The sequence below is a fragment of the Microbacterium sp. NPDC058345 genome, from assembly GCF_042723855.1.
GTDB lineage: Bacteria > Actinomycetota > Actinomycetes > Actinomycetales > Microbacteriaceae > Microbacterium.
The window spans coordinates 763,051-817,156 of record NZ_JBHXIG010000002.1; the positions used below are offsets into that span (position 1 = coordinate 763,051).

Here is a 54,106-nt window from a genome sequence, read left to right on the forward strand (position 1 = left end):
CGCCTGATCGAGGAGCACGCCCCCGGAGTGCACCTGCTGCGGCCGGGTCTCGCCGCGCTGCGCTCGCGGGGCGTCTCGCGCTATCACGGCGGCGAGGACCGGGCCGCCGCCGCCCTGCTCGGCATGCTCGCCGAGCAGGGGTACCCAGAGGTGCGGATCGGCGTCGCCGACGGGGCGTTCACGGCCGAGCTGGCGGCGCGCGCCGCGGCATCCGATCAGCCGGCGCCGCAGGCGTGGACGATCGTGCCCGCCGGCGAATCGCAGCGCTTCCTCGCCCCGCTGCCGGTGCAGGTGCAGGGCGATGAGGAGTTGACCGGGCTGCTGACCCGCCTGGGCGTCACCACGCTGGGCGGCTTCGCCGCTCTCGACGCCATGGCCGTGCGCGACCGCTTCGGCGAGCGCGGTGCGCGACTGCACGCCCTGGCCCGAGGAGCCGACTCCCGGCCGCTCTCCCCCCGGCCGCCCGACCCCGAGCTGGTGCGAGAGATCGACTTCGAGACGCCGCTCGGGCAGACCGATCAGATCGCCTTCGCCGTGCGGCAGACGGCGGATGCCGTGCTGCTGGCCCTGGCCGACGCCGCACTGGTGTGCACCGAGGTGCGCATCGACCTGACCGATGACGACGGCGGGGTGTCCTCGCGCACCTGGCTGCATCCGACCTGCTTCGACGCCGGCGATCTGGTCGACCGGGTGCGCTGGCAGCTCGAGGCGCTGGTGGAGAGCCTTCCCCCGGCATCGGGCCAGGATGCCGATGCCGCGCACGCCTTCCGCGGCATCGTGGGGGTGCGGATCGCGCCCGTGGCCGTCGACGACGCCGCCCATCATCAGCCCGGCCTGTTCGGCTCCGGCACCGACGAGCGACTGCACCACGCCGTCTCCCGTGTGCAGACCATGCTGGGGCATCGCGGCGTCGTCACCGCCACCGTGTCGGGCGGGCGGATGCTCGCCGATCGGCAGGTGCTCACGCCCTGGGGGGAACGGCCCGTCGTGGAGCGCGATCCGTCCAGGCCGTGGCCTGGTAGCCTGCCCGGTCCCCTCCCCGCCGAGGTGTTCGACCCGCCCCGACCCATCCGGGTGTGCGCCGCCGAGGGGTCAGAGGTGCGTGTCGACGCGCGGGGCGAGCTCTCCCGTCCTCCCGCGCTCATCGACGACGACGAGGTGGCCGCCTGGGCGGGGCCGTGGCCGATGTGCGAGCACCGGTGGGATGCGGATCGGGCGGTGGCGGGACACCGCTTCCAGCTGCTCGATGCCCGGCACCGCGCCTGGCTGGTGTTCCACTCCGAGGGTCACTGGTGGGCCGAGGGCAGGTACCGCTGATGGGCTGGCACAACCCGAGACTGACGTGGTCCGATCTGGAGCGCACGCTCAGCGCCCCGACCGAGACGCCGCCCGCCTCCGCCGAGCCGCCTGGCACCCGTGTCGACCCCGGTCCGCTGAGCAGGCATCGGCCGCCGGCGGCGCCGCCGCCGATCGTGCGCCCCGCGGATGCCGTGCCGTACGCCGAGCTGCACGCCCACAGCTCGTACTCGTTCCTCGACGGCGCCTCCTCCCCCGAGGAGCTGCTGGTCGAGGCGGAGGCGCTGGGTCTCACCGCACTGGCGATCACCGACCACGACGGCTTCTACGGGGCGGCGCGCTTCGCGGAGGCCGCCGAGCTCACTGGAGTGCAGACCGTGTTCGGCGCCGAGCTGTCGCTGGGTGCCTCCGACGGGCCGCTCGCCATGGGGCCGACGCCCGAGCGGCGCGGGGCAGCCGATCCGGTGGGCGATCATCTTCTCGTGCTGGCCCGCGGGGTGGAGGGCTATCACCGGCTCTCCGGCGCGATCACCCGAGCCCAGCTGCGGGGCGGCGAGAAGGGCCGCCCGCTGTACGACCTCGACGACCTGGCCTCCAGCGCCGGCGGGCACTGGACGATCCTGACCGGATGCCGCAAGGGCGGCGTGCGCCGAGGGCTCGCCCGCGGCGATGCCGAGACCCCGCTGCGCCGGCTGGTCGATCTGTTCGGTCAGGATCAGGTCGCCGTCGAGCTCATCGACCACGGCGACCCGCTCGACACCCGGCGCAACGACGCCCTCGCCGAACTGGCGAAGAGCCTGCACCTGCCGGCGTTGGCCACCAACAACGTGCACTACGCCGCGCCCGAGCGGGCGGGTCTCGCCGAGGCCGTCGCCGCGGTGCGGGCCACCCGCAGCATGGACGAGCTGGACGGCTGGCTGCCGGCGCACGGCAGCGCGCATCTGCGCAGTGGCGCGGAGATGACCCGTCGCTTCCGCCGCTATCCCGGTGCGATCGAGAACGGCCTGCGCGTGGCTGCGGAGTGCGCCTTCCCGCTGCGCAGGGCCAAGCCCGCGCTTCCGCGGCAGAAGGTGCCGGAGGGCGAGACCCCGATGAGCCATCTGCGCAACCTGGTGTGGGCGGCCGTGCCCGGGCTGTACCCGCGCCTCGACGCCGACGGGCGCTCACGCATCGAACGCGAGCTGAACGTCATCGAGGAGAAGGACTTCCCCGGTTACTTCCTGATCGTGCACGGGATCGTCGAGGAGGCCCGCAAGCGCGGCATCCTGTGCCAGGGCAGAGGGTCGGCCGCGGCGAGCGCGGTCTGCTACCTGCTGGGCATCACCGCGGTCGACCCCATCCTGTACGGACTGCCCTTCGAGCGCTTCCTCGCGACGACGAGGAGCGAGGAGCCCGACATCGACGTGGACTTCGACTCCAGCCGCCGCGAGGAGATCATCCAGTGGGTCTACGAGGAGTACGGGCGCGAGCGCGCCGCGCAGGTGTCGAACGTCATCCAGTACCGGCCCAAGAACGCCGTGCGCGACATGGCCAGGGCATTGGGGCACTCTCCCGGCCAGCAGGATGCCTGGTCGAAGCAGGTGGACGGGTGGGGCGCGGGCATCGAGCCCGCCGAGGGCAACGACATCCCCGCCGATGTGCTCGCCTACGCCGGCGAGCTGCTGAAGGCGCCCCGGCATCTGGGCATCCACTCCGGCGGCATGGTGCTCACCGCTCGGCCGGTGGGCGAGGTGGTGCCGGTGGAGCACGCCCGGATGGCGAACCGCACGGTGATCCAGTGGGACAAGGACGACGCGGCCTGGATGGGGCTGGTGAAGTTCGACCTGCTGGGACTCGGGATGCTGGCGGCTCTGCGGCACTGCTTCGATCTGATCGAGCAGTCCACCGGTGAGCGCTGGACGCTGCAGTCGCTGCCCAAGGAGGAGCCGGCGGTGTACGACATGCTCTGCCGGGCCGATTCGATCGGGGTGTTCCAGGTGGAGTCCCGCGCGCAGATGGGACTGCTGCCGCGGCTGCAGCCGCGGGAATTCTACGAGCTGGCGATCCAGATCGCCCTCATCCGGCCCGGGCCGATCCAGGGCGGCGCCGTGCACCCGTTCGTCCGGCGCAAGCTCGGACACGATGAGGTGACCTACGCCCATCCCGTCCTCGAGCCCGTGCTGGAGCGGACCCTCGGCATCCCGGTGTTCCAGGAGCAGCTGATCCAGATGGCGACGGTGCTCGGCGACTGCACCGCCGACGAGGCCGACCTGCTGCGCCGGGCGATGGGATCCAAGCGCGGGCTGGAGAAGATCGACCGCATCCGTGATTCGCTGTACGCCGGCATGGCCGAGAAGGGCCTGAGCGCGGAGGCCGCCGACCGCATCTACGCGCAGATCCAGGCGTTCTCGAACTTCGGCTTCGCCGAGTCGCATTCGCTGTCGTTCGCGCTGCTCGTCTACGCCAGCTCGTGGGTCAAGCTGCACTACCCTGCGGCGTTCCTGGCCGGTCTGCTGCGATCGCAGCCGATGGGGTTCTACTCGGCGTCCTCGCTCACCGCCGATGCCCGCCATCATGGCGTGCAGGTGCTGCGCCCCGATCTGCACGCCTCCGGTGCGCTGGACGGGCTGGAGCGTATCGAGGAGGGGGCGGGTCCCACCGGCCTGGACTCCTGCGTGCTCACTCCGCAGCCACCGGCGGGCACCTTCGACCGCGACGCCCCTGACGAGTCCGCGGCGCACCGCAGAGACGGCCGGTTCGCCGTGCGGTTGGGGCTGAGCGGCATCCGCGGCATCGGCGAGGCGCTGGCCGAGCGCATCGTCGCCGCACGCGAGCAGCACGGACCGTTCCGGGATCTGCATGACCTGGTGCGCCGCACGGATGCCACCGCCGCGCAGCTGGAGGCGATGGCGACCGCGGGCGCGTTCGAGTGCCTCGGTCTCAGCAGGCGCGAGGCGATCTGGCTGGCAGGGGCCGCGGCCGATGACCGGGCGCGCTTCCTGCCCGGCACCGCCGTCGCCGTGCAGCCGCCGCTGTTCGCGGATCAGACCGGTTATGAGCAGCTCGCCGCCGACCTGTGGGCCACGGGGGTGTCGACGGACGATCATCCGATGACCCACTTCCGCTCGGATCTGCAGCAGCGCGGCGTGCTCTCCTCCGAGCGGCTGCGGGCACACGAGGCGGGGCGGAGGATCGAGGTCGCCGGCATCGTCACGCACCGGCAGCGTCCGGCGACGGCATCCGGGGTGACGTTCCTCAACCTCGAAGACGAGCACGGGCTGGTCAACGTGGTCTGCTCGACCGGGGTGTGGAACCGCTATCGCCGGGTGGCGCGCGACTCCCCCGCCCTGATCGTGCGCGGCATGCTGGAGCGGTCCCCCGAGGGCGTGGTCAACGTGCTCGCCGACGCCTTCGAGGATCTGCGCACCGGGCTCGCGCATCGCTCGAGGGACTTCCGCTGACCGACGACTGCGACATCCATACGGCGTCGCCAGGATTCGGCGTCACCAGAATCGTTCCGGTGCCTCCGCGGGCCGGGTGTCGGAACCGCCCCAGCGATCGGACTCGATCTTCGCCGCGGCCGCGGCCGCATCGGCATCCATGAGGGCCTGCTCGGCGTCCCCGGCGGGATCCGCGCTCAGCACGACGAGTGTGGTCTCGGGGCCGTGTGCGGTGTCGGCCACCGTGCAGTCGCGCACCTGCGCACGCCAGACGTCGACCCGTTCCCGCGGCACCTCGCGCAGGCGATAGCGGATGCCGCGATCAAGGTCGTGCACGGCGACGACCGCGCCCGCGTCCGTCTCGTCGCGACGCACCTGCGCGATCTCCACGCGATTGCCGCGGGGCACTGGAGCGGATGCCGCGATGACCAGCGTTGTCTCCATGACCACACTCTAGGCGCGTCCCGACGGGAATAGGGCGGCGGAACGGGACGCTGGATCGCACGGACATATTCATCGAGCAGAAGGAGCATCATATGAAGGTTCTCGTCATCGGATCGACCGGGCACGTCGGGTCGTCAGCGATCGCCGCCCTCAGCGGACGCCACGAGGTGATAGAGGCGGGCCGCTCGACCCGGCCCCGCATCGACATCACCGACCCGGATTCGGTGCGCAGCGCACTCGACGAGATCGGCACGGTCGACGCCGTGATCGTCGCCGCCGGATCTGTGCCGTTCCGCGCTCTCGGCGATCTCGACCGTGACGACTACCTCTCCGCCTTCACCGACAAGGTGCTCTCGCAGATCGATGTGGCCCGACTCGCCGTTCCCCACCTCGCCGATCGCGGATCGATCACGCTGACCACCGGCATTCTCGCCCGCGAGGCGATCGCCACCGGTGCCGCGGCCTCGATGGCCAACGGCGCACTCGAATCCTTCGTGCGCGCGGCCGCACCCGAGCTGCCGCGCGGCATCCGCATCAATGCCGTCAGCCCCAGCGTGCTTGCGGAGGCGACCGGCTACCACGACGCCTTCCCCGGATTCCCGCAGGTGAGCTCGGCGTCGGTCGGACAGGCCTTTCAGCGGTGCGTCGAGGGCATCGCGACCGGGCAGGTGCTGCGCGTCGAGTGAGCGGTCGACCGCTGCCGAGTGTGTAGCGTTGTGGCTACCGCGGAAGGGATGCGCATGACGACAAGGGCCGAACTCCGAGCCTCGGCCCGCAGGCCCCGGCGCATCCTGCGCGGCGTGCTGTCAGCCGCGGTGATCCTGCTCTGGCTCGCCGGCGCCTCCTTCGGCGGCCCGCTGTTCGGCAAGGTCGACGAGGTGTCGTCGAACGATCGCACCGCCTACCTGCCCGAGTCGGCCCCGGCCACCACCGTGCAGAACGCGCTCGACGACTTCCTCGGATCCGACTCGATCCCGGCGGTCGTGGTGTTCGAATCGGATGCCGAGATCGACGACGCGCTCGAGGACGCCCTCAGCTCCGCACTGGCGGATGCGACGGCCGCGGAAGGCGTGCAGGGCGACGTGTCTCCCGTGCTCGTCTCCGAGGACGGGCTGGCCGCGCAGGCCTTCGTGCCGATCGATTCCGACGCCGACGTCGGCGACGTCTCGACGGCGCTGTCGTCGGATCTGCGCGAGGCGGTGCCCGACGGCGTCACCGTGCACGTCACCGGTCCCGCCGGCTTCACGGCCGACCTGATCGCCGGCTTCGCGGGTATCGACGGCATCCTGCTGCTCGTCGCGCTGCTCGCCGTGCTCGTGATCCTCGTCATCGTCTACCGCTCGCTGCTGCTGCCCGTCGTCGTGCTCAGCACGAGCCTGTTCGCACTGTGCGTGGCGCTGCTCGTGGTGTGGTGGGCGGCGAAGTTCGAGATCCTGCTGCTCAGCGGCCAGACCCAGGGCATCCTGTTCATCCTCGTCATCGGCGCCGCGACCGACTACTCCCTGCTGCTGGTCGCGCGGTTCCGTGAGGAGCTGCGCGGCACCGAGGATCGCTGGCACGCCGTGCGCGCCGCGTGGAAGGGCGCGGTCGAGCCGATCCTCGCCTCCGGCGGCACGGTGATCGCGGGGCTGCTCTGCCTGCTGCTGAGCGATCTCAAGTCGAACAGCACGCTGGGCCCGGTGGCGGCGATCGGCATCGTCTTCGCGATGCTCTCCGCGCTCACGCTTCTCCCCGCGCTGCTCGGTCTGTTCGGCAGGGCGGCATTCTGGCCGCGCCGGCCGAGGTTCGAGCCGCAGCACGCAGACGAGGAGAGCCCGCTCGAAGGGCGCGGGCTGTGGCAGGGCCTCGCCCGCGGCATCCGCCATCGCCCTCGTCTGATCTGGATCTCGACGACCGTCGTGCTGGCGATCGCCGCCGTCGGAGTGCTCCAGCTCGATGCGCGCGGCGTGCCGCAGTCCGATCTCGTACTGGGCGCCTCCGAGGCGCGTGACGGACAGGCGGTGCTCGGTGAGCACTTCCCCGGCGGCTCCGGCAGCCCGGTGTACGTGCTGGTCGACGAGTCGCGGATGCAGGATGCCGCCGATGTGCTGCTCGCCGACGACGGCGTCGACGGTGTCTCGGTCACCGCGGCGGACTCGCCGTCGGGCAGTGCCTCGGTGACCGACGACGGCGTGACCGCGCTCGGCCCGCCGGGAACCCCGGCGCCCGAGCCGACCGTCGTCGACGGGACGGTGCTGCTGCAGGGCACCCTGACCGATGCCGCGGACTCACCGGCGGCCGAGCAGACCGTCGTCGACCTGCGCGCCGCGCTCGACGGCACCGGCGCGATGGTGGGTGGTGTGACCGCCACCGCCGTCGACACGAACACCGCCTCGATCCACGATCGCAACCTGATCATCCCCGTGATCCTCGTCGTCATTCTGCTCATCCTCATGCTGCTGCTGCGCTCGATCCTCGCGCCGGTGCTGCTGATCCTCACCACCGTGCTGTCGTTCGGCACGGCGATGGGTGTGGCCGCGGTGCTGTTCAACGGCGTGCTCGCCTTCCCCGGTGCGGATCCCGCCGTGCCGCTGTTCGGCTTCGTCTTCCTGGTCGCGCTCGGCATCGACTACAACATCTTCCTGATGACCCGCGTGCGCGAGGAGTCACAGAAGCACGGCACCCGAGAGGGCGTGCTGCGCGGCCTCGCCGTCACCGGCGGAGTGATCACCTCCGCCGGCCTGGTGCTGGCGGCCACCTTCGCGGCCCTGTCCGTGATCCCCATCCTGTTCCTGGTGCAGATCGCGTTCATCGTCGCGTTCGGCGTGCTGCTGGACACCTTCGTGGTGCGGTCGCTGCTCGTTCCCGCGCTCTCGTACGACGTCGGCCGTGCGATCTGGTGGCCGTCGAAGCTCTCTCGCCGGGATGCCGGCGAGCACGTCGCCGGATCGCGCAGGTCACGCCGATGAGGATCCGGACGCTGTGAGGATCTGGTCGCTGCATCCCCGGCACCTGGACCGGGCCGCCCTGGTCGCCTGCTGGCGCGAGACGCTGCTCGCGCAGGCGGTGCTCGCCGGCCGCACCCGCGGGTACACCCGGCATCCGCAGCTCGAGCGATTCCGGACGCAGCCGGATCCGCTGCGCGTCGTCGGCGCGTACCTGACCGGACTGGCCGCCGAGGCGGACGTCCGCGGCTACCGCTTCGATCGCACCCGCGTCCTCCGCCCCGCGGAGCCGGCCGCCGAGCTCGCCGTGACGCAGGGTCAGCTGGTGCTCGAATGGGGCCACCTCGGTGCCAAGCTGCTCGCGCGCAGTCCCGCGGATGCGGAGCGCTGGCGACGGACGGAGCCCAGCCCGCACCCGCTGTTCCACGCCGTCCCCGGCGATGTGGAGCCGTGGGAGCGCACGGTTCCCTGAAACAGGCCCTCGTGCCGAAGCCGCGGCGGGCGTAACGTCGACGTATGAGCATCGACGCTGCCGACCGCGCCGCCGTCGCCCACTTCATCCGGGTGTGCGGGGCGGGCGTCGTCGCGACGATCGGCCCGGATGCCGCACCGCAGGCCGCCTACGTCGGCATCACCGCGGATGACAGCGGCGTCGTCGTGTTCGACGCGATGATGGACTCCCGCAAGGTCGGCAACATCAGGGAGCGGCCGGCGGTGGCGATCGCGGTCACGGGCGCAGACACCACCGTGCAGCTGGAGGGCCGGGCGCGGATCACGCGCGACGAGGAGCGCTGGCGCCTCGGCGAGGCCTACAGCGAGAGGTTTCCCGGGTCGCGCGCACTGGACATCGGCTTCGCGCTGATCGCCGTCGACGTCGCATGGGTGCGCGTCTACGATGCGGGCGCGCATCCGCCGCACGCCACCGAGGCGAGCTGGGCCTGATCGCACGCAGACGAGCGACGCCTGATCCCGCGCCGACGAGATGGCCTGAACCCGCGCCGACCGTAGGCACGGCCGGTCGGCCTGTCAAGGCCGTCGGGCAGCACGCCGGGCGTGCGTATGGTCGGGGGCGTCGCTGATCGCGACGTTCACGACCGAAGGAGGCTGAGATGCCGGACCAGCCGGAGCTCAAGGACGAGGAGCTGTACGAGAAGCTGCGCGACGACGGCGCGTCGAAGGAGAAGGCGGCGCGCATCTCGAACGCCGCGGCCCGTGACGGGCGCTCCACCGTCGGCAAGCGCGGCGGCGAGTCGGAGGACTACGAGGATCGCACGGTCGACGAGCTGCGCAAGCGCGCGAAGGAGCTCGGCCTGGAGGGTTACTCCGACAAGCGCAAGGACGAACTGATCGAGATGCTGCGGGACCACTGATCCCGCCCGCTCGGCACGCCCGGGCCGCCCTCGCCGTGGTCGGCGACGCGGCCGGGCGGCCGAGCGCCTCTCATTCGTCCTGCTCCGCCGCGAGCTGTTGCCGCAGATCCGCGTTCTCGTCCTCGAGGTCGAGGACCCGCCCGATGCCGGCGATGTTCATCCCCTCGTCGCGCAGCCTTCCGACCCTGCGGAGTCGGTCGATGTCGTCATCGCTGTACCGACGTGTTCCGCCGTCGCTGCGCGACGGCGCGAGAAGGCCCTTGCGCTCGAAGAGGCGCAGGGTCGCCTCCGGCATGTCGACGAGTTGCGCCGCGACGGCGATGCCGTAGAGCGGAGTTCGGGTGTCTCGTTCTGCCATGTCTGAGAGTTTCCTTGAAGAAGTTGCATCGATCGGGATGTTGCTCTATAACAAATCTACATCCAGTGATGCAGATTTCCTGCACACGAATAGTACCCCGATCAGGGGCGGCACGAAAGGAGAACAACATGGCCATGGCCTTCGATCCGATCAGTCAGCTCGATCGTCTCGCTGCGAGCGTGCTGGACTCCGTCCGCTCTCCCCGGCTCATGCCGGTGGACCTGTTCCGTGACGGCGACAAGTACGTTCTGCATGCGGACCTGCCCGGAGTCGATCCCGGGTCGATCGACGTCGACATCGACGGCAGTCAGCTGTCGATCCGTGCGCAGCGCACGGCGGACAGCGGGGAGGGCTCGCGGTGGCTCGCGCGCGAGCGCAGTGCGGGTTCGTTCCTGCGGCAGTTCACGCTCGGGGACGGCGTGGACGTCGAGCGCATCAGCGCGTCGTACGAGAACGGCGTGCTGTCGGTGATCATCCCGGTGAGCGAGCGGGCGAAGCCGCGCAAGATCGCCATCGAATCCTCCGAGCACCGTCAGGAGATCGCCGCATAGGAGCAGGGGGCGGGGGCGGCCGCTCGGCGCCGCCCCCGCCCACCGCCCCTCCCCGACTCGCCCTCAGAACCGAAGGATGCTGCGATGATCTCCCTCTCCCCCTCACTCGATCGCTTCCTCGCCGACATGGAGTACCCGGCGATGAAGGACGACCTCACCCGCGAAGCGGCCAGGGACGGCCTCGCCGGTGAGGATCTCGCCGCTCTGCACGCGCTGCCCGACGGCCGCTACGACGCGCGCTGCCGGCTGCGGGACACGCTGCTGTCGCTGCCGCACAGCAGCGGACTGATAGCCGCGTGACCCCGCGGCGATAACAGCGCTCTCAGGTCACCAGTTCGCCTGCCCGACGCAGGTCGTGCACGAAGGCATCGAACGCCGCCGTGCGATCGGCCTCGTCGGGCACGCGCAGCAGGCTCGACGGATGCACCGTCACGACCAGCGGGGTGCCGCGCGCATCAGCGGACTCCAGCACGGTGCCGCGCACCTCGCCGATGCGCACCGTGCGGCCCAGCAGGGCGCGGGCGGCGGTCGCGCCGAGCGCCACGATCACGGCCGGACGCACGACGGCGATCTCCGCCTCCAGCCACGGCCGGCACGCGTCGATGTGGCCGACGGCCGGCTTCTCATGAATCCGCCGCTTTCCGCGGCGCTCGAAGCGGAAGTGCTTCACGGCGTTCGTGACATAGACGCCGTCGCGGTCGACGCCGGCGGCGTCCAGCGCGTCGTCGAGCCGGCGTCCTGCGGGTCCCACGAACGGCTCGCCGGCGAGATCCTCCTTGTCACCGGGCTGCTCCCCGACGAGCATCATCCGGGCGGACACCGGGCCGTCCGAGAACACCACCTGCGTCGCGTCCTGCCACAGTTCGCATCCGCGGCAGTCGTGCGCGGCCTCGCGCAGCATCCGCATGCCGCCGCGGGACGGCACCCACCGCTCGGCTCCGGGTCGCTCCTGATCCGTCATGCGCCGCACCGCTCAGTGCATCGAATCCGGGTCGGAGTCGCCCATGTGACCGGGCAGGGTGCTGGAGAGCACGCGCTCGACGAAGGCCTCGTACTCCTCCATGTAGTGGCGCAGGAACTTCTCGGTGCCGGCGTCCTTGACCTCGCCGTTCTCGCCGTACACCTCGGGCTTGAAGCTGATGTAGGCCTCGGGGGCGTTCAGCTGCGGCGCATCGAGGAAGCTCAGCACGCTGCGCATGGAGGCCTGCATCACGGCCGTGCCGATCGCCCCGGTCGAGGCGCCGATGATGCCCGTCGGCTTGCGCGCGAAGGAGTTCTGCCCCCAGGGACGCGAGCCCCAGTCGATCGCGTTCTTCAGGGGCGCCGGTATCGACCGGTTGTACTCCGGCGAGATGAACAGCAACCCGTCCGAACCCTCGATCGACTGCTTCAGTTCGCTGACGGCCGGCACAGGGTTCTGCTCATCGTCGCGGTTGTACAGCGGAAGGTCGCGGATCGGGATCTCTGTGAGCTCCAGACCCTCCGGCGCGAGGCGCACCAGCGCCTTGGCGAGGACACGGTTGATCGAATCGCTCGACAGACTGCCGACGAGGTAGCCGATGCGGTGGCTCATGACGGACTCCTTCTCTTCCGGGTGGTGGTCGCCACCCGGTCTACCTGCTCCCCCGCCGAACCGGCAGGGGGTTGCGGACCGGCCCGTACGATGGCGTCGTGGACGTCGCACCTCCCCGCATAGCCACGCTCGGCATCCTCGGCGCAGGACGCCTCGGGCGGGTGCTGGCGCGCCTCGGGGCATCCGCCGGGTACCGAGTGATGGTGGCGGCATCCGGCGACCCGGTGCCGATCGCCCGCGCGGTGGCGGCGCTCGGTGCGACGGCGTCGACGACGGCATCCGTCATCGCCGAGGCGGATGCGGTCGTGCTCGCCCTCCCGCTGCACAGGTACCGGATGCTGCCGGCAGAGCAGTTTCGCGGCACGCTCGTGATCGACGCCATGAACTACTGGTGGGGCGACGGCGTTCGCGACGACCTGAGCGATCCGCGCACCTCGACGAGTGAGACCGTGCAGCGTTTCCTCGCCGGGTCTCGGGTGGTGAAGGCGCTCGGGCACATGGGGTATCAGGATCTGGAGGACGAGGCGCGGGCGGCCGGTGCTCCGGGGCGCAAGGCGATCGCGGTCGCCGGTGACGATCCTGACGACCTGGACGTCGTGTGCCGGCTGGTCGACGATCTCGGCTTCGACCCGGTCGTCGCCGGCCCCCTGGCGGCCGGCATCATGCTGGAGCCGGGCGCCGAGGCTTTCGACGCGGATGTCGAGGCGGCAGAGTTGAGGGCGATGCTGGAGCGATTCCCCCGCTCGCAGCGCGGGATCGTGGTCGCGCGAGCGCGCGGCGGACGACTATGGGGGAAAGGATCCGGACCGGATGACTGACAAGATCGACTTCAAGAAGACCCTCGACAGCTACCAGGCTCCGCGGGGCGGCTTCCGCCTCGTCGACGTCCCGGACATGCAGTACCTCATGGTCGACGGGCACGGCGACCCGAACACGTCACCGGCGTACACGGAAGCTCTCGAGGCACTGTACCCGGTGGCGTACAAGCTGAAGTTCGCCAGCAAGCGCGAGTTGAGCCGCGACTACGTCGTGCCGCCGCTGGAGGGGCTGTGGTGGGCTGAGGACATGGACGCCTTCACCGTCGCGCGTGACAAGTCGAGGTGGGACTGGACCATGATGCTGATGGCTCCCGACTGGATCGATGCGGAACTGTTCCGGGGTGCGGTCGCGCAGGCCGGCGCCAAGACGCCGCCGCGGCGTCTCGGAGACGTCCGGCTCGAGACACTGTCGGAGGGCCGCTGCGTGCAGACCCTGCACATCGGCTCGTTCGATGACGAGGCTCCGATGCTGGCACGGATGCACGAGGAGTTCATCCCGCAGAACGGGTTCCGGCTGAGCGGCAAGCACCACGAGATCTACTTCAGCGACTTCCGGAAGGTCGCCCCCGAGAAACTGCGCACGGTGCTGCGTCAGCCGGTCGCGCCGCACCGGCAGGACGCCGGCTGAGGTGCACCGCGGTCAGTCGAAAGGACCGCGGGTTGACACGCCGCCGTCGACGACGATCTGCTGGCCGGAGATGTACGCGGCGGCATCCGAGGCGAGATAGACGACCGCCTCGGCGATCTCGTCGGACCTGCCGTAACGGCCTGCCGGTATCTCGGGGACGTGGGATTCGGTGGCCGGATTCACCGCGGTGGCGATGGCGCCGCCCGCGACGACGTTCATACGGATGCCGTCTGCGGCGTATTCGGCGGATACCGTGCGGGCGAGGCTGAGCAGTCCTGCCTTCGACGCACCGTAGGCGGCCTGCCGGGGAGCCGCCATGAAGCCGGTCACCGATCCGACGCTCACGATGGTTCCTCCACCCTGGCGGAGGAACCCGGGCAGCACGGCGCGAACCGCGCGGGCGACGTACCGCAGGTTCAGCTCGTACACGGTGTCCCAGTCCTCGTCCCGCATCTCGTGCAGACGCACCGCGGGCACGAAGGCGACCTGCCCTCCCACCACGGTCACCAGTGTGTCCAACCCGCCGCACTGCGCGGTGGCCGACTCGATCATCCCGCTCAGCTCGGCAGAAGATCGAACGTCTCCGGTCACGGCGAAGCCGGTACCGCCGTTCGAGCGGACCTCGTCGACTGCTTCCGCAGCGCGTTCCCGATCGACGTCGGCGACGGCGACGGCCGCTCCTGCCGCGCTCAGCGATCTGGTGATCGCGCGTCCGATACCCGCACCGCCGCCCCCGACGATCAGGGCGCGCCTGCCGTCCAGCCGCATCAGAGCGCGCCCCACGACGCTCTGCTGACACCGAGCCGCTGCACTGATTCGCCGTGGCCTGATCGTGAGGTCATGGTCCCACTCTGGCACGCCGGCGCGTCCCCTCGGCCGCTCTGCGCGCGCAGGGCAGAGATCAGTCGTCCTCCGTAGCGAGGGTGCGAGTGAGTACCTGGCCAGGCCATTCCTTGACCCGGAAGGTGACGTCTTTGACGTAGCCGGCGGATTCGTAGAATCGCACCAGGTCACCGCCGCGCCCCGCGAAGCAATCCACCCGCAGCTCGCGGATGCCGGCGCGAGCGGCGAGCTCATCCGCATGCGCCAGCAGCCTGCGCCCGTACCCGCGCTCGTTCTCCGCCCGCGAGGCGACCAGGGCCTCGACGTAGAGCTCCGGGCCCGGGCGCGACGAAGGCGGCACGTAGGCATGCGCGGAACCGACGACGAGGAACCCGCCCACACGTCCCGCCGGAGTCAGGGCCACCCACGACCCGGGTGCGCGGCACCAGCGCTCCACCATCTCCCGGCGCTCCGGCACGTCTGACCAGCGTGCCGTGCCCCATTGCTCTGTGTTGCCATGCGCGTTCATCCACGCCACGGCCCCGTCGAACAGCGACAGCACAACCGTCACGTCATCGAGATCGGCCCGCCGGATGACCGTGCCGGCCATTCCGTCTTCCGTTCCTGCCGAATCCATCCTGTCGATGCCCGATCGTGAGGTCATTGCTCCACTCTGGCACGCGACTGCACGATCGCCGGGGGCACGCGGTGAGAATACGCGTGCAGCAGCGCGGTCCGCCGGGCGCTTCGCCCGGCGGACCGAACGGTGCTCAGAGCGCGTGCGCCGCCGCGAACGTGTCGTTCGGGTCGAAGCGTCGCTTGAGTTCGCGCAGACGCGTGGCGGCGCCGCCGAGGCCGGCGTCGCGGTCGACGTCGCCGCGGTCGATGAAGGTGAGGAGGAGTTCGTCCGTCTGCCATGCTTCGAGCGCGGCGAGGCCTGCCAGCACCGCGGCATCCGCCCCGGCCATGGCCTCGGGAACGGGCACCACCGCGACGGTGTGCGCGAGGTAGGCGCCGGCGACCGAGCCCACGGCGCCCGCATGGTCGGGGCGCCGCGCGATCGCGCCGCCGAGGTGGCGCAGCTCGGCGAAGAACATCCCGGGCACGGCGCCGGCGGCGAGGAATGCCTCCACCGCCTCGGACGGCAGCTCCGCCAGCACGGACTGCGCCGTGACAGCGGGGGTCGGGCCGGGCGGGTCCATGTGCACCGCGACGAGGCCCGCCGCCGGGATGCGCGCGAAGGTGTCCATCTCCGGGGCCAGCGCGCGAAGCGGTTCGAGGAGTGCGGATGCGGCGGCATCCGTCTCGAGGATCGCCCCGTCGAGCACGACTACCGAGCGACCCGACAGGAACGGCGGCAGCTCGGGCATCGGCGGGAAGTTCATGATGCGCAGGGTGGTCGTCGCCGACTCGGGGGCGGACGCGGTCCACGCCGCCCACGCGTGCGCGACCTCGGCCGCGCGCGAGGCGTCCCACAGCAGCATGCCGGCGAAGACGTCGGCGTACGGCAGCAGGTCGAGTTCGAGCGAGACGATGACGCCGAAGGCGCCCGAGCCACCGCGCACCGCCCAGAAGAGTTCGGCGTTCTCGTCGGCGCTCGCGCGCAGAAGGCTGCCGTCGGCGGTGACGATCTGCACGGCGCGCACGGTGTTGATCGCCAGTCCGTGGGTGCGGGCGTAGAACGACAGCCCGCCGCTCAGGGTGTAGCCGGCGACCGAGACATCGCCCGCGCTGCCGTGCAGGGCGGTCAGTCCGTGGGGCGCGGCCGCCTCGATGACGTCGTTCCAGAGCGAGCCACCCAGCACGCGTGCGGTGCGCGCGACTGGGTCGACGGTCACCCCGCGCATGCCCGTGAGCGAGACGAGCACCACGTCGGTCAGGTCGGTGCCGGCGAGCGCCGCGGCGGCGTGCCCGGTCGACTGCGGCGCGACCCGGAGTCCGGATGCCGCGGCCGCGCGGACGACCTCGACCACCTCCTCGGCGGTCTGGGGGCCGGTCACGGCGAAGGGTCGCTGGTCGACGGCGACGTTCCACGGCATGCGTGCGGCGTCGTAGCCAGGGTCGCCGGCGAGCAGGACGCGGTCGCCGAGGGCGTCTCGCAGCGAGGTCGCGCGGGTGTCGATCATGGGGTCGGAGAGAGTCATGGGTGTGCTCCTGGTCGAGTGGAAGGGACACCACTACTGTCTGCCTGACCGGGCGCGCAGACCATCCCAGTTCGTGAGGGATTCTCCGTCCCCCAGATACCTGGGATGGCGTTTGCGGCGGTGCAGGCGCACACTGATTCCATGGCGACGGCACTGGGGATCGGGCGGGCGCGCAGCGACATCGATGTCGTGTCGCGCGCCGGCCTGCCGCTGCACAGTTTCATGGACGAGGCGGCGGTCGCGCTGCAGCAGGTCGTGCCGTTCGTGGCGGCGTGCATCTCGACGCTCGATCCGGCCACGACGATGGTTTCGAGCTCGCGCAAACTGGGCGCCCTCGACGGCCGCAACGAACGCGACGTCGCGTGGTCGCAGATCGAGTACGGCGGCGACGATCCCACCTCGATCACCGCGATGGTCGCGGCGGGGCAGATCGCTGTGGGCGTGCACCACGTGACGCGCGGGGTGCTGGACCGCTCGGTGCGCATGTCGGAGCTGCTCATGCCGCACTTCGACTTCCGCGACGAGGCCCGTGTCGTGTTCGTCGACCGCAATGGCGCCTGGGGACACATCTCGCTGTTCCGGGGCGACGACCACACACCGTTCGCGGTCGAGGAGCTGGACTTCCTGTCGGCCGTCGCACCGGCGTTCACGCGCGGCATCCGCACCGGCCTGCTCGCCCAGCTCAGCAGAGCGGATGCGGCGGCGCAGATCGGTCCGGCGGTGATCGTCTTCGACGCCGACGACCGCATCGTGCAGTCGACGCCGGGCGCGCAGGCCTACCTCGCGCAGATGCCGGTGGCGCCCGGCATGGGCGACCCGCTGACGTCGGTGCAGGCGCTGGTGAGCGGTGCCCGCCGTTTCGCCCGCGGTGAGACCGATCACGCACCGCGGATCCGCGCTCGCGCGGCCGACGGCGCGTGGGTCGTGCTGCACGCGTCGCCCCTGGGCGGCGCCGGGGATCGCGCGGGCGACGTCGTGGTCACGATCGAGGAGGCGCGGCCGCAGGACGTGATCGATCTCGTGGCTGCGGCCTTCGATCTCACCACGCGTGAGCGCGAGGTCGTCGCCGCGGTGCTGCGCGGGGCCGACACCCGAGAGATCGCCGTGACGCTGCACGTGTCGCCGTACACCGTGCAGGACCACCTCAAGTCGGTCTTCGACAAGGCGGGCGTCGCCAGCCGGCGGGAGCTCGTCGCGCGCGTGTACTTCGACCAGTACGTGCGCCGCATGGGCTCGAGCATCGGACCGAGCGGCTGGTACACCGCGGCTCCCGGTGCCGCCGCGGCACCGGAGCTGTCGGCACCCGTGCGCGGTTGACGGCGCTCTGCCGCCGTCGCTCGTGCCGCCCGTGGGTTTCTAGTCGTAGCTGCGGTGGACGTGCCAGCCGTCCTCGGCCTTGTAGACGTCGAAGATGAGTGAGCGGCCGTCGTCATCGGTTCCTTGGAACCGCCAGCCGTAGAGCCCGTGATGGGCGCGGTCGAGCGGGACCGCATGGTTGGAATGCCGCAGGCGCGTCGGTGTGTCGGTGATGCGCCACCGCCGGCCAGCGTAGATCATGCGGGTCGGGATGTCGTCGGTCATCCAGAGCGTTGCGTGGTGTTCGACTGTCGCGGCGTCCATGGGTTAAGAGAATAGAACACGCGTTCGATACTTGCTACCCTGAGATGGGCCGGAGGAAGGAGCGCCGGCGGTGGGATCCAACAGGCGGTACGCGCACTACTACGATCGCATGACCGAGGAACGCATGATCGAGTCGTTCATCGCGAAGGCCGGGCCACTGCAGTCGCTCACTCCGGAGGAGATCGAGCTCGATGCCCTCCCCCTCACCATCTATCCCGAGGGTCGGCGACCGCAGGTGAAGGCGTGGGTGCGGTTCGGTCCGAAGCATGCCCGGGTCGACGCCGTGATCGTGCGCTCGAACAGCCTCGCCGCCGGGATCGAGTTCACCGTGCGCGGGAAGACCTATCGCTGCTGGGTGTGGGGCAATGCCACGCAGATGAGCGAGTAGCGGATGCGCAGGTGCCGCTGCACCGCGCGGCGGAGTGCACCCCTCGTCGCGACGACGGGTGCACTCCGGAGACGATCGTCAGGCCGTCGTGGCCGTGCGCTTGGGCAGTACCCAGTCCGGGCGCGCGAAATGGCACGTGTAGCCGTTCGGATAGGTGATCAGGTAGTCCTGGTGCTCGGGCTCGGCCTCCCAGAACGGGCCCTCCGGCTCGATCTTGGTGACGGCCTTGCCGGGCCAGAGCCCGGAGGCGTCCACGTCGGCGATGGTGTCACGTGCGACCTGCTCCTGCTCGGGGCTGAGCGGGAAGATCGCCGATCGGTAGCTCGAGCCGATGTCGTTGCCCTGGCGATCGATCGTCGTCGGATCGTGCACCTGGAAGAAGAAAGCCAGGATGTCGCGGTACGTCGTCTTCGTCGGATCGAAGACGATCTCCACCGCTTCGGCGTGGCCGGGGTGGTTGCGGTAGGTCGCGTGGTCGTTGCGGCCGCCGGTGTACCCGACGCGGGTGTCGAGCACTCCCGGCTGCCGGCGGATCAGATCCTCCAGGCCCCAGAAGCAGCCGCCGGCCAGGACGGCGGTCTCGGTGCCGGGTCGGCGGGTAATCTCACCGGTGTCGTGGATGCCACTGGTCATGATGCGTTCTCCTCACTGTCGATGTTCTTGATGTCCTCGGTGTTGCTGGTGTTCTCGGTGTTCCCGGTCGTGAACAGGGAGCGGAATCGTCCGTACCCTTCGGTTTCGAGGTCTGCTGCGGCGATGAACCGCAGGGCCGCGGAGTTCATGCAGTATCGCTGACCGCCGGCCTCGGCGGGGCCGTCGTCGAAGATGTGGCCGAGGTGGCTGTCGGCGCCCGTGGAGCGCGCCTCGGTGCGGACCATTCCGTAAGACACGTCGCTCTTCGAGCGTACGGCGTCGGCCTCGATCGGCTTGGTGAAGCTCGGCCATCCCGTGCCGCTGTCGTACTTGTCGAGCGACGAGAACAGGGGCTGGCCTGAGACCACGTCGACGTAGATCCCGTCTTCGTGGTTGTTCCAGTACTGGTTGCGGAACGCCGGCTCGGTGCCGTCGTGCTGCGTGACGCGATACTGGTCGCGGGTGAGGCGGTCCAGTGCCTCAGGAGTCTTGCTGTAGTCGTGCGACATGAGTTCTCTCCTTCATCGACGCCGCCGGCTGCGGCGTCATCAGAGACAACGTCGAACATGCTGGGTTTGGTCCCCATTGTCTAGGAACGAGCTGTGACTACAGTCGGGGGTGGGATGCCGGGGCGGCAGACTCAGCCCTTGCCGTCGTCGATCCATCGAGTGTGAGCGCGGAGCCCGTGGAACACTCCCTGCCGGATGACGACGTAGAGCAGCAGCAGTCCGACGATGGCGCCGAGCACAGAGATCGAGATGTTGAGGATGAGCAGCAGCAGCGCCTGATACGCGAGATCCATACCGAAGGCGTGCTCAGGCCGTGCATGAAATCCAGTTCCTCGAAGTGCGTCCGGGCCTTCGCGGGCAAGGATTGGGCATTCGGGTAGTCGAATCCCTTCACCCACTTCACCCCGGCTGGCTAGCCGCACTTGCTTTGCCTCAAGCGAAAGGATTTTGGCATCGAACAGGCTGGCAACGCGTGCTCCCGGACGGCCACGACGGACGCAGTACAGCCTTCGTGGTTTTCACCTGAGCCGAGCCAATGGCGCCGTCGCTGACGTCCAGCCTTTCGGCGGCTCAATCCTCGTTGGCTGCTGCTGCGCATTGGCGCCGCCCATTCGACGATGCCGGGCCGGTGGCCAAGGCGCTCGGCGTAGTAACGGAGCTCATCCCGGCAGAGGCGATTGCTGGATACCTGGCGGTACTCGCGGCGATCGCTGCGTTTCAAATTCCGTCCGGGGAATTCGATTACCGGCCGCTTCTGAACCTGTGGCTTGCGGTACCAGTCGGCATGCTCGTGAGTGTCTTCTTCGCGCTCATCGGCGCTAAGAAGGGGATCGCGAACTCTGCGCCAGCCGAAAGGCCGCGCAAGTTTCGTGCCGCTCTCGGGTACGGCGTAGGTCTCGCTGCCCTCTTCGTCGTGTACGTGATCGCGATGCCGGGCAATCCCATTCAAACGGTGTGGGGCGTGCCCTATGCATTGGGCGGACTGCTCGCTGTGTTGATCACTATCGGCTGGGGACTGTTCAAGGCCTATCGGAAGTAGTCTCTCAAAGCCACCCATCCGAGGCAGTGCTCGAGGCTTGCGCGCTCGAACCGGCCCTCCAGAACGCCCAGCCGACTCTTCCCGAGGCAATCACCGAGTACGTCGAGGTCAGTATCCTCGGGCTACACGCAGGCCCGGTCGCCGAGCACTCCTACAGTTAGCGGCGGCAGACGTGGCTCGGTCAGCGCGATGACGAGGCCGCGCATCGGCCGGGCACGAGAAAGATCCCGCAGACGCGCGTTCCCTCGCGACTGCAGAACAGCAGGGCGTCGAGTGACGGGTCGTCCAGACGCGTCGAACCGCGGCGCACGGCTTCCGAACACCGGCAGGACGAGCATCTGCATGTTCCGCTCATATAGCTGCAGGGTGCGCTTGAAGAGCCGGTCTTCGAGCTTGGGGTCTTCGAGCCATTACGCGACCAGGTCCGGGAACGGGCTGTCCGGCGTGAGCGCCGAGGACGACGGCTGGAACAGGCTCCGGTCGGCGAGCTTTGCCTTCAACGCCCGCTCTGCGGACTTCCGTGTGTCTCCGGTGGCTTGGACGAGCCGGGTCGTCCCGCCCCAGTCACGGTAGCGGGCGCGCGCGAAGACGCGTCCGTTAGGGCTCATGAGGTGGCCGATCTCCCCGAAGGTGCCGATGGTCAAACGCTGCCGGCTCATCGGAACACCGCCCGTCCGCCGGTGCAGGCGGTTCGGAATCGCGCTGCTGCTCGATCCAGATCCGCACGTCCGCGAGCGCAAACTTCAGATGCTTCCCGAAGCGATACGCGCGCGGACCGAGGCCGCGTGTGCCCAGTCGTAGACCGTGGAGACGGGAACCCCCAGTAGGCGGCGAGCTCGCCGACGTCGAGCAGCGGCTCCAGGCCCAAGGGGTTGCCCGCCGGGCTGCGTTCGGTGTCCATACCAAACAGGTGTGTCCTGCGCCCACCCACGAACCGGAAGCAACCGCCACGGTCGCTCCGCTACCGGAGCACGACGGCCCGAGCGGGCCGCGAGGGCGTCAAGGTGATGGATTTTCGATGACCGGATCACATCCACCTACAGAAAAAGTCCCGGAACCCTTGGGTTTCCGGGACCTCTCGGTCGGGCTGACAGGATTTGAACCTGCGACCCCTTGACCCCCAGGTAGACGGTTCGGCCCGATTCCTTGATTTCCCGGGCCTGGACGCCCCTCAGACAGCGTCATTCCACGCCAGGGCTTGCATGGATTGCATGCATCAGGTCCCGGCCAGGTCCCGGCTCTTGGTAGCCGTTGGGCTCCTCGGCGCGGGGTCCATTCGGGGTTTATGTGAGTGCTCCACGCTCTTTGCTCCAGCCATCAAGTACGGGCCGATGCTCATACTCTCGACTGAAGCTCATAGGCGCGCTCGTCCCAAAGACATCGTTCGGGCGGCCTCGTTGTTGCCTCTCCTCACATCGTTCGGCGAGAGTCACCAAGGAGATGGAGCCGGACGGAGACTGCCTCCGGCGCGAAACTCTAGGACGATCTTCTCGGCAGCTTGAGCCGTAAGCGCATCATGTCTTGGAGGCGACGTGCACCTCGACCTTCGCAACGTCGTACTGGCTCACGCTGACCCCAGTCGCTTGCTCCGGATGGAACAGCGCCAGGTTGATACCGTCACTGACAGAGCTTCTATAGACAACGCCATCGAAACCACAGCTCTTGATGAACTCGCACAGGTGCTGACTCGGGACGTATTCGAAAGGCGCGCCTTGGGGTAGCACTGGTCGCGTGAGCTCGTCCCCGAGACGCTCAAGGAGCGGAAGATCTGCATGCATCTGCCCGACTTCGTCGTCGTTGAGCTCGAATGGGGAGACGCGCGCCCGTGGAGCCCGGAGGTCGACTGCCTTCATGCTGGAGATCTCGAACTCGGCGACGCACGCGAGTTCACCGGTGTGTGGTCGTACTTCCGATATCGCTGTGGTCGGGCTCGACCCGAGGTATAGGTATGGGATGCCAGCAGGATTCGCCCGCCCGTGCCCCGCCTTCTTGGGGGGCGGAGCACCCATCTTGTCGAGTGGAAACGGATCATCGCTGACGATACGAGCCCGGTGCCAGCCAGAGCTCAGCGTCGTCGGGTCGACAATTAGGTAGTCGAGGAGCTCCCGAAGACGGTCATAGTCGATTTCTTGCTCCAGGAACCACCGATTACCGTGCATCATTTCAATGCGTAGATCATCCCAGTGGGCCAAGCTGGTCGCCCTGTACTTCTCCGACGCCGAGTAGAGCTTTCTCACGACCTCACCATCGTCGAGAATGTCCGAAAGAAGCTCTTTGGCGGCTGGATCGTTGCGCATCACCGAACCGGAAAAAAGCCCCCAGTCCCGTCGAAGCAACGCGGGTAGTGGTAGCCCGTCCGGATCTGGATCGTATATCGCAAACAGATTCTCAAATTGCTCACGGAGGAGAGATGGTTCCACAAGCGTGACGGTAGCGACAGCGCAATAGCCGCACACCCCTGTGCTCGCCTCGAGCTTGCCGGATATGAAGTCACGCAGGAAATCGTCGCTGAAACATTCAGCGCAGCAGAGACGTTCAGGCATCCGCGTTGCGATGATAGGCCGCGAGCGTCTCGATGTGATGCCGGATCGAAAGCTTCTTTATGTACCCGAGGCCCGGAAAGTGCCCTGTGTCATGAAGCCGACGGAACTCCTCAACGGCTGACGTCTCTATGAGATTGGAGTCCGCACTATCGAGCTTCGCGATGAGCTTCGCAAGAGCCTCAGCGAACTTGCTCGCCGGGTCTGTGGGCGTATCGTTCGAATCAGACTTGAAGTGATACACGTACATCGCGTCGTCGTTCATGGGGTCGATGTACGTGAGATGAATCGCAACAGCGTATGCCGGGCCGCCACCTTCGGTGTATCGGTCCCCCACAGTGAGGAAATCGCCATATCCGTCCATATTGAGGTCCTGGAATGTGACGTGAAGGTCAGAGAAGAATTCAAACGGATCGTAATCCGCGTTCTTCTTCTGTTCGAAGCCGTCGCGCACCAGCACGCGAGTTCCGCTTCGAAAGTGCTTACGATAGAGCATGCTCGCATGATCCTCGCTGAACACATTGGTCGCATCAATCCCACGGTCCCGCAGAAACTCTGCGATATCACGCGCCGCCGTAAAGCCAGAATGGACTATGGCTGGGTTATGGTGAGCGTGGTTCGAGATTAGCGTTTTGGCTTCGTCAATGCTCGTGCCGCTGAGGAGCAAGATCCCAGCGGAGACAGCATCGTTGCCCCTGTAGTTCTCGCTCAGGAACGCACTGATGTTCGCCCCGTCGTCCTTGTGGTCGCCGTGACGCGGGTTCACGATCACGATGGCCTGGCCCCCTGCCGCGCCGATTGCTGTAAGCGCGCGCTCGAGGCCATTGAGGGATTCCCGCACCGGTTCGATGATAGGGATGAAGGAGGCTTCGGCTAGCACTTCTGCACTCTCGCGGAGTGCGAGGAGTTCGAACTGCTTTCCTCGGAAGTACGGGTAGTACATCAGCTATCTCCAAGCGAGTGCGGCACCTACGGGCAAGCGTGTCGCGTCGCGGAGCCTCTGCTTAGACGCGTCATCCATCTTTAGCGTAAGCATGGCAGCACGCAGGGACATCGGGATGGATTTGACATATTTTTCGGCTGACCTTCGGGAGCGGGACGCCTTCAGAGTAGTCACCATGAGGTCGTGCACGCGTGTTGGGTCGAGGTCAGCGAACACTTCATTCAGCGCGCCTCGCATCCGTGTGTTGGGAACATCCGGGGGCTTGATGCCGATCTCGCGCAGAATCGCGAACGCTTCGTCAAGGCGAACGAAGTCTAGGATCGCGAGTGGTTCAGTACGAGAGGAGTCACAGGTTGCGCGCCTCTCCGTTCTCAGCGTGTATCGGTCGGTGAGGATGAGCACGCCAACTTCCTCGGGGACTTGTCGAAGCACGTGCTCTACATGCGACGGACTCGTGACCACGTTGACCGCGGCGAACACCCGGGAGTAGGCCAGTACCTGACTCCGCAAGCGGACCAACGAATCCCGCTCAGACTTGATCTCGTATGCGGTCGATGTTCCGTTGAAGACAACTACATCTGCCTTCGATGTTCCGACTCGCGCTTCACCCAACATGGACGCCGTGCGGAGGCTGTGCTGGCCGAGCAAGATCTTCTGGGTGATCGCGGAGCGATACACGTACTCGTCGCGGTTCCCGAGCGAGCGCAGAACGCGAAAAGCGTGGTCGAAGGCGTCACCAACGGTCGACTCAGGCCTCAACGTCTGGGCTGAGCCAGACTGATAGAGCAGCCGGGCGAGGAGTCCCGACTTACCCTGCTTGCCGAGCTCACGGACGACCGCGGACGAAAACATGCGCGTGAACGCAGCGAGTTCGTTCTTGCTCGCGCCCATCGTCTCACCCCTTGCCGACCGTTGATCTCCGCGGTTGAGCCGCGTACCGAGTCTAGCCGAACCACCGCCGCGGGCCTCGGACCCCGGCAGCGTCGCCAACCGAAGATGGGGGTTTCGGGACTGCTGAGGGGTTCGGTGCCATCTCGCCCTCACACGGAACGCCGGTGACGAATCGCGCGGGAGCGGACCACTCGCGGACACCTGCAAGGTACGTCATCCCTACATAGCTATCCCAGGCTCTCATCTGCGAGGACGAACGGGATGACCTTCCGGTTGAGGAGCACAGTGATCCTGGCGAGTTGCGGCCTGGTGATCTCGTCCTTCTTGCGCTTGTTGAACATGTCGAGCATGAACGCATACCCGCCATCGGCGTCCCACCGGTCGGGGGTGAAGGCGCCTTCGTCATTCAGGTACTCGATCATCGCCCGGGAGAAGAAGTCGCTTGTGAGCGTGATCCGCGTGTTGTTGAGGATGGCGGCCCGCAGGCGGAATAGATCACTGTAGAGGGTGACCTGGCGGTGGAGATCAGTGCGGCCGAACTCTTGCACGCGGGTACTACCGATCGGGTACAGCTTGGCACCGTTGCGCTTGATGTGGAGCTCCGGAAACGTCGCCGGGTCGAAGGGCTCGTCCCTCTGTTTGCGTCAGGACTCATCGGCGAATCCCAGCAGTTCCTCGTGTGCAGGCGAGGACGTCTTCCAGCGATAGCTCGCTCCTGGGGGCTTCGACCGGCTCAATGCGGTGGTCAGCACGAGATCGTCTTTAGCCCGCGAGATCGCGACGAAGAACTCGGCCTTCACATCTGCGTCGTCTTCGCCCCAGAAGAACTGGGGCTCCACGCCGAAGACGATGACCTTCTCGAACTCCAGCCCCTTGCACTTATGCACTGTCAGGATACGCACCGCGTCCTCTTCCGACAGCCGATCAAGGGCGCCGAGCGGATCGCCGTCGACATCCAACTCTCGCTGGAACGAGCTCAGCGCCTTCGCGATCATGTCATCAAGCCGAGACCCCTGTTGGTATGCGGGCGACAGAGCGCTGAGCGCCGGTCGCGTCACGAACGCGAGGAAGCTCTGAATTAGCGGCTCCCACGAAGTGAAGGTCGAGGCGTCGAATGCGGCGGCCCGCACTGTGTCTCGCGCGTCCCGCAGGATCGCGCGGAGCTTGCTGTCCAGAACGCCGTCGCCCTCCTCGATGCCACCCCTCGTCACCACGCGCACCAGCTCCGTGTACGCCTCGGGGCGAGCGTTGTCGGCTACAACGCGCAGGAAGTTGAAGATGAGCGCCGGCACGGGTTCGGCAGTCATGTCTTGGGACTGTTGCTCGTTGCGATACGGAATGCCTGCCGCTGCGAGGTGCCCGCCAAGGACGCTCGTGATGAGGTGCGGCTGCTGACGCGCGAGCACGGTGATCTCTCGCGGCGGAACTCCTTCGTCAAGCCAGCCCCTGATGAGGCTAGTTACCGCGATGGCTTCCTCTTCGTCGGTTGCGAATCGGCGGACCTGCAAGACACCCGCTTCACCCTCGAGATCCGCTTCCGGGCTGGCTGCCGCCGGATCCATCTCCAGGATCATGCGGTTCTGCATGCGGCGCAGGCGCGGCTTCGACCGAAAGTTCTGATAGAGCTTGAGGTCGATCGCGCTGAAGTCTGCCGCGAAGGTGCCCATCACCCCGCGAAGCGCATCGGCGAACCCCATGATGCGCTGTTTGGTGTCGCCGACTCCGATGAGCTGCACTCCAGTGCCGGCGAACGCCTTCTTCAGGAAGCTGTATTGCGCGGTCGTGGCGTCCTGAAACTCGTCCATGAAGACGTGGCTATAGGTCTGGCGCAATGCACCCCGCGCATAGGCGCTCTTCTCCAGGATTTCGAGCGCCAGCGGGACGAGATCGTCAAAGGTGATCTGCACGCGCTGGATCCGGGTGCGCTCGTCGAGACGATAGTCCGGGTTCAGCGCGTTCTGGCCGGTCAACGTCGGCCGGAAGTTGTCGATTAGGCGCTTAGCAAAGGCGTGGAAGGTGAAGCTGTCGAATCGGGCCGCGTACTGCGATCCGGAGCGCAGGCGCACACGGGACTGCAGGTTGCGTGCCGCATCCACCTTAAAGGAGATGGCAAGGATCCGTTTCGGGTACGGGCTCGCTCCGGTGCGAAAAAGGAAGTCTGCGCGCTGAGCCAGCAGCTCGGTCTTGCCGGCGCCAGGCCCAGCCGTGACCACGACATTCGCGGTGGTCTCACGCACCGCTCTCAGCGCATTGGGCTCGAGCTGCAGCCCGCCGACCGGTGTCCATGCCTCTGGACGGATCACTCGGGCAACGCTCCCAGTCGCGCGCGCACATCTTCCACGAGTCGGCTCAGTACCTCGGGCAGATCGGCCAGGAGCTCCTCGTCCGTGAGCGCGGCCATAGCCTTCAGATGCGCGGCCGGCTTGCTCTTCAGATCGAATTTGCGGTGGTAGTCAGCGAAGAGCGTCAGCACAGCAGCCGGCAGACGATCTTCATTGGCGTGCGACCCGCCAAGCACTGCCGTGATCGTCTTCTCGTTGGGCGCGCCGGTGGGAGAAGCGCCGTAGGCGTTCGGGAAGGCTTCGAGCATCATGAGGTCGAGATCGACCGGGTGGGAGAAGTAGACGCCTTTCTGCTCGAGCGCGTAGATCGGGCCGTGCCCGTCTTGGTAGTTCGGATCAGCGAACACGGGGAAGTCGACCGCGGCATTCCACGCTGACAGGCTGTCGATCTTCTCCTGCGTGAAGGAACCAGGCACGAACTTGTTGTACTGCTTGAGAGCGTTATCGACGCGTCCCCAGCCGCCCTGATGGCGTCCGGAATCGAGGTCGAGCAGCGTGACGTGCGGGATCTCCAGCTCGTTGAGCAGTCGCCAGAAGTGATTGACGTGGCGTCCACCGAGCGGAACGACCGACACAGAAGCATCGTCCTCCGCGATACCCGCTGCGGCGAGCACGCGGGGCAGCACGATCTGCTCACTGTCGCCCTCGCCGAGCACCACCAACCGAGAGAAGTACAGCTCCGGAAAGGCGAGGACGGCTTCGCGCACATACTTCGCCGTCTCGTCGCTCGTCGTCGGCAAGAGGATGTGGCGCACCTGGGATTCACGATTGCCGTCGAGCCGCAGGAAGCAGATCGATTCTGGACCGACGCGGCGCAGCAGAGCAGGTGAGTGCGTCGCGATCAACGACTGCGAATCCCCGTTCGCGGCCGCCTTGCGGAGTTGACGAATAATGCGCCCGAGGTACTGCGGCGCCAGGCTGTTCTCCGGTTCCTCGAGCGCGACGATCGTGTGCACGGGCGGACGCAGTCGGTGCTGATCGAACGAAGCCTCGGTGCCGTCGAGCACCTTTCGCGTCAGCGACTGCCACGCGAGTACCAATGAGATATAGAGCAGGGACTTCTGGCCGTCGCTCAAACGGTCGAACGGCAGCGACGAGCCGGCCGGCGTCGGCGCGAACGAGACGGTGAGTTGGCGAAGAACGCCCTCCAGATCGCCAGCCCCAAAAGCAATCGAGGGGTCAGTGAAGAAGGCACCCGAGTGGAGCCCCTTCCACTCCCCCGTGAGCTGGACGCCGATACTCTTTACGGCAGCGTTATCGGCCAAAGCATCGGTCAGGTCCTTGGACAAGGTGCCGAGTGTCGCGCGCTCAGTCGTCCAGTCAGCTGCGCGAAGAGCCCGCCCGACGAGCGAGGCCGTCGTGTAGGTGATGTGTTCTGCCGGGTCACGGCGAGCCGGCAGATAGTGCACCTCGATGTTGGCGCGATCGAAGCGCGACATATCCGCCTGACGCACCGGGTTGCCCTCGTCATCCGCTTCAAGGACATACTCGAGCTTCTCGTCGATCACATTGTCAGACGCAATCGATGCCGTTAGCCGCACCCGGATCCGAGGCACGCCGTCCTCGCTCTCAATGCGCATGTGCGCAAAGTTCGGGGGTACGGACGCGTGGTCGCCGTCTTCTCCTGATTCCGGCACCTCGATGTCTACCTCGATCCAGAGCTTCGGTCCCTCGGCATGCACGTCGGCGGCGCTGCGTCCGTTTGGGATGTGGAAGTCGGTGTGCCGGATCTTCCGCTGCGCGGGCAGGGGGCTGAAAAGCCGCGACAGTGCCTCAAGCACGGCCGTCTTTCCTGCGCCGTTGGGACCCAGGACATAGGTAACGTCGCGGAGCGCGATCTCGGTCGCGTCGGAACCGAACGACTGAAAGCCGGACATTCGAAGGTGGGTGATCTGCATCAGACGTCCTCGTCTCGCTGCTCGCGCAGTGTGGCTTCCCAGGCCAGGCGGGCACGCGGATTGTTTCGATAGGGCTTGATCGAGTTAGCGCTTCGAGTGCACAAGTAGTGCATTACTCATTCTGCTTTGTGCCCCTAGTCATGAGGCAACGAACGCGCCGAGGCAATAGATCGACGTTGTGACTTGAGCAACACAGCTCCCTACGGGACGTGAAGCGCGCCGCCCAAGGAACCACGGATGGCTCGATCTTGGGCGGCACGGAGTAGTCAGGCAGGAGGCGGAACGACCGAGCGCAGACTAACCTGCACACCTGGCGGATGAACGCCACCACGGCTGCGAGCTATCCAGTCGTTGGTATCGCCGACGCCGAGCCCATTCCGTTCCCAGACTTCGACCGCCCCGTGCTCAGCCATGTACAGCTCCAGGCCGTGATGCGCGAGCACCGTTACGCCTCGTGGCGGACCGCACTGTCCTCGGTCGTCGGGATCTACCTGATCACGGACACCCGAGATGGTCGACACTATGTCGGCAAGGCGGACGGCGCCGAGAACATCCGGCAGCGCTGGAACGTGTATGCGACGACCGGACACGGCGGCGATGTTGAGCTGCGCCGACGAGACCCGACCAGCTTCCGTTTCTTGTTGCTGCGCGTCTTCGATCCGTCCACGCCGACACGGGACATCGATGCAGCCGAAAGTCATTTCAAGGACGCGCTCGACAGCCGCCGTCACGAGTTGAATCGAAACTAGGTCGTCGCCGCTTCGAGGCATCTCGATCGCACACCTTCACGCGGTCTAGTTCAGCGCTTCGTCCTCGACGAACGGCCGCACTGCCATCCAGTCGACGTCCTCGTTGACGAAGAAGTACTGCCTGCCGTTCGACCATGCCGAAGCTTGCCCATGATCGCGAAGAACGACCCCGACAGGTCTTCAAGCTCCTCGAGTCCGGAGCGCTCGAGCAGCGTAACGAGCTCGTCCTCCTCGATCACGATGGTGGGTGACCCACGTCCGGTGTTGAGCCACGCACCGCCGTCTTCCTTCGGGCGAGGGAAGCGGATCGTGCCCCAGTACACGCGGAGTCGGTTCTTGTGCTTGTCCTCGATCTCCGAGAGGTGAACACATCCGGACCTCACGGTTTGGCGGGTGTCATCCGACATGATCAGCAGGTGGCGCGGGCAGAGCGCGAGCTGAAGAAGGCAGAGAAGGCCGCTACCGAGGCACGGAAACGACTCGCCGAGCTGAGGTCGAATCCGTAGTTCCGCTCGCGCGCGTCGGAAGGCGTGCATGTCAGGGGTCACTGCTGTAATCAACGCATGCAGTGAGCGACATCGACCTGAACGGAGCACCGCATGAACTTCTTGAAGTACGACCTTGGCCGCGTCGAGAAGGGCTCCACGGTTGTTGTAACGCTCAGCACCGGCGCGAACGTCCGCCTCATGGACTCGTCCAACCTCAACAACTACCGCCAGGGTCGCCGCCACAGTTTCTACGGCGGGCTAGCCAAGGTGTCGCCATCTCGGATCGTGGTTCCTTTAACCGGTCACTGGTACGTGACGGTCGACCTCGCCGGACTCCGGGCGACGAACGTGCGCGCCAGTGTCAACGTCGAGCCTGGAGCGCTTCGCCCGCTTCGCTCGGCAAGCGGATCGCTGGCCGGTATTCGGTCGGAGCCACCGGTCCGCCTCACGCCGGACGAGAGCGGCCAGACATGGGACGTCTTCATCTCGCACGCGGGTGAGGACAAGGCGTCGGTAGCGCTTCCGCTCTACGAAGCACTCACCGCTCGCGGCCTGAAAGTGTGGCTGGACAAGGGCGAGCTCCGTATCGGCGACAGCCCGCGCCGGAAGATCGATTACGGTCTGGCGCATTCCTCATTCGGAGTCGTGGTGTTCTCGAAGTCCTTCTTCGCGAAGGGTTGGCCGCAGTACGAGCTGGACGGCATCGTCGGACTGTCGGTCGCAGGCAAGCAGCGGATGCTTCCGATCTGGCACGAGATCTCGAAGGACGAGGTCGAGTCGCAGTCGCCCTCGCTTGCCGACAAGATCGCCCGCACCACCGCAACCAGCACCATCGCGGAGATTGCGGATGAGATCGTCGAGGTCGTGCGCGACGCCAATGCCGCCTAAGCAACGCTCGCGCCCGGTAGCCTCGACTCAGCAGATCAGCGCGGCGAAACGGGGCATGGATGTCGGATGCAGACGAACCGCGCGACGAGATCGAACTGGTGAGCGACGGAGACGGTCTTGCGGTCATCGGCGACCCGCTGGCGGTGGAGCGCTTCCTGTCTACGGCAGGCGTGGCCTCCCGCGAGTTCAACCTCGCGCACTCTGTCGGCGGTGCGCTCAACGTCGGCTCGGCGGCCGCGAAGGGTGGAGCTGAGGTCGCTGCCAGCGCCGGCCGCTGGGTGAAGCTCACCGAGGAGTCGGCCCGGGCGCTGAAGCTCGGCAACGCCATGAAGGGCTCGTCGGACAGCGTTAGCCGCGCCATCGTGACCACGAGCAAAGGCAAGATCACGAACATCCTCGAGTTCGTGAAGCCCGGCACGGTCGGATCGATGCTTACCAACCCGGCGATGCTGGCCGGCGCGGCAGGCATCATGGCCCAGCTCGCCATGCAGCAGACCATGCAGGAGATCACCGACTACCTCGCCGTGATCGACGAGAAGGTCGACGACATCCTGCGGGCACAGAAAGACAGTGCGCTCGCCCGCATGATCGGCGTCGGCCTCGTCATCGACGACGCCATGCTCAAGCGCGAGCACGTCGGCCGCGTCTCCGAAGTGACGTGGTCGAGCCTGCACGGTGCCGCACAGACCATCGCGGAGACGCAGTCCTACGCCCTCCGCCGTCTCGATTCCCTGGCCGAGAAGATGGAGAAGAAATCACGCGTCGGCGACCTCGCGAAGATCGCGAAGATCGCCGAAGCGGAGATCGAAGAGTGGCTGGCTGTGCTGGCGCGTTGTTTTCAGCTCCAGGACGGCCTCGCTGTGCTTGAGCTCGACCGCGTCCTCGACTCCAGCCCAGATGATCTCGACCGTCACCGCGAAGCGATTCAGGCGGGCCGCGCCAAACGTCGCGACCTGATCGCGAAGAGCACAGAGCGCCTCCTTGCACGGATGGACTCTGCGGCGGTGACCGCGAATAGCAAGGTGCTCTTCCACCCCCTCAAGCCCGGCGAAGTGGTCAGATCCAGCAACGAGGTGGGCGCTGACGTGCTTGTCTTTCACGAGATGCTCGGAATCTCCGACAACCGCGTGAACCTGAAGAAGAAGCGCTGGGCTGTCGCACTAATCGAGGCGAGGGATGCCACCATTGAGGCCGGAGTGACAGGCGCCCAGACCGCCGGAAAGCTCGGCGCACGAGGAGCCGAGGCGGTCGCGTTGTTCAGCGCCGACGCCGCTCACAGCGCGAAGGACACTGCGGTGAAGGTGTCGAGCGCTGTCATGTCGAAGCTGCGGCGTAGCGCCGGAAAGAAACCCTCGGACCCTGAGCCGTCATGAACTTGCTCGACGACGGCTCGTTTCAACCGGCAGTTGGGATCGACGCAATTGTGCCGGACGAGTTCGGCGTCTACGCTATTCGGCTCCGCAGCGGCGCGGCCCTTCCCACGCCCTTCCAATCTCGTCTCGACGACCTCGCCACCCGGGTGCTCTACGTCGGGCAAGCCGAGAAGCAGACGCTCCTCAATCGGCTGCTCGGCAACGAGCTCCGAGCACGCGGCAACGGCACCTTCATCCGAAGCATCGGTGCCGTGCTTCCAAGGGGCGGGCCGCACGCCCGGTGCCGATCCTCAACGCACTCAAGCCGGTCCTGGAACGCCTCACAGCGGATCGCGAGTCAAACGAACGTCTGCTGCGCGGCCCCCGCGGCGGCGTCCTGACTACAGCGAGCGTGCGCGACGCGACCAAATGGGACGAGCTCGTCACCGGTCTGGGCCTGTCATCTCTCACCCGGCACGGGCTCCGGCACACCGGCGCGACCTGGTTCGCCGACGCGGGCATCCCGCTGCACGTGCTGCAACGCATCCTCGGACACAAGTCCATCGAGACCACCCGCGGCTACCTGCACCCGGACACCCGACACCTCACCTCCGCCGCCGAGCAAGCCAACGCCTTCCTGGACGCCCAAGAACAGCACCGGCACCCTGCCCAGACACCGCGCCCCGGGCGTCCAGCACCGGGCGGATAATCCACTTCACGAAGCCCCAACACGGCATCCGTGTCCCGGCGGTGTCCCGGCGGTGTCCCGGCGGTGTCCCGGCGCTTCGCAACAGGGCACTTCGAGAGCATCGCGACGGCGGGCGCCTCAGCCACTCACGGTCCGCGTAAACCTCCGACACGAACGACGAAGCCCCGACGAGAAATGGCTTCTCATCAGGGCTTTTCCGTCGGGATGACAGGATTTGAACCTGCGACCCCCTGACCCCCAGTCAGGTGCGCTACCAAGCTGCGCCACATCCCGTTGTTCACTTTTCAGACTGAAACAGCCGCTACCGCACCTGACCCCCAGTCAAGTGCGCTACCAAGCTGCGCCACAGCCCGTGGACGACCGCGCTTCCGCGCGGGCAACTCCCCTATCCTAGCCGACCCGAACGAGCACCGCGAACCGCGTGGGCCGGGCGTGGCGCGACACCTCGTTGCCGATGTCGGGCGCTGCGCGTACCGTGCCCTGCATGACCACGATCACCACGGAACGCGCGACGATCAGCCGGTGGGACGATGTTCAGCACTCGCTCAGCGGCGGCGGAGACGGCCGCAGCTGCCAGTGCATCTGGCCGGTCGTGAGCAACAAGGAGTGGGAGGCGACGAACGTCGAGCAGCGCCGCGAGATGCTGCACGATGAGATCCAGACCGGACCTGCTCCGGGACTGGTCGCGTACGTCGACGGCGAGGCAGCCGGGTGGATCCGCATCGGGCCGCGCGCGGCGCAGACCCGCATCGTCCGCACCCGCGCGATCGTCGCAGCCACCGACGAACCACTCGACGACCCCGGCGTGTGGTCGGTGACCTGCTTCGTCGTGCGCCGTGAGCACCGCGGCAAGGGCCTGAACGCCGAGCTGCTGCGCTCGGCCGTCGAGTACGCCCGCACGTCGGGCGCGCGGCTCATCGAGGCCTACCCGGTCGACACTTCCGAGGGCACTCACCGCTCCAACGATCTGTTCCACGGCGCGCGCTCCACCTTCCTCGCCCAGGGGTTCCGCCAGACGGGTGAGCTCACGCAGGGCCGAGTCCTCGTGGTGCGTGAACTCGACTGACGCACCCTCCGCCACTGATTGACGACGTCGGCCCCGCCCGGCGGTGAATACGATGAGGGGATGCGCCGCAGCATCCGCCCTCTCGACGTGATCGCCTGGATTCCGTACGTCGCGCTGTCGGCCATCCACGTCGTCGCCCTCGCCGTCGACAGCCCGCTTGCGGCCCCCACCAAGCTGACCCTCATGCCCCTCCTGGCGCTGCCGATCCTTCTCGCGGCATCCCGGCTGCGTCCACGTGCGGTGCTCTCGCTGCTGCTCGGCGCACTGCTGTTCTCATGGCTGGGCGACGGAGCTGGCACGTTCTTCCCCGGCGGGCCGGAGCTTCCGCTGATGCTGCTCTTCTTCGGCATCGCGCACATCGGCTACATCGCGCTGTTCCTGCGTCATGCGCGCATCCGCCCGCTTCCGTGGTGGACGCTCGTCTACGCCGCGTGGTGGGTGGGAATGCTCGTCGTCCTCGGCCCGCACACCGGATCGCTCTTCTTCGCCGTCGCCGCCTACGGCATCGTGCTCGCCGGCACGGCCGCGACGGCCGCCAGATGTCATCCGATCGTCGCCGTCGGCGGCGCCTTCTTCCTCATGAGCGATTCGATCCTCGCGTTCCGGCTCTTCCTGCCCGATGCCATGCCCGCCTGGACCGGCCCCGCCGTCATGCTCACCTACACGATCGGGCAGGGTCTCATCATCTGGGGTGTGCTGCGCACTCTCGCCAAGGAAGGCGCGCGATGATCGAGTCGATCAAGCCCGTGCGCGTCGACAGCTGGCTGTGGGCGGTGCGCATCTACAAGACCCGCTCCGCCGCGACGACCGCATGCCGCGCCGGGCACGTACGCGTGAACGGCGAACGCACGAAAGCCGCGCAGACCGTCAAGCCGGGCGACGAGGTGCGCGTGCGGATCTCGGGTTTCGACCGCATCCTCGCCGTGCGCCAGACGCTCTCGAAGCGCGTCGGTGCCCCGGTCGCCGTCACGGCGTACGACGACCGCACTCCCCCGCGCGAACCCGTCGCGATGGTCGCGGTCCGTGACCGCGGTGCGGGGCGCCCGACAAAACGCGAGCGCCGCGACATCGACCGACTGCGCGGCCGCGACGAACAGTCGGACTGACGGCGCGTCAGCGCACGATCACGAGACCGATGACGACGACACCGACGAGGGCCGTCGTCATCACGAACACCGTGACCGCCAGCAGAAGCGCCGCGCCCGGCGACTCGCGACGCGCGCCGGTGGAGAGGGCCCGATACCAGCGGCGGTAGCGCCTCCGGGCGGCGACGACCAGCCATGCGGCAAAACCGAAGCCGAGCAGGCCCGGCGCGAGCGATGCCGCGAGTTCTACGCCGCCTCGCGCCAGCGGCGGGAACACCCTCAGCGCCAGCAGCGACCCGACGCCGATCGCCAGCGCCGTGCGACGCCACGCCAGTTCGGTGCGCTCGGGTTGCAGACCGGGATCGAAGGACCCGCTCGAGGTCATCGCTGCAGCACGCCGAAGACGATGAGCACGCCGACCACGACGATGACGGCCGAGAGCACCAGACCGGTGTGCGACCCGGGCAGCGGCGCCTGCAGACGCAGGGCGCGCTCCGTGCGCGCCCATTCGACCCAGGCGATGACGGGAAGCGCCAGACCCGCGGCGATGAGCACGAGCGAAGCGATCAGCCGGAGCACCGGATGCAGGTCGAGGCCGAGCGCCTCGAGCGCGACACCTCCGGCGATCAGCGCGAGAGCCGTGCGGTTCCAGGCGAGAAAGGTACGCTCGTTGGCCAGCGAGAACCGTGCATCGGGCTCGTCGCCCACCCCGAAGACGGATGCCGGGAATCGCCCCCGCGTCACGATGACACCGCCGCGACCGTGCGGAATCCGGCGTTCCCCATCGACGAATCGGGCGTGTTCTGCGAGCGGGCGGAGTTGCGGTACCGGTTGCAGTAGGAGATGTGACACAGGTAGCTTCCGCCGCGCAGCACGCGCGCGCCGCCACCGTCCGGCCCCTGCGGGTTCTGTGCGGGCGAGGCGCCGTAGTAGCGCGGATCGAACCAGTCAGCACACCACTCCCAGACGTTGCCGACCGGCTGCCACAGCCCGTACCCGTTGCGCTCGAAGGAGCGCACCGGCGCCGTGGTCAGGAAGCCGTCCTCCAGGGTGTTGCGCACCGGGAACTCGCCCTGCCAGATGTTGGCGCGCCAGCCGCCGGCATCCACCTCGTCATCGCCCCACGGGTACTTCGCGCGATCCAGCCCTCCGCGCGCGGCGTACTCCCACTCCGCCTCGGTGGGCAGGCGCCGCCTGGCCCAGGCGCAGTAGGCCCGCGCGTCATTCCAGCTGATGTGCACGACAGGATGGTCGCCGAGGCCGTCGAGCGTCGAGTTCCTTCCGCCGGGATGCGACCAGTCCGCCCCGCGCACGCCGACCCACCACGGCGTGCCGGATGCCGACCCCATGACGTCGTCATCGGGTGCGTCCACCGCGAGATGGAACACCGCTGAGAACCCGAACGTCGCGGCCTCGGTGCGATACCCCGTGTCCGCGACGAAGCGCGCATAGTCGTCGTTGGTCACTGCGGTCACGTCAATCTCGAACCCGTCGAGTGTGACCGGATGCTGCGGCAGCTCTCCATCCATGGGATTGCGGTCGCCCGAGGAGTCGCCCATCACGAACGTCCCTGCAGGGATGACTGCCTGCTCGATCGTGTGGCGGCCGCCGCCCGCGGTCGTCGCCGGCTCGGCAGGGCGCGCGGATCCGATCGTGAGGAACTGACTCCGTCCGGGAGGGGCGCACGTGCAACCCGGGCCGCACCCGCCGTCGTCGTTCCGCTCTGCCATGGCATCAGCCTATTGCGCTCGGCGGCATGACCCTGACGTCGCGACGAGCGAGAGATCAGGCGAAAAAGTTCTGCACACCTCTTCCATCGTTCGTATCTTTGTTCTAAACTAGAGGCATGGTCACCGACGTCCCCGATCGCATCGCACAGCGTGAGTCGCTGCTGGATGCGTGGGTGGATGTGCAGCAGCGGATCGCAGCGTTGCAGGCGGAGGCGGCCGACTTGCTGGCGCAGCGGTGGGCGCTGATGGAGGACGAGATCGCGGATGCTCCGCTGCACCGAGAGGCGATTCTGCGGTCCACGGTGTGCGAGTACGCCGCCGCGGGCCGGATCGCGAAGGGCTCGATGGAGTGCGCCTTCTCCGACGCGCGCATCCTGCATGACGACCTGCCGGCCGTGGCCGACGCGCATGCGGCGGGGAGGATCACTGCCGCGCATGTGCGGGAGATCGTGCACGAAGCGGATGTGGTGCGCGAAGCGGTACGCGACGGTTCCGTCGAACCGGGGACGGTGGCGCTGTTCGAGGCGGCGGTGCTCGAAGTCGCCGAGCACGACACACCCGCCCGCACCAGGGCGCACGCCCGCCAGGTCGCTGCCGCCCTCGCGGGCGTCACGGTGGTGCAGCGTCACGAACGCGCCCTCTCTGAACGGTCGGTCACGGTGCGTTCGGTCGGTGATGGGCTCGCCCTGCTGCAGGCGGTGCTGCCCGAGCACCTCGCCCTCGCGATCCACGACCGGCTCACCACGATGGCCCGCGACCTGCGCACCGCCGACCGCACCCCCGTGCTTCCCCCGCTGGAACCCGAACCCGACGACGAGTACGGTGCCCCCATCGACGACGACGGGCTCGATCTTGATGAGCAGTCCCGGTGGGAGGCGATCGAGCGCATCCTCGCCGCCGATCCGCTGTTCCACGACGACAGCCCCGCGATCATCCACGTGCCGGGCGATGAGCGCACGATGGACCAGATCCGCGCCGACCTGTTCACCGACCTGCTGCTGGCGACAGATCCGACCGACGCGCACGGCACCGCACTGCAGAACATCACCGCGACCGTGCAGGTCACCGTCGCCGCCACCACCCTCACCGGCGCCGACGACCGGCCCGCCGAGATCGACGGCACCGGCCCCCTGCACCCCGACATCGCCCGCGCGATCGCCGGACGCAACACCGGCTGGACGCGCCTGTTCCTCGACCCCCAGGGCATGGTCACCGAGACCGACACCTACACGCCCACGGAATCCATGCGCCGCTTCCTGCGCGCGAGAGACCAGCAGTGCCGCTTCCCCGGATGCCGGAGGCCCATCGCCCGCTGCGAGCTCGACCACAACCACGACTACGCCAAAGGCGGCCGCACCACGCTGTGCAACCTCAGCCACTTCTGCACCGCCCACCACGTGATCAAGCACCCCAGCATCCCGGACGAACACCGCTGGACCGCCCGACAACTGCCCGACTGGTCCCTCGAATGGACCAGCCCCACCGGACGCACCTACACCGACCCACCCCGGCGACGGGTCATGTTCATCCCCACCGAGCCACCACCGGACGAACGACCGCCGGGAAAGTACGCGTTCGCACCGGACTGGACCGACCTACCGGCCGACGCACCATTCTGACCGCCGACAGGGCTCGCTCCCGCGCGCGTCGATCTCGTCGATCTCGCCGATTTAGTCGAGCTGCCCGAGCAGCCAGCCGGCCGACTCGGCATTCGCGCCGGCGTGCTGCACGCGCTCGCGCAGTTCGCGATCACTGGTGACCACCGTCACGGCGCGTCCGTTCGCGATCAGGCGCTCAGCCGCCGCCACGATCGCGTCGTCGCCGTGCCCCGTCGCCCGCACGAGATCGATCGCGCCGCGTCGCGCGGCAGCATCCGATCCGCTGTCCGCCTGCGCCTCCGACCGGTCGCCCAGGTGGGCGGCATCCGGCACCGCTCGCGCTTCGCCCTCCACGACCATCGATACCGGCGGGTACCAGCGGTCGGCGTCGAGACCGAGTCGCGCAGCCGCGACGCCGCCCGACGCCCATGCCGACAGGCGCCGTCCCAACCTTCCGGCCGCGCCGGCGCGGTCCTTCCACCAGCCGTCGGGCACCGATCCGACCACGTTCGCGGCGTCGACGACGATCGCCGGTCGCACGCCCAGCAGGTCGCGCAGCATCGGCCAGGCCGCGGCGAAGCCGGGGTGCAGCGGACGCTCGCCGACCTCGTCGACGGCCACCCATTCCAGCGCCAGGCTCTCGGGGTCGCTGATCACCGGCTCGAACGGCCGCACGACGTCGGCCACGACGGTGGTGTACGACCAGATGCCGAGGTCGAGCACGCTCGAGAACCGCGCCCGCACGGCGCCGTCCGGAATGCCGGCCTCCTCCTGCGCTTCGCGGAGCGCGCCGTCCAGCGCGAGCTCGCCCTCGTGCAGCGCCCCACCGGGCAGCCCCCAGGTGCCGCCGAAGTGACTCCACCCGACCCGATGCTGCAGCAGCACCCCGCGCTGCGAGTCCACGGCCAGCAGCCCCGCGGCGCCGTAGCGACCCCAGTACTTCTCCCCCGTCGGCGCGACCACCCAGGCATCGCCGCTGTCACGCGGGCCCTGCGGGCGGCGCGGCTCACCGGGCGAGGGAGGGATGATCGTCACCCGTCCAGCCTTTCACAGCCACGCCGCCGCGGCATGCAGGGTGCGCGCGGGCAGGGGTCGGCCCACCAGCCGCTCGGCCGCGGCATGCGACGTATACCGCGCGGGTAGGGTCAGCGCACCGGCAGCTCCGCCGCGGCCTGCAGGCGGGCCGCAGCCAGCTCCTCGGCCGCCTGCAGCGGCGTGACGCCGCGCGACTCTGCGTCATCGAGGATGCGGCGCACCGTGTCGCCGATCCCCGAGACCCGCGCCATGATCTCCGCGCTCGTGCCGATCTGCTTGGCTTCCCGATCGAGGTAGATCACGCCGCCGGCGTTCACCACGAAGTCCGGCGCATAGAGGATGCCACGGGCGTCGAGGCGGTCAGCCCCCGAGTGATCGGCCAGCGGGTTGTTCGCCGGGCCGCAGACCGCCTTCACGTCGAGAGCGTCGATCACCTCGTCGGTGAGCACTCCGCCGATGCCCGCCGGCACGAACACGTCGCCGGCGACCAGGTGTTCCGATCCCGGTTCGACCCAGGTCGCCCCGAGGTCTTCGGCGAGCGCGCGCCGAGCGGGGTTGATGTCCGTCACGGTCAGCGTCGCGCCCTGCTCGGCCAGCCGCGACGCGAGTCTGCCGCCGACCTGGCCGAGGCCCGAGATCGTGATGCGACGACCCGCGGCATCCGCCGATCCGGTGACCTTCTCGAGCACCGCCTGCAGCGACGCGTACACGCCGAGGCTGGTCGGCCCGGCCGGCTCACCGGAACCGCCCACCGCCGACGGCAGCCCGACCACGTGCTGCGTGCGCTCACTGACGGTCAGCATGTCGTCGGTCGTCGACCCCACGTCCTCCGCGGTGCGGTAGAGGCCGTCCATCAGCTGCACGGCATCGCCGAGGTCGAGGAATGCGGCGCGCCGCCGATCCGCGTCGAGCGTCTCGCCCGGGGCGAGGCCGATGACCGACTTGCCGCCACCGGCGTCCAGGCCGGCTGCAGCGTTCTTCAGCGTCATCGCCGCCGACAGTCGCAGCGCATCGCCGAGGGCGTCGCTCCAATGCGGATACGTCCACAGCCGTGCGCCGCCGAGCGCGGATCCGAGCACGGAGGAGTGCAGCGCCACGGCGATGAACAGTCCGCTCCTGCGCCCGGTGACCACCTCCACGCGCTCGTGGCGGAAATCGGGCAGGGGCAGGGTGTGCGTCATCGCGGTCTCCTTCGGCGGGCCTTGTGGGCCGTGCGCTGCGGACGCCGCGGTGTTGCGGCATCCGCCCCCATTATCCCGCCGGATCACGCACGGGGCTAGCGCTGTCGCCGCTCCCTGACGCGCATGTTGATCACGATCGGCGTGCCCTCGAACTCGTACAGCTCGCGCAGGCGGCGCTGAATGTACCGGCGGTAGCCGGGGTCGAGGAAGCCGGTCGTGAACAGCACGAATGTGGGCGGACGCGTCGACGCCTGCGTGCCGAACAGCACACGCGGCTGCTTGCCGCCGCGCAGCGGATGCGGGTGCGCGGCGACGAGCTCGGTGAGGAACGCGTTGAACTTGCCGGTCGGGATGCGGCGATCCCAGTTCTCCAGCGCCATCTCCAGCGCGGGCACGAGCTTGTCGAGGTGCCGACCCGTCTTCGCCGAGATGTTCACGCGCGGGGCCCATGCGACGTGCGCGAGGTCCTGCTCGATCTCGCGCTCCAGGTAGCGGCGCCGGTCGATGTTCTCCATGTCGTCGTCGAAGAGACGATCCCACTTGTTGAACGCGAGCACCAGCGCACGGCCCGACTCGAGCACCATGTCGATGATGTTCAGGTCCTGCACGCTGATCGGCTGGCTCACGTCGAGCACCACGACGGCGACCTCGGCCTTCTCGAGCGCTGCCGAGGTGCGCAGCGACGCGTAGAAGTCGGCGCCCTGCTGCAGGTGCACGCGGCGGCGGATGCCGGCGGTGTCGACCAGGCGCCACATCTTGCCGCCGAGCTCGACGATCTCGTCCACCGGATCGCGCGTGGTGCCGGCGAGGTCGTTCACGACCACGCGCTCCTCACCCGCCGCCTTGTTCAGCAGCGAGGACTTGCCCACGTTGGGACGTCCGAGGATCGCGACGCGGCGCGGACCGCCGATCTCGGCCTTCGCCACCGCCGACACGTCGGGCAGCTTCGCCATCACGATGTCGAGCAGGTCGGCGACGCCACGACCGTGGATCGCCGAGACCGGATACGGCTCGCCCAGCCCCAGGTTCCACAGGGCCGCGGCCTCGGGCTCCTGCCGCGCGTCGTCGATCTTGTTCGCCACGAGGAAGACCGGCTTGCCGCTCTTGCGCAGCAGCTTCACGACGTGCTCGTCGGTCGACGTGGCGCCGACCTTCGCATCGACGACGAACAGCACCACATCGGACAGGTCGATCGCGACCTCGGCCTGAGCGGCGACCGAACGGTCGATGCCCTTGGCGTCGGGCTCCCAGCCGCCGGTGTCGACCAGCGAGAACCGCCGGTCCATCCACTCGGCCTTGTACGTCACGCGGTCGCGGGTCACCCCGGGGGTGTCCTCGACGACGGCCTCACGGCGACCGAGGATGCGGTTGACCAGCGCCGACTTGCCCACGTTGGGGCGACCGACGATCGCGACCACGGGCAGCGCCGGCAGGTACTCGATGCCGTCCTCGCCGAGGGCGACGCCCTCCAGCAGGTCGGCGTCCTCCTCGTCCAGCTCGTAGTCCGAGAGCGAGGCCCGCAGCGCATGTGCGCGCTGCTCGGCCAGCTCCTCGTCGAGGTCGGCCATCTTCTCGGCCAGCTGGTCGGCGGCGCCTTCGTATTCGTCGTCAGCCATGGGAAGCTCCTCTTTCCGCGCTGCCGTCTGCAGCGCTGCGCCGCCGTTCGATCACCGTGAGCACGGCGTCGACGGTCTGCGCGAAGTCCAAGTCGGTGGAGTCGACGACGTCGACCCCAGGGGCGGCGTTGAGGAAGTCGACCACGCCGCTGTCGGAGGCGTCGCGCTTGTGCAGCGCCTCGGCGACGGCGGCGGCGTTCTCACCCGCCAGTTCACCGGCACGGCGCGCGGCGCGCACCTCCGGGGCGGCGGTCAGCAGGATGCGCACCGGCGCATCCGGTGCGACCACCGTGGTGATGTCACGGCCCTCGACGACGACGGCCGGGTATTCGGCCTCATCGACGATGCGACGGAACATCTCGTTCACCTGCACGCGCACCTCCGGCACGCGGGCCACGCCGCTCACCGCCGCCGAGACCCGCGGCTCGCGGATCGCGTCGGTCACCTCGACGTCGCCGACGCGCACCCGGCGGTCGTCCGGGTCGAGTCCCTGGTGCAGCGGGAAGCCGGATGCCGCAGCGCGCACGGCATCGGCATCCGCCGTGTCCGCGCCGGTCTCGAGCACGTGCCAGGCGAGCGCCCGGTAGGCGGCGCCCGTGTCGAGGTAGCCGTAGCCGAACCTGCGGGCGATCTCCTTGGAGACGCTCGACTTGCCCGAACCCGCGGGTCCGTCGATCGCGATGAACTTGGTGGCCTGCCGCGCCGAGCCGGAAGAGATGTCAGTCATTCGTGTTCCCCGCAATCCGCCAGCCGCGTTCCTCGAGCCCTTCGATCGCGCCACGCAGCGTGGCCGGTGCCACGCTGATCTCGGCGAGACCGAACTGGGCGCCCGGAGAGTGCTCCAGGCGCAGATCCTCCACGTTCACACCCAGTTCGCCGAGTTCGCCGAACAGGCGACCCAGCTGACCGGGGGTGTCGTCGACCATGACGACGAGCTGCTCGAAGCGCCGGTTCTGACCATGCTTGCCCGGCAGGCGCTCTACGCCTTCGTTGCCCTGGCGGATTGCATCCGCCACGGCCCGGCGCGCACCCGGTGCATCCGGATCGCGCAGCGCCTCCGCGACGTCGCGCAGGTCGTCGGCGAGGGCGTCGAGCACTTCGACCACCGGCGCCGCGTTCGCACCGAGGATCTGCACCCACAGCTCGGGAGCCGACGCCGCGATGCGCGTCGTGTCACGCACCCCCTGGCCCGCCAGGCGCAGCGCACCCTCGTCGGCCTCCGCGAGACGGGCGGCGAGCAGGCTGGCGACCACCTGCGGCACATGCGAGGTCAGCGCGACCGAGCGGTCATGCTCCTCGGGGGTCATCTCGAGCGGCATCGCTCCCAGGTCGAGGGCGAGCGCCTCGACGAGGGCGAGGTCGGACGCCCGGGTCTGCCCGTCGCGGCAGACCACCCAGGGGCGGCCGATGAACAGGTCGGCGCGTGCCGAGATGGCGCCACCGCGCTCCCGACCCGCCAGCGGATGCGATCCGATGTAGCGGGTCAGATCGGTGCCGCGACGGGTGAGCTCGCGGAAGGGCTCCAGCTTCACGCTGGCGACATCGGTGACGACCGCATCCGGGAAGGCTGTCAGCTCGGCCTGGATGACGTCGGCCGTCACATCCGGCGGCACCGCGACCACGATCAGCGCGGGCGAGTCGTCCTTCCGCGCGGCGCGGCCGGCGCCGTAGTCGATCGCCAGCCTGAGCTGCGAGGGCGAGGCGTCCTCGAGCACCACGTCCACGCCCTTGGCGCGCAGGGCGTGGCCGATGCTCGCGCCGAGCAGGCCGGCCCCGACGACGCGCACGGTCCCGGAGACGCGCGATGCCGGGCCCGGGACGCGCGCCGCGACGCCGGGTGCCGGCACGGCATCCGTGCGCGGGAGGGAAGCGCTCACTCGGTCTCCTGCTTGTCGTCCTTGCCCGCGTTCGCAGGGGAATCCTGGCGCGCGAGAGTCAGCAGCGCACCACGTTCGATTTTAGTCAGCTCCCGCGTCTTCCCCGCCGGGAGCGTTCCCAGGTGCAGCGGGCCGAACTGCCGGCGCACCAGCTCGGTGACCGGATGCCCCACGGCGGCCATCATGCGGCGGACGATCCGGTTGCGGCCCGAGTGCAGGGTGAGCTCGACCAGGCTGGCGCCGCGCGACGCATCCAGCAGCCGCGCCTTGTCGGCCGTGATCGGGCCGTCCTCCAGCTCGATCCCGCGCGTGAGCTTCGCGATCGTCTGCGCGGTGACGGTGCCTTCGACCTTCGCGATGTACACCTTCGTCACGCCGAACGAGGGATGCGCGAGCACGTGCGCCAGGTCGCCGTCGTTGGTGAGGATGAGCAGGCCGCTGGTCTCGGCATCCAGCCGGCCGACGTTGTACAGCCGCTCCGGCCAGTCCTTCGTGAAGCGGCGCAGGTCGGGCCGGCCGTTCTCGTCCTTCATCGTGCTGACCACGCCGGTCGGCTTGTTCAGCATGACGTAGCGCTTCGAGACATCCAGCTGCACGGCGGTGCCGTCGACATCGACGAGATCCTTCTCGGGGTCGATGCGGGTACCGAGTTCGGTCACCGTTTCGCCGTTCACGCGGATGCGGCCCTCGACGACGTACTGCTCGATCACGCGCCGCGAGGCCACGCCGGCGTTGGCGAGGGCCTTCTGCAGGCGCACGCCCTCGGGCTGGTCGGGGGCGCCGGTCATCGGATCACTCCCTCGTCGAATCCGTCGGCACCGTCGTCGAGCAGCGGCGAGATCGGCGGCAGCTCGTCGATGGAGTTGATGCCCAGGTGCTCGAGCAGCTGATCGGTCGTGCCGTAGTTGATCGCACCGGTCTCCGAGTCGGCGAACAGCTCGGTGATGAGGCCGCGGGCCAGCAGTGTGCGGACCACCGAATCCACGTTCACCGCACGGATCGAGGCGACTTGCCCGCGGGTGACCGGCTGCTTGTACGCGATCACCGCCAGCGTCTCGAGCGCCGCCTGCGAGAGCCGTGCGGGCGCCTGACCCCCGACGAACTCGGCGATCAGGTCGTCGTGATCCTCGCGCACGTACAGCCGCCAGCCTCCGCCGACCTCACGCAGCTCGAATCCGCGACGCGGTCCGCTGCCTCGCCCGTCGTAGTCCGCGACGAGAGTCTCGAGCGTCTGGCGCACGGCGGGCACCGGCGCGTGCACGGCGGCCGCGAGCGCGACGAGCGAGAGGGGCTCGTCGACGATCAGCAGGATCGCCTCCACCCTCTCGGCCAGCGGAGTCTCGAGCGACTCCTCCGCCCCGGTCTGCGCGACCTGGTCGGCCTGCTCGGTACCGGCATCCGGTGTCATGATCTCTCCCTCAGCGGTCATAGTCTGCTCCGAGCGTCGCCAGCTGCTCGTCCGACCAGCTCTCCGCCGACCACCGCAGCGTCAGCTCACCCAGCGGTTCGAGCTGCTCGAACGACAGGGCGGCGTGGCGGTACAGCTCGAGCACGGAGATGAACCGGGCGACCACGATGCCCGGCTCGCGGATTCCGGACACGAGCTCGCGGAAGGTGAGCGACTCGGTGCTGCGCAGCAGCGTCACGACCACCGCGGCCTGCTCGCGGATGCTGACCAGCGGCGCGTGCAGGTGGTCGAGGCCGACCGTCGGAATCTCCTTCGGCGCGAAGGCGAGCAGCGCGAGCGCGGTGAAGTCGTCTGTGCTCAGCGACCAGACCAGCTCCGGCGTCTTGCGGCGGTGCTTCTCGTCCAGCGGCACCGCCCTGGTGTGCCGACGGTCCTCGCGCTGCAGGCAGCGCGCGAACCACGCCGAGACCTCTTTGAACGCGCGGTACTGCAGCAGCCGGGCGAACAGCAGGTCGCGCGCCTCGAGCAGGGCGACGGCCTCGGCGTCGACCAGCTCGCCCTGCGGCAGCAGCCCGGCGACCTTCATGTCGAGCAGCGTGGCGGCGACGACGAGGAACTCCGATGCCTGATCGAGCTCGTGCTCGCCCTCGAGGTCCTTCAGGTACGAGATGAACTCGTCGGTCACCTTGCTCAGCGACACCTCGGTGATGTCGAGCTCGTGCTTCGAGACGAGGTTCAGCAGCAGGTCGAAGGGCCCGTCGAAGTTCGACAGCGAGACGCGGAAGCCCTCGCTCGCCTCGACGGCGTCGGCGGCCTCGGCGACGACCTCGACGCCCGCGGCCTCCTCCTCGAGGCTCTCAGGCGACGGCGCCACGTGCGACCAGCTCCCGCGCCAGTCGCAGGTAGGCCTGGGCGGCTGCGTGCTCCGGCGCGAACTCGGTGATGGGAACGCCCGACACCGACGCATCCGGGAACTTCACGGTGCGCCCGATGACGGTCTCGAGCACGTCGTCGCCGAAAGCCTCGACGACGCGCTCCAGCACCTCGCGGGAGTGCAGGGTGCGCGGGTCGTACATGGTGGCGAGCAGTCCGTCGAGGGTGATGGACGGGTTCAGCCTGTCGCGCACCTTGTCGATGGTCTCGATCAGCAGCGCCACACCGCGCAGGGCGAAGAACTCGCACTCGAGCGGGATGAGCACGCCGTGCGCGGCGGTGAGCGCGTTCACCGTCAACAGGCCGAGTGAGGGCTGGCAGTCGATGAGGATGACGTCGTACTCCCCGGCGACCTGACGCAGCACGCGCGAGAGGATCGTCTCGCGGGCGACCTCGTTGACGAGATGCACCTCGGCCGCCGAGAGATCGATGTTGGCCGGCATGACGTCGAGGCCGTCCACCGACGACTGCACGATCGCGTCGTGCGCGTCGCGCTTCGTGTCGAGCAGCAGGTCGTAGACCGTGGGCACGTCGTGGGTCTGGATGCCGAGACCGGCGGACAGCGCGCCCTGCGGGTCGAAGTCGACCGCCAGCACCTTGCGACCGTACTCGGCGAGCGCCGCGGCGAGGTTGATCGACGTGGTCGTCTTGCCGACGCCGCCCTTCTGGTTGCACAGCGCGATGATGCGGGCGGGTCCATGCGACGTCAGCGCGGCGGGTGTGTCGAAACCGCGGTAGGGGCGACCGGTCGGGCCGATAGGGGTGTCGTCGCCCTTCGCCGCCTTCGACCTGGACTTCGTCGCTTTGTCCGCCACCGTTTCCTGCCTTCCGTGCTTGGTCGATTGTAGCGGCAGGGCCGTCGCGGTCAGGCCCGGCGCGCGGCGTGCGCGGTCATCGTGCCCGCGGATGCGAGGTGGCATAGATGTCACGCAGCGTGTCGACCGAGACGTGCGTGTAGATCTGGGTGGTGGCGACCGACGCGTGACCGAGGAGCTCCTGCACCACGCGGACGTCGGCGCCGCCCTGCAGCAGGTGCGTGGCGAAGGAATGGCGCAGCGTGTGCGGGGAGACCTCGGAGGTGATCTGGGCGCGTTCGGCAGCGGCGCGGATCACCAGCCAGGCGCTCTGCCGCGACAGCGGGGCGCCTCGTGCCCCGAGGAACAGCCGCGCAGTCGCCCGCCCCTTGGCCGCGAGCCCCGGGCGCACCCGGGTGAGGTACGCATCGACCGCCGCGCGCGCGAACGAGCCGACCGGCACGATGCGCTCCTTGTCGCCCTTGCCGCGCAGGCGCAGCACGTCGCCGTACGCCAGGTCGTCGACGTCGAGCGACACGGCCTCCGACACGCGCGCTCCGGTGGCGTAGAGCAGTTCGAGCAGGGCGCGATCGCGGATGCCGATGGGCTCGTCGCCCGGCGGCGCGGCCAGCAGTCGCTCGACCTGGTCGATCGTCAGCGCCTTGGGCAGCCGCTGCGGCGTCTTCGGCGGACGCATCCGGCCGGTGGGGTCGTCCGGAGCGATGCCCTCGCGCGCCAGGAAGCGATGCCATCCGCGCACCGAGGACTGCAGCCGGGCGAGGCTCGTGGCGGCGGGCGGCGGCACGGCGGCCGATCGATCGGCGATGAACTCGGTCACCACTGCGGGAGTCACCGCCTCGGTCATCTCGAGGCCGCGCTCCGCCAGCCACTCGAGGTACGCGCCGAGGTCCCGCCGGTACGCGGCGATCGTGTGCTCCGACAGGCCGCGCTCGATCGTCACATGGCGCAGATACGCGTCCAGTGCCCGCTCGAGCCGCACCTCACCCTCCGTCCGTCGCGGGCGTCACGCCCTGTCGTGCCGCAGACGCTCGGCCGCCAATAGGCCGATCGACAGGATGCCGTTGTGCATCCGTCCTGCGAGCACCGCCTCCACGGCATCCACCAGCGGCACCCACTCGACGCGGATGTCGGCCTCCTCGTCGACGCGGGCGTGCTCGGCCTCGGCGGCGGAGATCCCCGTCGCGAGGAACAGATGGATCATCTCGTCGTTGCCGCCGGGAGTGGTCCACGACGACACCAGCGGCTGCCAGTGGTCGGCCGTGAGATCGGCCTCTTCGGCGAGCTCGCGCTGGGCGGCGAGAAGAGGGTCCTCCCCCGGCACGTCGAGCAGGCCGGCGGGCAGCTCCCAGTCCCGGTGCCGGATCGGATGCCGGTACTGCTGGATCAGCAGCACCCGGCCGAGGTCGTCGATGGCGACGACCGCCACGGCCCCGGTGTGCGCCACGTACTGGCGGCGGATCTCGCCGTCGCCGTAGCGCACCCGGTCGTCGCGGACGTTCCACACCGCACCCTCGAACGCGAGGTCGCTGCGGATGATCTCGGGTTCGAAGGGCTCGTCTTCCAGCGGCGCGTCAGCGGCGGGCGCAGTGGACATGCGGATCAGGCGTCTTCGGTGAACAGTTCGCTGGCGTGGTGCCGCTCGATCGCCGCGCCGACCAGTCCGCGGAACAGCGGATGCGGGGCGGTCGGCCTCGAGCGCAGCTCGGGGTGCGCCTGGGTGGCGATGTAGAACGGGTGCACGTCGCGGGGCAGTTCCACGTACTCGACGAGGTCGAGGTCGGGGTTCAGGCCCGAGAAGACCAGCCCGGCCTCCGAGAGACGGGTGCGGTAGGCGTTGTTGACCTCGTAGCGGTGGCGGTGGCGCTCGGACACGGCCTCCGCGCCGTACAGGTCACGCGCGAGCGACCCCTCCGCGAGCGCCGCCTCGTAGAGGCCGAGGCGCATCGTGCCGCCCAGGTCTCCCCCCTCGAGGATCTCGATCTGCTCCGCCATGGTCGCGATGACCGGCTCCGGGGTCTCGGGGTCGAACTCGGTCGACGACGCAGCCTCGATGCCGGCGACGTCACGAGCGAACTCGATGACCATGCACTGCAGGCCGAGGCACAGGCCGAGGGCCGGGATGCCCTGTTCGCGGGCGAAGCGCAGCGCGCCGAGCTTGCCCTCGATGCCGCGGATGCCGAAACCGCCCGGCACGCAGATGCCGTCGACGTCGGCGAGGGCCTTCTCGGCGCCCTCCGGCGTCTCGCAGGTGTCGGAGGCGATCCAGCGGATGTTGACCTTGGTCTCCTGCGCGAAGCCTCCGGCCTTGAGTGCCTCCGTCACCGACAGGTACGCGTCGGGCAGGTCGATGTACTTGCCCACCAGGCCGATGGTGACCTCGTGCTTGGGGTTGTGCACGGCGTGCAGCACCGTGTTCCAGCGGGTCCAGTCGACCTCGGCCGCCTTCTGGTCGAGTCCGAGGCGGCGCACGATGTACGAATCCAGCCCCTGCTCGTTGAGCGTGGAGGGGATGTCGTAGATGCTCGGCAGGTCGACGGTGTTGACGACGCCCTCGGCGTCCACGTCGCACATCAGGGCGATCTTGTTGCGGTTGCTCTCGCTCACCGGGCGGTCGCTGCGCAGCACCAGCGCGTCGGGCTGGATGCCGACCTGGCGCAGCGCCGCGACGGAGTGCTGGGTGGGCTTGGTCTTCTGCTCTCCCGACGCGCCCATGAACGGCACCAGGGACACGTGCGCGAAGAACACGCTGTCGCGTCCGAGTTCGTGACGCAGCTGGCGGGCCGCCTCGAGGAACGGCTGCGATTCGATGTCGCCGACCGTGCCGCCGACCTCGGTGATGATCACGTCGGGACGCGGCTCCTCGGTGGCCTGCAGGCGCATGCGCCGCTTGATCTCGTCGGTGATGTGCGGGATCACCTGCACCGTGGCGCCGAGGTAGTCGCCGCGCCGTTCGCGTGCGATCACCTGCGAGTAGACCTGCCCGGTGGTGACGTTGGCGGAGCGGGTGAGGTCGATGCCGAGGAAGCGCTCGTAGTGGCCGATGTCGAGGTCGGTCTCGGCGCCGTCGTCGGTGACGAAGACCTCGCCGTGCTCGAACGGGTTCATGGTGCCCGGATCCACGTTCAGGTAGGGATCGAGCTTCTGCATCACGACGCGCAGACCCCGTGCGGTGAGCAGGTTGCCGAGACTGGCGGCGGTGAGTCCCTTGCCCAAAGAGGAAACGACACCGCCTGTCACGAAGATGTGCTTCGTCGTGGACTGGGTGTCGTTCGCGTGCCCCGCGCTGGAAGAGTTCATCACGGGCTTCTATCCTATCAGTTCGGTTCCGAGCCGAGGCTCAGCAGTTCGCGGGCGTGGCTGAGAGCCGCGTCCGAATCCGCCAGGCCCGACAGCAGCCGGGCCATCTCCGCTTCGCGCTGCGCGCCGGACAGCCGGGTGACGCTGGAGGCGGTGACGGCGCCGTCGTTGGCCTTCACGACGGAGAGGTGGTTGGTGGCGAACGCGGCCACCTGCGCGAGGTGGGTGACGGCGATCACCTGCGAGGAGCGGGCGAGCTGCGCCAGCCGGCGGCCCACCTCGATCGCGGCGGCGCCGCCGATGCCGGCATCCACCTCATCGAAGACGAAGGTGGGCACGGGGTCGGTTCCGGCGATGACGACCTCGATCGCGAGCATCACCCGCGACAGCTCTCCACCGGATGCTCCACGCGCGACCGGCCGCGGCTCTGCACCGGGATGCGGGGCGAGCAGGATGGCGATGTCGTCGCGGCCGTGCGCGGTCTCCGCACCGGGGGCGACGCGCACTTCGATCCGGGCGTCGGGCATCGCGAGGGCGTGCAGCTCCTCGGTGACCGCGGCCGAGAGGCGTTCGGCCGCCTCGGTGCGCACCGCGGTGAGCCGGGTGGCCGCCTCGTCGAGCTGCGCTCGGCAGCGCTCCGCCTCGGCCTGCAGGCGCTCGATGCGGTCGCCGTCGTCGTCCAGCTCGGCGAGCCGTGCGCTGCCGCTCTGCCAGAGGGCGAGGGCGTCGTCGATGGTGCCGTGCTTGCGCAGCAGCCCGCTGAGCGCGGCCCTGCGCTCCTCGACCGCTGCCAGCTCGTGCGGGCCGGACTCGTCGAGATCGGCCAGATAGGCGGACAGCTGCAGGGCGAAGTCCGCGGCGCGGTAGCCGAGGTCGGCCAGGGCCTCGGCGATCTCGCCCAGCTGCGGGTCCACGGCGCGCTCCAGGGCCCGTCGGGACTCGGCCAGCAGTGAGGCGACGTCCGGCTCGCCCTCCTCGCTGGACAGCGCTGTGCGGGCGAGGGATGCCGCCAGGCGCAGCTCCTCCGCGTTGGCGAGCTTCTCGGCACGCTCGTTCAGCGCCGCATCCTCGCCGGGCTGCGGATCGAGCTGCTCGATCTCGGCCAGCTCCTCGCGCAGCAGGGCGGCTTCCGCGGCCCGCCGGTCGCGGTTCTCGGTCAGGTCGGTGACCTCGGCATCGAGCCGACGCCATTCGCGATGGCGCTCCTCGTAGAGGGCGAGCGCCTCGGCGACCGATCCCCCGCCGAAGCGGTCGAGGGCGTCGCGCTGGGCGGCAGCCGAGCGCAGTCGCAGCTGATCGGACTGACCGTGCACGACGACGAGCTCCTCCGCGAGCGAGGAGAGCACGCCGGCCGGGGCGGCGCGGCCTCCGACGCTCGCGCGGCTGCGCCCCTCGGCGCTCAGCGTGCGCGAGACGTAGAGCTCTGCGGCGTCACCCGCGGGTTCGAGGTCGCCCCCGGCATCCGCGACGATGTCGGCGACGGCGCCCTGCGGCGGCACCAGCCACACGCCGGCGACGGATGCCTGCGAGGCACCGGCGCGCACGGCCGAGGAGTCGGCGCGCGCGCCCAGCAGCAGACCGAGTCCGGTGACGACCATGGTCTTGCCCGCGCCGGTCTCGCCGGTGACCGCGGTGAAACCCGGGCCGAGCGGCAGCACAGCGTCGTCGATGACGCCGAGCCCGCGGATGCGCATCTCGTCGATCACGATGCTCCTCGCCATCCTTCGACGGGCAGCTGGAACTTGCGCACCAGGCGGTCGGTGAAGGCGGTCGGATGCAGTCGTGCCAGGCGCACCGGCTGCGTGGACCGCCGCACCACCACGCGCGCGCCGCGCGGCAGCTCGTGCGAGCGCCGGCCGTCGCACCACAGGATGCCGGTGCCGTCGGTGCGCTCGAGCATCTCGATCGCCACCGCGGCCTCGGGACCGACGACGAGGGGCTTGGCGAACAGCGCGTGCGCCGACAGGGGCACGACGGCGATGGCCTCGACCGAGGGCCAGATGACCGGCCCGCCGGCCGAGAAGTTGTAGGCGGTGGAGCCGGTCGGCGTCGAGATGACCATGCCGTCGCATCCGAAGCTCGACAGCGGGCGGCCGTCGATCTCGACGACGACCTCGATCATCCGCTCGCGGCTGGCCTTCTCGACCGTCGCCTCGTTCAGCGCCCAGGTCTCGTACACGACGGCGCCGGCGGCGTCCTTGACCCGCACCGACAGCGCGAGGCGCTCCTCGACCTCGTAGTCGCGGGCGATGACGCGGTGCACGGCGGCATCCATGTCGTCGCGTTCGATCTCGGCGAGGAACCCGACGTGACCCATGTTGATGCCGAGCACCGGTGCATCGGAGCCGCGCACCATCTCCGCGGCGCGCAGGATGGTGCCGTCGCCGCCGAGCACGATCGCCAGTTCGAGGTCGTGCGTCGCGACGTCGTCGCCCAGCAGTGCGATGCCGTGGAAGCGGTCGTCGGCCTCGACCAGCTCCGCACGGTCCGCTCCCGGGATCACCGGGATCGCTCCCGCGCCACGCAGGGCGTCGATGACGCGGATCGCCGCGTGCACGGTGTCGGCGCGCTTCGCGTGAGCGACGACCAGGATGTAGCGCTCGTTCATCGTCCTCCTGCCACTCTCGCGATCTGCTCGGTCCATTCTGTCGGATCCGTCCCGCGCCCGGGCGCGAGGTGCACGAGGTACTCCGCGTTCCCGTGCGTGCCGAGGATGGGAGACGGCAGGATGCCGAGGATCCCGAATCCGACGTCGTGTGCGCTCCACAGCGTGCGCTCCACGGCGTCGACCCTGGTGCCGGGCGCGGTGACGAGCCCGCCCCTGACCGCGGTGCGGCCGACCTCGAACTGCGGCTTGATGAGCAGGATGACGTCGGCGCCGGGTGCTGCGGTCTTCGCCACGGCGGGCAGCACGAGGGTGAGCGAGATGAACGACAGGTCGCTGGTGATCAGCTCGGGGCGGCCGGGTTCGCCGGTGGCCTCGGCCAGCGACGCGGCGGTCATGTAGCGCACGTTGAAGCCCTCCACGGCGACCACGCCCGGGTCCGCGGCGATGTCGCCGGACAGTTGTCCGTGTCCCACGTCGACCGCCAGCACCGTGCGAGCGCCGCGTTCGCGGAGCACCTGCGT

At 68.8% G+C, this 54,106-nt stretch carries 60 protein-coding genes and 1 tRNA gene (2 of these 61 running past the window's edge); 23 read left to right on the forward strand and 38 right to left on the reverse strand.

Features of this window, described 5'->3' with window-relative positions; all coding sequences use genetic code 11:
* Together ACFWH5_RS11360 and ACFWH5_RS11365 are read left to right on the forward strand one after the other, a co-directional pair.
* Positions 1–1,317, forward strand: the 3' portion of a protein-coding gene (locus ACFWH5_RS11360; RefSeq protein WP_378834702.1) for a DNA polymerase Y family protein. 261 nt of this gene lie to the left of the window's left edge; only the last 1,317 of its 1,578 coding nucleotides appear in the window; the start codon falls outside the window, past its left edge; the stop codon is at positions 1,315–1,317.
* Positions 1,317–4,736 carry an error-prone DNA polymerase gene (locus ACFWH5_RS11365; protein WP_378834823.1) on the forward strand — a complete coding sequence of 1,140 codons (3,420 nt, stop codon included), beginning with the start codon at positions 1,317–1,319 and terminating at the stop codon, positions 4,734–4,736. Before ACFWH5_RS11360 ends, ACFWH5_RS11365 begins: the two co-directional genes overlap by 1 nt.
* 42 nt (positions 4,737–4,778) lie before the next feature.
* Here the strand turns inward: ACFWH5_RS11365 and ACFWH5_RS11370 are convergent, their stop codons facing one another.
* Positions 4,779–5,159 (reverse strand): hypothetical protein, encoded by a 381-nt coding sequence (locus ACFWH5_RS11370; RefSeq protein WP_378834703.1) that lies wholly within the window; start codon positions 5,157–5,159, stop codon positions 4,779–4,781.
* A 92-nt stretch (positions 5,160–5,251) separates the two neighbouring features.
* Here ACFWH5_RS11370 and ACFWH5_RS11375 point away from each other — a divergent pair, with 92 nt between their 5' ends.
* From ACFWH5_RS11375 to ACFWH5_RS11395, 5 genes are all read left to right on the forward strand, one after another.
* Positions 5,252–5,845 (forward strand): short chain dehydrogenase, encoded by a 594-nt coding sequence (locus ACFWH5_RS11375; RefSeq protein WP_378834705.1) that lies wholly within the window; start codon positions 5,252–5,254, stop codon positions 5,843–5,845.
* Positions 5,846–5,899: 54 nt separating this feature from the next.
* Positions 5,900–8,107, forward strand: coding sequence for an MMPL family transporter (locus ACFWH5_RS11380; protein WP_378834706.1), 2,208 nt, complete (start codon positions 5,900–5,902; stop codon positions 8,105–8,107).
* Positions 8,108–8,120: 13 nt separating this feature from the next.
* On the forward strand, positions 8,121–8,555 hold the full coding sequence (locus ACFWH5_RS11385) for a pyrimidine dimer DNA glycosylase/endonuclease V (RefSeq protein ID WP_378834708.1): 435 nt from the start codon (positions 8,121–8,123) through the stop codon (positions 8,553–8,555).
* Positions 8,556–8,599: 44 nt separating this feature from the next.
* Positions 8,600–9,025: a pyridoxamine 5'-phosphate oxidase family protein gene (locus ACFWH5_RS11390; protein ID WP_378834709.1), complete on the forward strand. Its 426-nt coding sequence runs from the start codon at positions 8,600–8,602 to the stop codon at positions 9,023–9,025.
* Between the two features lie 167 nt (positions 9,026–9,192).
* Positions 9,193–9,453: a Rho termination factor N-terminal domain-containing protein gene (locus tag ACFWH5_RS11395; protein ID WP_378834710.1), complete on the forward strand. Its 261-nt coding sequence runs from the start codon at positions 9,193–9,195 to the stop codon at positions 9,451–9,453.
* A 70-nt stretch (positions 9,454–9,523) separates the two neighbouring features.
* Here ACFWH5_RS11395 and ACFWH5_RS11400 read toward each other — a convergent pair whose 3' ends face one another.
* On the reverse strand, positions 9,524–9,811 hold the full coding sequence (locus tag ACFWH5_RS11400; RefSeq protein ID WP_378834711.1) for a MerR family transcriptional regulator: 288 nt from the start codon (positions 9,809–9,811) through the stop codon (positions 9,524–9,526).
* Between the two features lie 128 nt (positions 9,812–9,939).
* On the opposite strand from ACFWH5_RS11400, the gene ACFWH5_RS11405 reads away from it, so the two are divergent.
* Positions 9,940–10,362 (forward strand): Hsp20/alpha crystallin family protein, encoded by a 423-nt coding sequence (locus tag ACFWH5_RS11405; RefSeq protein ID WP_378834713.1) that lies wholly within the window; start codon positions 9,940–9,942, stop codon positions 10,360–10,362.
* An 84-nt stretch (positions 10,363–10,446) separates the two neighbouring features.
* Positions 10,447–10,662 carry a DUF2795 domain-containing protein gene (locus tag ACFWH5_RS11410; protein ID WP_378834714.1) on the forward strand — a complete coding sequence of 72 codons (216 nt, stop codon included), beginning with the start codon at positions 10,447–10,449 and terminating at the stop codon, positions 10,660–10,662.
* A 22-nt stretch (positions 10,663–10,684) separates the two neighbouring features.
* Here the strand turns inward: ACFWH5_RS11410 and ACFWH5_RS11415 are convergent, their stop codons facing one another.
* Positions 10,685–11,323 carry a UdgX family uracil-DNA binding protein gene (locus ACFWH5_RS11415; RefSeq protein ID WP_378834715.1) on the reverse strand — a complete coding sequence of 213 codons (639 nt, stop codon included), beginning with the start codon at positions 11,321–11,323 and terminating at the stop codon, positions 10,685–10,687.
* 12 nt (positions 11,324–11,335) lie between these two features.
* Positions 11,336–11,935, reverse strand: a complete 600-nt coding sequence (locus tag ACFWH5_RS11420; RefSeq protein ID WP_378834717.1) for an NADPH-dependent FMN reductase — start codon at positions 11,933–11,935, stop codon at positions 11,336–11,338.
* 98 nt (positions 11,936–12,033) lie between these two features.
* On the opposite strand from ACFWH5_RS11420, the gene ACFWH5_RS11425 reads away from it, so the two are divergent.
* Entirely contained in the window at positions 12,034–12,753 is a 720-nt protein-coding gene (locus ACFWH5_RS11425; protein WP_378834718.1) for an NADPH-dependent F420 reductase, read from the forward strand.
* On the forward strand, positions 12,746–13,381 hold the full coding sequence (locus ACFWH5_RS11430) for a GyrI-like domain-containing protein (RefSeq protein WP_378834719.1): 636 nt from the start codon (positions 12,746–12,748) through the stop codon (positions 13,379–13,381). Before ACFWH5_RS11425 ends, ACFWH5_RS11430 begins: the two co-directional genes overlap by 8 nt.
* A 12-nt stretch (positions 13,382–13,393) precedes the next feature.
* Here ACFWH5_RS11430 and ACFWH5_RS11435 read toward each other — a convergent pair whose 3' ends face one another.
* The 3 genes from ACFWH5_RS11435 to ACFWH5_RS11445 form a co-directional block, all read right to left on the reverse strand.
* Entirely contained in the window at positions 13,394–14,164 is a 771-nt protein-coding gene (locus tag ACFWH5_RS11435) for an SDR family NAD(P)-dependent oxidoreductase (protein WP_378834720.1), read from the reverse strand.
* A 118-nt stretch (positions 14,165–14,282) separates the two neighbouring features.
* Positions 14,283–14,813, reverse strand: a complete 531-nt coding sequence (locus tag ACFWH5_RS11440) for a GNAT family N-acetyltransferase (protein WP_378834722.1) — start codon at positions 14,811–14,813, stop codon at positions 14,283–14,285.
* 160 nt (positions 14,814–14,973) lie between these two features.
* Positions 14,974–16,347 carry an FAD-binding oxidoreductase gene (locus tag ACFWH5_RS11445; protein ID WP_378834723.1) on the reverse strand — a complete coding sequence of 458 codons (1,374 nt, stop codon included), beginning with the start codon at positions 16,345–16,347 and terminating at the stop codon, positions 14,974–14,976.
* Between the two features lie 141 nt (positions 16,348–16,488).
* Here ACFWH5_RS11445 and ACFWH5_RS11450 point away from each other — a divergent pair, with 141 nt between their 5' ends.
* Complete coding sequence (locus ACFWH5_RS11450; RefSeq protein ID WP_378834724.1) at positions 16,489–17,664, forward strand: helix-turn-helix transcriptional regulator; 1,176 nt, start codon at positions 16,489–16,491, stop codon at positions 17,662–17,664.
* 39 nt (positions 17,665–17,703) lie between these two features.
* Here ACFWH5_RS11450 and ACFWH5_RS11455 read toward each other — a convergent pair whose 3' ends face one another.
* On the reverse strand, positions 17,704–17,967 hold the full coding sequence (locus tag ACFWH5_RS11455; RefSeq protein WP_378834725.1) for a hypothetical protein: 264 nt from the start codon (positions 17,965–17,967) through the stop codon (positions 17,704–17,706).
* A gap of 70 nt (positions 17,968–18,037) precedes the next feature.
* Here ACFWH5_RS11455 and ACFWH5_RS11460 point away from each other — a divergent pair, with 70 nt between their 5' ends.
* Positions 18,038–18,355 (forward strand): hypothetical protein, encoded by a 318-nt coding sequence (locus tag ACFWH5_RS11460; RefSeq protein WP_378834727.1) that lies wholly within the window; start codon positions 18,038–18,040, stop codon positions 18,353–18,355.
* Positions 18,356–18,433: 78 nt separating this feature from the next.
* Here the strand turns inward: ACFWH5_RS11460 and msrA are convergent, their stop codons facing one another.
* The 3 genes from msrA to ACFWH5_RS11475 all read right to left on the reverse strand — a co-directional run bounded on the left by msrA (position 18,434) and on the right by ACFWH5_RS11475 (position 19,790).
* Positions 18,434–18,988: a peptide-methionine (S)-S-oxide reductase MsrA gene (gene msrA / locus ACFWH5_RS11465; protein ID WP_378834728.1), complete on the reverse strand. Its 555-nt coding sequence runs from the start codon at positions 18,986–18,988 to the stop codon at positions 18,434–18,436.
* The gene (gene msrB / locus ACFWH5_RS11470; RefSeq protein WP_378834730.1) at positions 18,985–19,497 is read right to left on the reverse strand and encodes a peptide-methionine (R)-S-oxide reductase MsrB; all 513 of its coding nucleotides are present in this window, start codon (positions 19,495–19,497) and stop codon (positions 18,985–18,987) included. Before msrB ends, msrA begins: the two co-directional genes overlap by 4 nt.
* A 131-nt stretch (positions 19,498–19,628) precedes the next feature.
* On the reverse strand, positions 19,629–19,790 hold the full coding sequence (locus ACFWH5_RS11475; RefSeq protein WP_378834732.1) for a hypothetical protein: 162 nt from the start codon (positions 19,788–19,790) through the stop codon (positions 19,629–19,631).
* A gap of 242 nt (positions 19,791–20,032) precedes the next feature.
* On the opposite strand from ACFWH5_RS11475, the gene ACFWH5_RS11480 reads away from it, so the two are divergent.
* Complete coding sequence (locus ACFWH5_RS11480) at positions 20,033–20,536, forward strand: hypothetical protein (protein ID WP_378834733.1); 504 nt, start codon at positions 20,033–20,035, stop codon at positions 20,534–20,536.
* Positions 20,537–20,946: 410 nt separating this feature from the next.
* On the opposite strand, the gene ACFWH5_RS11485 is transcribed toward ACFWH5_RS11480, so the two are convergent.
* The 7 genes from ACFWH5_RS11485 to ACFWH5_RS11515 form a co-directional block, all read right to left on the reverse strand.
* Complete coding sequence (locus tag ACFWH5_RS11485) at positions 20,947–21,195, reverse strand: hypothetical protein (RefSeq protein WP_378834734.1); 249 nt, start codon at positions 21,193–21,195, stop codon at positions 20,947–20,949.
* 855 nt (positions 21,196–22,050) lie between these two features.
* A complete protein-coding gene (locus tag ACFWH5_RS11490) occupies positions 22,051–23,079 on the reverse strand; it encodes an RES family NAD+ phosphorylase (protein WP_378834736.1) in 1,029 nt (342 codons plus the stop codon).
* The gene (locus tag ACFWH5_RS11495) at positions 23,072–24,019 is read right to left on the reverse strand and encodes a sce7725 family protein (protein ID WP_378834737.1); all 948 of its coding nucleotides are present in this window, start codon (positions 24,017–24,019) and stop codon (positions 23,072–23,074) included. Before ACFWH5_RS11495 ends, ACFWH5_RS11490 begins: the two co-directional genes overlap by 8 nt.
* Before the next feature lie 3 nt (positions 24,020–24,022).
* Positions 24,023–24,910 carry a sce7726 family protein gene (locus tag ACFWH5_RS11500; RefSeq protein WP_378834739.1) on the reverse strand — a complete coding sequence of 296 codons (888 nt, stop codon included), beginning with the start codon at positions 24,908–24,910 and terminating at the stop codon, positions 24,023–24,025.
* Positions 24,911–25,137: 227 nt separating this feature from the next.
* Positions 25,138–25,458: a hypothetical protein gene (locus tag ACFWH5_RS11505; RefSeq protein ID WP_378834740.1), complete on the reverse strand. Its 321-nt coding sequence runs from the start codon at positions 25,456–25,458 to the stop codon at positions 25,138–25,140.
* 96 nt (positions 25,459–25,554) lie between these two features.
* The gene (locus ACFWH5_RS11510) at positions 25,555–27,213 is read right to left on the reverse strand and encodes a UvrD-helicase domain-containing protein (RefSeq protein WP_378834741.1); all 1,659 of its coding nucleotides are present in this window, start codon (positions 27,211–27,213) and stop codon (positions 25,555–25,557) included.
* Positions 27,210–29,150, reverse strand: a complete 1,941-nt coding sequence (locus tag ACFWH5_RS11515) for an ATP-dependent endonuclease (protein ID WP_378834743.1) — start codon at positions 29,148–29,150, stop codon at positions 27,210–27,212. The genes ACFWH5_RS11510 and ACFWH5_RS11515 overlap by 4 nt, the downstream gene beginning before the upstream one ends.
* Before the next feature lie 317 nt (positions 29,151–29,467).
* Between ACFWH5_RS11515 and ACFWH5_RS11520 the strand changes: the two genes are divergently transcribed.
* Entirely contained in the window at positions 29,468–29,899 is a 432-nt protein-coding gene (locus tag ACFWH5_RS11520; RefSeq protein ID WP_378834744.1) for a GIY-YIG nuclease family protein, read from the forward strand.
* A gap of 50 nt (positions 29,900–29,949) precedes the next feature.
* Here ACFWH5_RS11520 and ACFWH5_RS11525 read toward each other — a convergent pair whose 3' ends face one another.
* A complete protein-coding gene (locus ACFWH5_RS11525) occupies positions 29,950–30,306 on the reverse strand; it encodes a hypothetical protein (RefSeq protein ID WP_378834746.1) in 357 nt (118 codons plus the stop codon).
* Positions 30,307–30,498: 192 nt separating this feature from the next.
* On the opposite strand from ACFWH5_RS11525, the gene ACFWH5_RS11530 reads away from it, so the two are divergent.
* From ACFWH5_RS11530 to ACFWH5_RS11545, 4 genes are read left to right on the forward strand one after another with little or no spacing between them, the layout of a single operon-like run.
* Positions 30,499–31,275, forward strand: coding sequence for a DUF1883 domain-containing protein (locus ACFWH5_RS11530; protein ID WP_378834747.1), 777 nt, complete (start codon positions 30,499–30,501; stop codon positions 31,273–31,275).
* A gap of 59 nt (positions 31,276–31,334) precedes the next feature.
* A complete protein-coding gene (locus tag ACFWH5_RS11535) occupies positions 31,335–32,648 on the forward strand; it encodes a hypothetical protein (RefSeq protein ID WP_378834748.1) in 1,314 nt (437 codons plus the stop codon).
* Positions 32,645–33,028, forward strand: coding sequence for a GIY-YIG nuclease family protein (locus ACFWH5_RS11540; RefSeq protein ID WP_378834750.1), 384 nt, complete (start codon positions 32,645–32,647; stop codon positions 33,026–33,028). The genes ACFWH5_RS11535 and ACFWH5_RS11540 overlap by 4 nt, the downstream gene beginning before the upstream one ends.
* Positions 32,929–33,336 (forward strand): tyrosine-type recombinase/integrase, encoded by a 408-nt coding sequence (locus tag ACFWH5_RS11545; protein ID WP_378834751.1) that lies wholly within the window; start codon positions 32,929–32,931, stop codon positions 33,334–33,336. The genes ACFWH5_RS11540 and ACFWH5_RS11545 overlap by 100 nt, the downstream gene beginning before the upstream one ends.
* A gap of 199 nt (positions 33,337–33,535) precedes the next feature.
* Here the strand turns inward: ACFWH5_RS11545 and ACFWH5_RS11550 are convergent.
* Positions 33,536–33,609: transfer RNA gene (locus ACFWH5_RS11550), tRNA-Pro, on the reverse strand.
* Between the two features lie 211 nt (positions 33,610–33,820).
* On the opposite strand from ACFWH5_RS11550, the gene ACFWH5_RS11555 reads away from it, so the two are divergent.
* Genes ACFWH5_RS11555 through ACFWH5_RS11565 form a run of 3 tightly spaced genes read left to right on the forward strand, consistent with a single transcriptional unit; the run spans position 33,821 to position 35,508 of the window.
* Positions 33,821–34,402, forward strand: a complete 582-nt coding sequence (locus tag ACFWH5_RS11555) for a GNAT family N-acetyltransferase (RefSeq protein WP_378834753.1) — start codon at positions 33,821–33,823, stop codon at positions 34,400–34,402.
* Between the two features lie 60 nt (positions 34,403–34,462).
* On the forward strand, positions 34,463–35,131 hold the full coding sequence (locus tag ACFWH5_RS11560; protein WP_378834755.1) for a lysoplasmalogenase family protein: 669 nt from the start codon (positions 34,463–34,465) through the stop codon (positions 35,129–35,131).
* The gene (locus ACFWH5_RS11565) at positions 35,128–35,508 is read left to right on the forward strand and encodes an RNA-binding S4 domain-containing protein (RefSeq protein ID WP_378834756.1); all 381 of its coding nucleotides are present in this window, start codon (positions 35,128–35,130) and stop codon (positions 35,506–35,508) included. Before ACFWH5_RS11560 ends, ACFWH5_RS11565 begins: the two co-directional genes overlap by 4 nt.
* A gap of 7 nt (positions 35,509–35,515) precedes the next feature.
* Here the strand turns inward: ACFWH5_RS11565 and ACFWH5_RS11570 are convergent, their stop codons facing one another.
* From ACFWH5_RS11570 to ACFWH5_RS11580, 3 genes are read right to left on the reverse strand one after another with little or no spacing between them, the layout of a single operon-like run.
* The gene (locus ACFWH5_RS11570; protein ID WP_378834757.1) at positions 35,516–35,872 is read right to left on the reverse strand and encodes a DUF202 domain-containing protein; all 357 of its coding nucleotides are present in this window, start codon (positions 35,870–35,872) and stop codon (positions 35,516–35,518) included.
* Positions 35,869–36,231 (reverse strand): YidH family protein, encoded by a 363-nt coding sequence (locus tag ACFWH5_RS11575; protein ID WP_378834758.1) that lies wholly within the window; start codon positions 36,229–36,231, stop codon positions 35,869–35,871. The genes ACFWH5_RS11570 and ACFWH5_RS11575 overlap by 4 nt, the downstream gene beginning before the upstream one ends.
* Entirely contained in the window at positions 36,228–37,217 is a 990-nt protein-coding gene (locus tag ACFWH5_RS11580) for a formylglycine-generating enzyme family protein (RefSeq protein ID WP_378834759.1), read from the reverse strand. Before ACFWH5_RS11580 ends, ACFWH5_RS11575 begins: the two co-directional genes overlap by 4 nt.
* Before the next feature lie 116 nt (positions 37,218–37,333).
* Here ACFWH5_RS11580 and ACFWH5_RS11585 point away from each other — a divergent pair, with 116 nt between their 5' ends.
* Positions 37,334–38,836, forward strand: coding sequence for a DUF222 domain-containing protein (locus ACFWH5_RS11585; protein ID WP_378834760.1), 1,503 nt, complete (start codon positions 37,334–37,336; stop codon positions 38,834–38,836).
* A 51-nt stretch (positions 38,837–38,887) separates the two neighbouring features.
* On the opposite strand, the gene ACFWH5_RS11590 is transcribed toward ACFWH5_RS11585, so the two are convergent.
* From ACFWH5_RS11590 to ACFWH5_RS11660, 15 genes are all read right to left on the reverse strand, one after another.
* The gene (locus tag ACFWH5_RS11590) at positions 38,888–39,850 is read right to left on the reverse strand and encodes an NUDIX domain-containing protein (protein ID WP_378834762.1); all 963 of its coding nucleotides are present in this window, start codon (positions 39,848–39,850) and stop codon (positions 38,888–38,890) included.
* Between the two features lie 110 nt (positions 39,851–39,960).
* Positions 39,961–41,031, reverse strand: coding sequence for a Glu/Leu/Phe/Val dehydrogenase dimerization domain-containing protein (locus ACFWH5_RS11595; RefSeq protein WP_378834763.1), 1,071 nt, complete (start codon positions 41,029–41,031; stop codon positions 39,961–39,963).
* Between the two features lie 95 nt (positions 41,032–41,126).
* Positions 41,127–42,647, reverse strand: coding sequence for a ribosome biogenesis GTPase Der (der, locus tag ACFWH5_RS11600; protein WP_378834765.1), 1,521 nt, complete (start codon positions 42,645–42,647; stop codon positions 41,127–41,129).
* On the reverse strand, positions 42,640–43,374 hold the full coding sequence (gene cmk, locus ACFWH5_RS11605; protein ID WP_378834766.1) for a (d)CMP kinase: 735 nt from the start codon (positions 43,372–43,374) through the stop codon (positions 42,640–42,642). Before cmk ends, der begins: the two co-directional genes overlap by 8 nt.
* Complete coding sequence (locus ACFWH5_RS11610) at positions 43,367–44,494, reverse strand: prephenate dehydrogenase (RefSeq protein ID WP_378834824.1); 1,128 nt, start codon at positions 44,492–44,494, stop codon at positions 43,367–43,369. Before ACFWH5_RS11610 ends, cmk begins: the two co-directional genes overlap by 8 nt.
* A gap of 26 nt (positions 44,495–44,520) precedes the next feature.
* Complete coding sequence (locus ACFWH5_RS11615) at positions 44,521–45,312, reverse strand: pseudouridine synthase (RefSeq protein ID WP_378834767.1); 792 nt, start codon at positions 45,310–45,312, stop codon at positions 44,521–44,523.
* Positions 45,309–45,932 (reverse strand): SMC-Scp complex subunit ScpB, encoded by a 624-nt coding sequence (gene scpB, locus ACFWH5_RS11620; protein WP_378834826.1) that lies wholly within the window; start codon positions 45,930–45,932, stop codon positions 45,309–45,311. The genes ACFWH5_RS11615 and scpB overlap by 4 nt, the downstream gene beginning before the upstream one ends.
* A 10-nt stretch (positions 45,933–45,942) precedes the next feature.
* Entirely contained in the window at positions 45,943–46,806 is an 864-nt protein-coding gene (locus ACFWH5_RS11625) for a segregation and condensation protein A (RefSeq protein WP_378834769.1), read from the reverse strand.
* Positions 46,790–47,680 carry a ParA family protein gene (locus ACFWH5_RS11630; protein ID WP_378834770.1) on the reverse strand — a complete coding sequence of 297 codons (891 nt, stop codon included), beginning with the start codon at positions 47,678–47,680 and terminating at the stop codon, positions 46,790–46,792. Before ACFWH5_RS11630 ends, ACFWH5_RS11625 begins: the two co-directional genes overlap by 17 nt.
* A gap of 76 nt (positions 47,681–47,756) precedes the next feature.
* Positions 47,757–48,659 (reverse strand): site-specific tyrosine recombinase XerD, encoded by a 903-nt coding sequence (xerD, locus tag ACFWH5_RS11635; protein WP_378834771.1) that lies wholly within the window; start codon positions 48,657–48,659, stop codon positions 47,757–47,759.
* A gap of 24 nt (positions 48,660–48,683) precedes the next feature.
* Complete coding sequence (locus ACFWH5_RS11640) at positions 48,684–49,274, reverse strand: NUDIX domain-containing protein (RefSeq protein WP_378834772.1); 591 nt, start codon at positions 49,272–49,274, stop codon at positions 48,684–48,686.
* 5 nt (positions 49,275–49,279) lie between these two features.
* Positions 49,280–50,977 carry a CTP synthase gene (locus tag ACFWH5_RS11645; protein WP_378834773.1) on the reverse strand — a complete coding sequence of 566 codons (1,698 nt, stop codon included), beginning with the start codon at positions 50,975–50,977 and terminating at the stop codon, positions 49,280–49,282.
* Between the two features lie 17 nt (positions 50,978–50,994).
* Positions 50,995–52,683, reverse strand: coding sequence for a DNA repair protein RecN (gene recN, locus ACFWH5_RS11650; protein ID WP_378834775.1), 1,689 nt, complete (start codon positions 52,681–52,683; stop codon positions 50,995–50,997).
* Positions 52,680–53,585, reverse strand: a complete 906-nt coding sequence (locus ACFWH5_RS11655; RefSeq protein ID WP_378834776.1) for an NAD kinase — start codon at positions 53,583–53,585, stop codon at positions 52,680–52,682. The genes recN and ACFWH5_RS11655 overlap by 4 nt, the downstream gene beginning before the upstream one ends.
* On the reverse strand, positions 53,582–54,106 hold the 3' portion of the coding sequence (locus ACFWH5_RS11660) for a TlyA family RNA methyltransferase (RefSeq protein WP_378834778.1). Its footprint extends 273 nt past the window's final position; the window shows 525 of its 798 coding nt (coding positions 274–798); the start codon falls outside the window, past its right edge; the stop codon is at positions 53,582–53,584. Before ACFWH5_RS11660 ends, ACFWH5_RS11655 begins: the two co-directional genes overlap by 4 nt.

Coding starts and splice junctions, on each gene's coding strand:
- ACFWH5_RS11365 (WP_378834823.1), top strand. CDS start 1,317: ATGGGCTGGCACAACCCGAGACTGACGTGGTCCGATCTGGAGCGCACG.
- ACFWH5_RS11370 (WP_378834703.1), bottom strand. CDS start 5,159: ATGGAGACAACGCTGGTCATCGCGGCATCCGCTCCAGTGCCCCGCGGC.
- ACFWH5_RS11375 (WP_378834705.1), top strand. CDS start 5,252: ATGAAGGTTCTCGTCATCGGATCGACCGGGCACGTCGGGTCGTCAGCG.
- ACFWH5_RS11380 (WP_378834706.1), top strand. CDS start 5,900: ATGACGACAAGGGCCGAACTCCGAGCCTCGGCCCGCAGGCCCCGGCGC.
- ACFWH5_RS11390 (WP_378834709.1), top strand. CDS start 8,600: ATGAGCATCGACGCTGCCGACCGCGCCGCCGTCGCCCACTTCATCCGG.
- ACFWH5_RS11395 (WP_378834710.1), top strand. CDS start 9,193: ATGCCGGACCAGCCGGAGCTCAAGGACGAGGAGCTGTACGAGAAGCTG.
- ACFWH5_RS11400 (WP_378834711.1), bottom strand. CDS start 9,811: ATGGCAGAACGAGACACCCGAACTCCGCTCTACGGCATCGCCGTCGCG.
- ACFWH5_RS11405 (WP_378834713.1), top strand. CDS start 9,940: ATGGCCATGGCCTTCGATCCGATCAGTCAGCTCGATCGTCTCGCTGCG.
- ACFWH5_RS11410 (WP_378834714.1), top strand. CDS start 10,447: ATGATCTCCCTCTCCCCCTCACTCGATCGCTTCCTCGCCGACATGGAG.
- ACFWH5_RS11415 (WP_378834715.1), bottom strand. CDS start 11,323: ATGACGGATCAGGAGCGACCCGGAGCCGAGCGGTGGGTGCCGTCCCGC.
- ACFWH5_RS11420 (WP_378834717.1), bottom strand. CDS start 11,935: ATGAGCCACCGCATCGGCTACCTCGTCGGCAGTCTGTCGAGCGATTCG.
- ACFWH5_RS11430 (WP_378834719.1), top strand. CDS start 12,746: ATGACTGACAAGATCGACTTCAAGAAGACCCTCGACAGCTACCAGGCT.
- ACFWH5_RS11440 (WP_378834722.1), bottom strand. CDS start 14,813: ATGGCCGGCACGGTCATCCGGCGGGCCGATCTCGATGACGTGACGGTT.
- ACFWH5_RS11445 (WP_378834723.1), bottom strand. CDS start 16,347: ATGACTCTCTCCGACCCCATGATCGACACCCGCGCGACCTCGCTGCGA.
- ACFWH5_RS11450 (WP_378834724.1), top strand. CDS start 16,489: ATGGCGACGGCACTGGGGATCGGGCGGGCGCGCAGCGACATCGATGTC.
- ACFWH5_RS11455 (WP_378834725.1), bottom strand. CDS start 17,967: ATGGACGCCGCGACAGTCGAACACCACGCAACGCTCTGGATGACCGAC.
- msrA (WP_378834728.1), bottom strand. CDS start 18,988: ATGACCAGTGGCATCCACGACACCGGTGAGATTACCCGCCGACCCGGC.
- msrB (WP_378834730.1), bottom strand. CDS start 19,497: ATGTCGCACGACTACAGCAAGACTCCTGAGGCACTGGACCGCCTCACC.
- ACFWH5_RS11475 (WP_378834732.1), bottom strand. CDS start 19,790: ATGGATCTCGCGTATCAGGCGCTGCTGCTGCTCATCCTCAACATCTCG.
- ACFWH5_RS11480 (WP_378834733.1), top strand. CDS start 20,033: ATGGCGCCGTCGCTGACGTCCAGCCTTTCGGCGGCTCAATCCTCGTTG.
- ACFWH5_RS11485 (WP_378834734.1), bottom strand. CDS start 21,195: ATGAGCCGGCAGCGTTTGACCATCGGCACCTTCGGGGAGATCGGCCAC.
- ACFWH5_RS11490 (WP_378834736.1), bottom strand. CDS start 23,079: ATGCCTGAACGTCTCTGCTGCGCTGAATGTTTCAGCGACGATTTCCTG.
- ACFWH5_RS11495 (WP_378834737.1), bottom strand. CDS start 24,019: ATGTACTACCCGTACTTCCGAGGAAAGCAGTTCGAACTCCTCGCACTC.
- ACFWH5_RS11500 (WP_378834739.1), bottom strand. CDS start 24,910: ATGGGCGCGAGCAAGAACGAACTCGCTGCGTTCACGCGCATGTTTTCG.
- ACFWH5_RS11515 (WP_378834743.1), bottom strand. CDS start 29,150: ATGCAGATCACCCACCTTCGAATGTCCGGCTTTCAGTCGTTCGGTTCC.
- ACFWH5_RS11520 (WP_378834744.1), top strand. CDS start 29,468: ATGAACGCCACCACGGCTGCGAGCTATCCAGTCGTTGGTATCGCCGAC.
- ACFWH5_RS11525 (WP_378834746.1), bottom strand. CDS start 30,306: ATGTCGGATGACACCCGCCAAACCGTGAGGTCCGGATGTGTTCACCTC.
- ACFWH5_RS11530 (WP_378834747.1), top strand. CDS start 30,499: ATGAACTTCTTGAAGTACGACCTTGGCCGCGTCGAGAAGGGCTCCACG.
- ACFWH5_RS11535 (WP_378834748.1), top strand. CDS start 31,335: ATGTCGGATGCAGACGAACCGCGCGACGAGATCGAACTGGTGAGCGAC.
- ACFWH5_RS11540 (WP_378834750.1), top strand. CDS start 32,645: ATGAACTTGCTCGACGACGGCTCGTTTCAACCGGCAGTTGGGATCGAC.
- ACFWH5_RS11555 (WP_378834753.1), top strand. CDS start 33,821: ATGACCACGATCACCACGGAACGCGCGACGATCAGCCGGTGGGACGAT.
- ACFWH5_RS11560 (WP_378834755.1), top strand. CDS start 34,463: ATGCGCCGCAGCATCCGCCCTCTCGACGTGATCGCCTGGATTCCGTAC.
- ACFWH5_RS11565 (WP_378834756.1), top strand. CDS start 35,128: ATGATCGAGTCGATCAAGCCCGTGCGCGTCGACAGCTGGCTGTGGGCG.
- ACFWH5_RS11570 (WP_378834757.1), bottom strand. CDS start 35,872: ATGACCTCGAGCGGGTCCTTCGATCCCGGTCTGCAACCCGAGCGCACC.
- ACFWH5_RS11580 (WP_378834759.1), bottom strand. CDS start 37,217: ATGGCAGAGCGGAACGACGACGGCGGGTGCGGCCCGGGTTGCACGTGC.
- ACFWH5_RS11585 (WP_378834760.1), top strand. CDS start 37,334: ATGGTCACCGACGTCCCCGATCGCATCGCACAGCGTGAGTCGCTGCTG.
- ACFWH5_RS11595 (WP_378834763.1), bottom strand. CDS start 41,031: ATGACGCACACCCTGCCCCTGCCCGATTTCCGCCACGAGCGCGTGGAG.
- der (WP_378834765.1), bottom strand. CDS start 42,647: ATGGCTGACGACGAATACGAAGGCGCCGCCGACCAGCTGGCCGAGAAG.
- cmk (WP_378834766.1), bottom strand. CDS start 43,374: ATGACTGACATCTCTTCCGGCTCGGCGCGGCAGGCCACCAAGTTCATC.
- ACFWH5_RS11615 (WP_378834767.1), bottom strand. CDS start 45,312: ATGACCGGCGCCCCCGACCAGCCCGAGGGCGTGCGCCTGCAGAAGGCC.
- scpB (WP_378834826.1), bottom strand. CDS start 45,932: ATGACACCGGATGCCGGTACCGAGCAGGCCGACCAGGTCGCGCAGACC.
- ACFWH5_RS11640 (WP_378834772.1), bottom strand. CDS start 49,274: ATGTCCACTGCGCCCGCCGCTGACGCGCCGCTGGAAGACGAGCCCTTC.
- ACFWH5_RS11645 (WP_378834773.1), bottom strand. CDS start 50,977: ATGAACTCTTCCAGCGCGGGGCACGCGAACGACACCCAGTCCACGACG.
- ACFWH5_RS11655 (WP_378834776.1), bottom strand. CDS start 53,585: ATGAACGAGCGCTACATCCTGGTCGTCGCTCACGCGAAGCGCGCCGAC.